The sequence below is a fragment of the Selenomonas sp. AE3005 genome (assembly GCF_000686945.1).
Classification (GTDB): Bacteria; Bacillota; Negativicutes; order Selenomonadales; family Selenomonadaceae; genus Selenomonas_A.
In genome coordinates, this window is the sequence record NZ_JMME01000013.1 from 57,672 (window position 1) to 112,853 (window position 55,182).

General features: G+C 51.1%; 60 protein-coding genes, 3 tRNA genes and 3 pseudogenes (1 of these 66 cut by a window edge). 15 read left to right on the top strand and 51 right to left on the bottom strand.

Features of this window, described 5'->3' with window-relative positions:
- The 17 genes from DL94_RS0108600 to eno form a co-directional block, all read right to left on the bottom strand.
- A protein-coding gene (locus DL94_RS0108600) for a TIGR03960 family B12-binding radical SAM protein (protein ID WP_028129802.1) crosses the window boundary here: on the bottom strand, nt 1-2,368 show its 5' portion. Its footprint begins 245 nt before the window's first position; only the first 2,368 of its 2,613 coding nucleotides appear in the window; the start codon lies at nt 2,366-2,368; its stop codon lies off the left edge, out of view.
- A 77-nt stretch (nt 2,369-2,445) separates the two neighbouring features.
- Complete coding sequence (gene rodA, locus DL94_RS0108605) at nt 2,446-3,549, bottom strand: rod shape-determining protein RodA (protein ID WP_028129803.1); 1,104 nt, start codon at nt 3,547-3,549, stop codon at nt 2,446-2,448.
- Nucleotides 3,550-3,570: 21 nt separating this feature from the next.
- Entirely contained in the window at nt 3,571-3,837 is a 267-nt protein-coding gene (gene minE / locus DL94_RS0108610; protein ID WP_028129804.1) for a cell division topological specificity factor MinE, read from the bottom strand.
- 14 nt (nt 3,838-3,851) lie between these two features.
- On the bottom strand, nt 3,852-4,640 hold the full coding sequence (gene minD / locus DL94_RS0108615) for a septum site-determining protein MinD (protein ID WP_028129805.1): 789 nt from the start codon (nt 4,638-4,640) through the stop codon (nt 3,852-3,854).
- 11 nt (nt 4,641-4,651) lie between these two features.
- Nucleotides 4,652-5,326 (bottom strand): septum site-determining protein MinC, encoded by a 675-nt coding sequence (gene minC / locus DL94_RS0108620; RefSeq protein WP_028129806.1) that lies wholly within the window; start codon nt 5,324-5,326, stop codon nt 4,652-4,654.
- Nucleotides 5,327-5,353: 27 nt separating this feature from the next.
- A complete protein-coding gene (gene mrdA, locus DL94_RS0108625) occupies nt 5,354-7,165 on the bottom strand; it encodes a penicillin-binding protein 2 (RefSeq protein WP_028129807.1) in 1,812 nt (603 codons plus the stop codon).
- A 46-nt stretch (nt 7,166-7,211) separates the two neighbouring features.
- A complete protein-coding gene (gene mreD, locus DL94_RS0108630; RefSeq protein WP_028129808.1) occupies nt 7,212-7,712 on the bottom strand; it encodes a rod shape-determining protein MreD in 501 nt (166 codons plus the stop codon).
- Nucleotides 7,709-8,641, bottom strand: a complete 933-nt coding sequence (mreC, locus tag DL94_RS0108635; RefSeq protein ID WP_028129809.1) for a rod shape-determining protein MreC — start codon at nt 8,639-8,641, stop codon at nt 7,709-7,711. Before mreC ends, mreD begins: the two co-directional genes overlap by 4 nt.
- Nucleotides 8,642-8,645: 4 nt before the next feature.
- Entirely contained in the window at nt 8,646-9,686 is a 1,041-nt protein-coding gene (locus DL94_RS0108640) for a rod shape-determining protein (protein WP_028129810.1), read from the bottom strand.
- A 131-nt stretch (nt 9,687-9,817) separates the two neighbouring features.
- Complete coding sequence (radC, locus tag DL94_RS0108645) at nt 9,818-10,519, bottom strand: RadC family protein (RefSeq protein WP_028129811.1); 702 nt, start codon at nt 10,517-10,519, stop codon at nt 9,818-9,820.
- Nucleotides 10,485-11,078, bottom strand: a complete 594-nt coding sequence (locus DL94_RS0108650) for a Maf family protein (RefSeq protein ID WP_028129812.1) — start codon at nt 11,076-11,078, stop codon at nt 10,485-10,487. Before DL94_RS0108650 ends, radC begins: the two co-directional genes overlap by 35 nt.
- A 26-nt stretch (nt 11,079-11,104) precedes the next feature.
- Nucleotides 11,105-11,377: a DUF4321 domain-containing protein gene (locus DL94_RS0108655; RefSeq protein ID WP_028129813.1), complete on the bottom strand. Its 273-nt coding sequence runs from the start codon at nt 11,375-11,377 to the stop codon at nt 11,105-11,107.
- Nucleotides 11,378-11,501: 124 nt separating this feature from the next.
- The gene (locus DL94_RS0108660) at nt 11,502-12,779 is read right to left on the bottom strand and encodes an ArsB/NhaD family transporter (protein WP_028129814.1); all 1,278 of its coding nucleotides are present in this window, start codon (nt 12,777-12,779) and stop codon (nt 11,502-11,504) included.
- Between the two features lie 146 nt (nt 12,780-12,925).
- Entirely contained in the window at nt 12,926-14,677 is a 1,752-nt protein-coding gene (locus DL94_RS0108665; protein ID WP_028129815.1) for a sensor domain-containing diguanylate cyclase, read from the bottom strand.
- A gap of 29 nt (nt 14,678-14,706) precedes the next feature.
- Entirely contained in the window at nt 14,707-15,435 is a 729-nt protein-coding gene (locus DL94_RS0108670) for a tRNA threonylcarbamoyladenosine dehydratase (RefSeq protein WP_028129816.1), read from the bottom strand.
- 17 nt (nt 15,436-15,452) lie between these two features.
- Nucleotides 15,453-16,610, bottom strand: coding sequence for a cell division protein FtsZ (ftsZ, locus tag DL94_RS0108675; protein WP_028129817.1), 1,158 nt, complete (start codon nt 16,608-16,610; stop codon nt 15,453-15,455).
- Nucleotides 16,611-17,673: 1,063 nt separating this feature from the next.
- On the bottom strand, nt 17,674-18,975 hold the full coding sequence (eno, locus tag DL94_RS0108680) for a phosphopyruvate hydratase (protein ID WP_028129818.1): 1,302 nt from the start codon (nt 18,973-18,975) through the stop codon (nt 17,674-17,676).
- A gap of 146 nt (nt 18,976-19,121) precedes the next feature.
- Between eno and DL94_RS14580 the strand changes: the two genes are divergently transcribed.
- A complete protein-coding gene (locus DL94_RS14580; protein WP_051586388.1) occupies nt 19,122-20,009 on the top strand; it encodes a polysaccharide deacetylase family protein in 888 nt (295 codons plus the stop codon).
- Between the two features lie 75 nt (nt 20,010-20,084).
- On the opposite strand, the gene DL94_RS14585 is transcribed toward DL94_RS14580, so the two are convergent.
- The 4 genes from DL94_RS14585 to DL94_RS0108705 all read right to left on the bottom strand — a co-directional run bounded on the left by DL94_RS14585 (nt 20,085) and on the right by DL94_RS0108705 (nt 23,495).
- A complete protein-coding gene (locus DL94_RS14585) occupies nt 20,085-20,627 on the bottom strand; it encodes a universal stress protein (RefSeq protein WP_028129819.1) in 543 nt (180 codons plus the stop codon).
- A 10-nt stretch (nt 20,628-20,637) separates the two neighbouring features.
- Nucleotides 20,638-21,822 carry an ABC transporter permease gene (locus tag DL94_RS0108695; protein WP_028129820.1) on the bottom strand — a complete coding sequence of 395 codons (1,185 nt, stop codon included), beginning with the start codon at nt 21,820-21,822 and terminating at the stop codon, nt 20,638-20,640.
- Nucleotides 21,803-22,897, bottom strand: coding sequence for an HlyD family secretion protein (locus DL94_RS0108700; protein ID WP_028129821.1), 1,095 nt, complete (start codon nt 22,895-22,897; stop codon nt 21,803-21,805). Before DL94_RS0108700 ends, DL94_RS0108695 begins: the two co-directional genes overlap by 20 nt.
- A 112-nt stretch (nt 22,898-23,009) precedes the next feature.
- A complete protein-coding gene (locus tag DL94_RS0108705; RefSeq protein WP_028129822.1) occupies nt 23,010-23,495 on the bottom strand; it encodes a MarR family winged helix-turn-helix transcriptional regulator in 486 nt (161 codons plus the stop codon).
- A gap of 193 nt (nt 23,496-23,688) precedes the next feature.
- Between DL94_RS0108705 and DL94_RS0108710 the strand changes: the two genes are divergently transcribed.
- Together DL94_RS0108710 and DL94_RS0108715 are read left to right on the top strand one after the other, a co-directional pair.
- Complete coding sequence (locus DL94_RS0108710) at nt 23,689-24,147, top strand: hypothetical protein (RefSeq protein ID WP_156031762.1); 459 nt, start codon at nt 23,689-23,691, stop codon at nt 24,145-24,147.
- 419 nt (nt 24,148-24,566) lie between these two features.
- Complete coding sequence (locus DL94_RS0108715) at nt 24,567-25,208, top strand: GNAT family N-acetyltransferase (RefSeq protein WP_028129824.1); 642 nt, start codon at nt 24,567-24,569, stop codon at nt 25,206-25,208.
- 78 nt (nt 25,209-25,286) lie between these two features.
- On the opposite strand, the gene DL94_RS0108720 is transcribed toward DL94_RS0108715, so the two are convergent.
- The 10 genes from DL94_RS0108720 to hydF all read right to left on the bottom strand — a co-directional run bounded on the left by DL94_RS0108720 (nt 25,287) and on the right by hydF (nt 33,211).
- Nucleotides 25,287-25,363: transfer RNA gene (locus tag DL94_RS0108720), tRNA-Arg, on the bottom strand.
- Nucleotides 25,364-25,371: 8 nt separating this feature from the next.
- Nucleotides 25,372-25,448, bottom strand: a tRNA-Pro gene (locus DL94_RS0108725).
- 111 nt (nt 25,449-25,559) lie between these two features.
- Complete coding sequence (locus DL94_RS0108730) at nt 25,560-26,447, bottom strand: LPP20 family lipoprotein (protein ID WP_028129825.1); 888 nt, start codon at nt 26,445-26,447, stop codon at nt 25,560-25,562.
- Between the two features lie 150 nt (nt 26,448-26,597).
- Entirely contained in the window at nt 26,598-27,638 is a 1,041-nt protein-coding gene (gene hydE / locus DL94_RS0108735) for a [FeFe] hydrogenase H-cluster radical SAM maturase HydE (RefSeq protein ID WP_028129826.1), read from the bottom strand.
- Nucleotides 27,639-27,650: 12 nt separating this feature from the next.
- Nucleotides 27,651-28,337 (bottom strand): hypothetical protein, encoded by a 687-nt coding sequence (locus DL94_RS0108740; protein ID WP_028129827.1) that lies wholly within the window; start codon nt 28,335-28,337, stop codon nt 27,651-27,653.
- 81 nt (nt 28,338-28,418) lie between these two features.
- Nucleotides 28,419-29,354 (bottom strand): homoserine O-acetyltransferase MetA, encoded by a 936-nt coding sequence (gene metA / locus DL94_RS0108745; RefSeq protein WP_028129828.1) that lies wholly within the window; start codon nt 29,352-29,354, stop codon nt 28,419-28,421.
- Nucleotides 29,355-29,558: 204 nt separating this feature from the next.
- Nucleotides 29,559-30,767 carry an RNA-guided endonuclease InsQ/TnpB family protein gene (locus DL94_RS0108750; protein ID WP_028129829.1) on the bottom strand — a complete coding sequence of 403 codons (1,209 nt, stop codon included), beginning with the start codon at nt 30,765-30,767 and terminating at the stop codon, nt 29,559-29,561.
- A 15-nt stretch (nt 30,768-30,782) separates the two neighbouring features.
- Nucleotides 30,783-30,959, bottom strand: a complete 177-nt coding sequence (locus DL94_RS16065) for a MerR family transcriptional regulator (protein ID WP_369793723.1) — start codon at nt 30,957-30,959, stop codon at nt 30,783-30,785.
- A complete protein-coding gene (locus DL94_RS0108760; protein ID WP_231464623.1) occupies nt 30,956-31,951 on the bottom strand; it encodes a hypothetical protein in 996 nt (331 codons plus the stop codon). The genes DL94_RS16065 and DL94_RS0108760 overlap by 4 nt, the downstream gene beginning before the upstream one ends.
- 57 nt (nt 31,952-32,008) lie before the next feature.
- Nucleotides 32,009-33,211, bottom strand: a complete 1,203-nt coding sequence (gene hydF, locus DL94_RS0108765; RefSeq protein WP_037371641.1) for a [FeFe] hydrogenase H-cluster maturation GTPase HydF — start codon at nt 33,209-33,211, stop codon at nt 32,009-32,011.
- 379 nt (nt 33,212-33,590) lie between these two features.
- Here hydF and DL94_RS14590 point away from each other — a divergent pair, with 379 nt between their 5' ends.
- Nucleotides 33,591-34,169, top strand: a complete 579-nt coding sequence (locus tag DL94_RS14590) for a hypothetical protein (protein ID WP_037371643.1) — start codon at nt 33,591-33,593, stop codon at nt 34,167-34,169.
- 59 nt (nt 34,170-34,228) lie between these two features.
- Here the strand turns inward: DL94_RS14590 and DL94_RS0108775 are convergent, their stop codons facing one another.
- The 7 genes and pseudogenes from DL94_RS0108775 to DL94_RS14595 form a co-directional block, all read right to left on the bottom strand.
- A complete protein-coding gene (locus tag DL94_RS0108775; protein ID WP_028129832.1) occupies nt 34,229-34,459 on the bottom strand; it encodes a hypothetical protein in 231 nt (76 codons plus the stop codon).
- A 361-nt stretch (nt 34,460-34,820) separates the two neighbouring features.
- Nucleotides 34,821-35,669: a histidinol-phosphatase gene (locus DL94_RS0108780; RefSeq protein ID WP_028129833.1), complete on the bottom strand. Its 849-nt coding sequence runs from the start codon at nt 35,667-35,669 to the stop codon at nt 34,821-34,823.
- A 10-nt stretch (nt 35,670-35,679) separates the two neighbouring features.
- A complete protein-coding gene (locus tag DL94_RS0108785) occupies nt 35,680-36,486 on the bottom strand; it encodes a Cof-type HAD-IIB family hydrolase (protein ID WP_028129834.1) in 807 nt (268 codons plus the stop codon).
- 133 nt (nt 36,487-36,619) lie between these two features.
- Nucleotides 36,620-36,835: a hypothetical protein gene (locus DL94_RS0108790; RefSeq protein WP_028129835.1), complete on the bottom strand. Its 216-nt coding sequence runs from the start codon at nt 36,833-36,835 to the stop codon at nt 36,620-36,622.
- Between the two features lie 76 nt (nt 36,836-36,911).
- Entirely contained in the window at nt 36,912-37,040 is a 129-nt protein-coding gene (locus DL94_RS16540; protein ID WP_255326882.1) for a hypothetical protein, read from the bottom strand.
- A 679-nt stretch (nt 37,041-37,719) separates the two neighbouring features.
- A pseudogene (locus tag DL94_RS16590) lies at nt 37,720-37,785 on the bottom strand (flagellar hook-basal body complex protein FlhP domain protein); the annotation flags it as partial.
- 353 nt (nt 37,786-38,138) lie between these two features.
- Nucleotides 38,139-38,267, bottom strand: a pseudogene (locus tag DL94_RS14595) (flagellar basal body rod C-terminal domain-containing protein); the annotation flags it as partial.
- 93 nt (nt 38,268-38,360) lie between these two features.
- Between DL94_RS14595 and DL94_RS16545 the strand changes: the two are divergent.
- Complete coding sequence (locus DL94_RS16545; RefSeq protein WP_255326883.1) at nt 38,361-38,432, top strand: type I toxin-antitoxin system Fst family toxin; 72 nt, start codon at nt 38,361-38,363, stop codon at nt 38,430-38,432.
- A gap of 166 nt (nt 38,433-38,598) precedes the next feature.
- Here the strand turns inward: DL94_RS16545 and DL94_RS16595 are convergent.
- The 3 genes and pseudogenes from DL94_RS16595 to DL94_RS0108820 form a co-directional block, all read right to left on the bottom strand.
- Nucleotides 38,599-38,667: pseudogene (locus DL94_RS16595) on the bottom strand (flagellar hook-basal body complex protein FlhP domain protein); the annotation flags it as partial.
- 119 nt (nt 38,668-38,786) lie between these two features.
- Entirely contained in the window at nt 38,787-40,823 is a 2,037-nt protein-coding gene (locus DL94_RS0108815) for a flagellar hook-basal body complex protein (RefSeq protein WP_028129837.1), read from the bottom strand.
- Nucleotides 40,824-40,880: 57 nt separating this feature from the next.
- Entirely contained in the window at nt 40,881-41,249 is a 369-nt protein-coding gene (locus DL94_RS0108820; protein WP_028129838.1) for a TIGR02530 family flagellar biosynthesis protein, read from the bottom strand.
- A gap of 235 nt (nt 41,250-41,484) precedes the next feature.
- On the opposite strand from DL94_RS0108820, the gene DL94_RS0108825 reads away from it, so the two are divergent.
- The gene (locus tag DL94_RS0108825) at nt 41,485-41,679 is read left to right on the top strand and encodes a ribbon-helix-helix protein, CopG family (protein WP_028129839.1); all 195 of its coding nucleotides are present in this window, start codon (nt 41,485-41,487) and stop codon (nt 41,677-41,679) included.
- A 122-nt stretch (nt 41,680-41,801) separates the two neighbouring features.
- On the opposite strand, the gene DL94_RS0108830 is transcribed toward DL94_RS0108825, so the two are convergent.
- The 3 genes from DL94_RS0108830 to DL94_RS14600 form a co-directional block, all read right to left on the bottom strand.
- On the bottom strand, nt 41,802-42,503 hold the full coding sequence (locus tag DL94_RS0108830) for an L-ribulose-5-phosphate 4-epimerase (RefSeq protein WP_028129840.1): 702 nt from the start codon (nt 42,501-42,503) through the stop codon (nt 41,802-41,804).
- 149 nt (nt 42,504-42,652) lie between these two features.
- A complete protein-coding gene (locus DL94_RS0108835; protein ID WP_028129841.1) occupies nt 42,653-43,045 on the bottom strand; it encodes a hypothetical protein in 393 nt (130 codons plus the stop codon).
- Nucleotides 43,046-43,452: 407 nt separating this feature from the next.
- The gene (locus DL94_RS14600; RefSeq protein ID WP_051586389.1) at nt 43,453-44,310 is read right to left on the bottom strand and encodes a flagellin; all 858 of its coding nucleotides are present in this window, start codon (nt 44,308-44,310) and stop codon (nt 43,453-43,455) included.
- Between the two features lie 237 nt (nt 44,311-44,547).
- On the opposite strand from DL94_RS14600, the gene DL94_RS0108845 reads away from it, so the two are divergent.
- A complete protein-coding gene (locus DL94_RS0108845; protein ID WP_028129842.1) occupies nt 44,548-44,910 on the top strand; it encodes a VCBS domain-containing protein in 363 nt (120 codons plus the stop codon).
- 110 nt (nt 44,911-45,020) lie between these two features.
- Here the strand turns inward: DL94_RS0108845 and DL94_RS0108850 are convergent, their stop codons facing one another.
- The 5 genes from DL94_RS0108850 to DL94_RS0108870 all read right to left on the bottom strand — a co-directional run bounded on the left by DL94_RS0108850 (nt 45,021) and on the right by DL94_RS0108870 (nt 47,176).
- Nucleotides 45,021-45,305 (bottom strand): helix-turn-helix domain-containing protein, encoded by a 285-nt coding sequence (locus DL94_RS0108850; protein ID WP_028129843.1) that lies wholly within the window; start codon nt 45,303-45,305, stop codon nt 45,021-45,023.
- On the bottom strand, nt 45,298-45,663 hold the full coding sequence (locus tag DL94_RS0108855) for a type II toxin-antitoxin system RelE/ParE family toxin (RefSeq protein WP_028129844.1): 366 nt from the start codon (nt 45,661-45,663) through the stop codon (nt 45,298-45,300). Before DL94_RS0108855 ends, DL94_RS0108850 begins: the two co-directional genes overlap by 8 nt.
- A gap of 96 nt (nt 45,664-45,759) precedes the next feature.
- Nucleotides 45,760-46,185 carry a hypothetical protein gene (locus DL94_RS0108860; protein WP_028129845.1) on the bottom strand — a complete coding sequence of 142 codons (426 nt, stop codon included), beginning with the start codon at nt 46,183-46,185 and terminating at the stop codon, nt 45,760-45,762.
- A complete protein-coding gene (locus DL94_RS14605) occupies nt 46,167-46,607 on the bottom strand; it encodes a helix-turn-helix domain-containing protein (RefSeq protein ID WP_051586390.1) in 441 nt (146 codons plus the stop codon). The genes DL94_RS0108860 and DL94_RS14605 overlap by 19 nt, the downstream gene beginning before the upstream one ends.
- Nucleotides 46,607-47,176 carry a hypothetical protein gene (locus DL94_RS0108870; protein WP_028129846.1) on the bottom strand — a complete coding sequence of 190 codons (570 nt, stop codon included), beginning with the start codon at nt 47,174-47,176 and terminating at the stop codon, nt 46,607-46,609. The genes DL94_RS14605 and DL94_RS0108870 overlap by 1 nt, the downstream gene beginning before the upstream one ends.
- 469 nt (nt 47,177-47,645) lie before the next feature.
- On the opposite strand from DL94_RS0108870, the gene DL94_RS0108875 reads away from it, so the two are divergent.
- The 4 genes from DL94_RS0108875 to DL94_RS14610 all read left to right on the top strand — a co-directional run bounded on the left by DL94_RS0108875 (nt 47,646) and on the right by DL94_RS14610 (nt 49,514).
- Nucleotides 47,646-47,978, top strand: a complete 333-nt coding sequence (locus DL94_RS0108875; RefSeq protein ID WP_081798791.1) for a DUF1659 domain-containing protein — start codon at nt 47,646-47,648, stop codon at nt 47,976-47,978.
- A 29-nt stretch (nt 47,979-48,007) separates the two neighbouring features.
- The gene (locus DL94_RS0108880) at nt 48,008-48,220 is read left to right on the top strand and encodes a DUF2922 family protein (RefSeq protein WP_028129848.1); all 213 of its coding nucleotides are present in this window, start codon (nt 48,008-48,010) and stop codon (nt 48,218-48,220) included.
- Between the two features lie 3 nt (nt 48,221-48,223).
- On the top strand, nt 48,224-48,376 hold the full coding sequence (locus DL94_RS15650; protein ID WP_072023108.1) for a YvrJ family protein: 153 nt from the start codon (nt 48,224-48,226) through the stop codon (nt 48,374-48,376).
- A gap of 328 nt (nt 48,377-48,704) precedes the next feature.
- Nucleotides 48,705-49,514 carry an autotransporter outer membrane beta-barrel domain-containing protein gene (locus DL94_RS14610; RefSeq protein ID WP_051586392.1) on the top strand — a complete coding sequence of 270 codons (810 nt, stop codon included), beginning with the start codon at nt 48,705-48,707 and terminating at the stop codon, nt 49,512-49,514.
- Nucleotides 49,515-49,677: 163 nt separating this feature from the next.
- Here the strand turns inward: DL94_RS14610 and DL94_RS0108895 are convergent.
- Nucleotides 49,678-49,753: transfer RNA gene (locus DL94_RS0108895), tRNA-Gln, on the bottom strand.
- Between the two features lie 169 nt (nt 49,754-49,922).
- Here DL94_RS0108895 and DL94_RS0108900 point away from each other — a divergent pair.
- Entirely contained in the window at nt 49,923-50,765 is an 843-nt protein-coding gene (locus DL94_RS0108900) for a menaquinone biosynthetic enzyme MqnA/MqnD family protein (protein ID WP_051586393.1), read from the top strand.
- An 11-nt stretch (nt 50,766-50,776) separates the two neighbouring features.
- Here the strand turns inward: DL94_RS0108900 and DL94_RS0108905 are convergent, their stop codons facing one another.
- Entirely contained in the window at nt 50,777-51,625 is an 849-nt protein-coding gene (locus DL94_RS0108905) for an MTAP family purine nucleoside phosphorylase (RefSeq protein ID WP_028129850.1), read from the bottom strand.
- A gap of 170 nt (nt 51,626-51,795) precedes the next feature.
- Between DL94_RS0108905 and mqnE the strand changes: the two genes are divergently transcribed.
- Genes mqnE through mqnC form a run of 3 tightly spaced genes read left to right on the top strand, consistent with a single transcriptional unit; the run spans nt 51,796 to nt 55,036 of the window.
- Nucleotides 51,796-52,890 (top strand): aminofutalosine synthase MqnE, encoded by a 1,095-nt coding sequence (gene mqnE / locus DL94_RS0108910; RefSeq protein ID WP_028129851.1) that lies wholly within the window; start codon nt 51,796-51,798, stop codon nt 52,888-52,890.
- 8 nt (nt 52,891-52,898) lie between these two features.
- Nucleotides 52,899-54,008, top strand: coding sequence for a radical SAM protein (locus tag DL94_RS0108915; RefSeq protein WP_028129852.1), 1,110 nt, complete (start codon nt 52,899-52,901; stop codon nt 54,006-54,008).
- Nucleotides 54,008-55,036 carry a cyclic dehypoxanthinyl futalosine synthase gene (mqnC, locus tag DL94_RS0108920; protein WP_028129853.1) on the top strand — a complete coding sequence of 343 codons (1,029 nt, stop codon included), beginning with the start codon at nt 54,008-54,010 and terminating at the stop codon, nt 55,034-55,036. Before DL94_RS0108915 ends, mqnC begins: the two co-directional genes overlap by 1 nt.
- Nucleotides 55,037-55,182: the final 146 nt, after the last annotated feature.

The following is a 55,182-nucleotide window of genomic DNA, read 5'->3' on the forward strand; positions in this document are numbered from 1 at the left end:
TAATGCGCTGATAATTGACCTCGGCGGCCTCATTATACCGGCGTACAGCGGCCAGAGCCTCTGCCGCCGGCCCCGTCAGTTCCAGGCAGGCGCGGTAACGGGCCTCATCGGCCTCCGCCATCAGCGCCTTGTGTTTACCGTGGACTTCACGCAGACCTTTGAGTTCAATCCCCTTAGGCAGCTGCGCCTTTAACTTATCAAAGACCTCCGGCTGGCACACGGGTTTTAACAGTTCAAATTCCATGTACTCCGCCTCACTCGTCACGCCCAGGGACAAGGCCGAGGCAAAAGCCACCTTCATGTGGTGGTTGAACCCCTCGGAGTAAGCCATGGGCAGCTGGGCACGCTTAAAGGCCCGAATGAAGATATTGGCGTAATCCAGATGGGAAACATAACGCAGTTCCTCGCCTTTGGTGACCTCCGCCCGGAATTTATACAGGGTACGGGGACGGCCGGCGTCCTTGGGGTCACGATGAACTTTCGGCGGCAGTTCCGGTGACTGGTAATCACGCTCCGCCTCGGCCTTGGCGTAGTCGATAACATGCACGCCCAGGTTCGGGCAGATACCGCAGGCGCTGCATTTGCCCCGGCGGCAGTCCTCAGTCAGTGCCGCCTGCATGGCCTTCTGCCACTCACGCTGCAGGAACTCTGCATTGACACCCGGGGAAGTAATTTCCCAGGGCAGGGCCTCATTGAAATCACGCGTACGCTGGTTGTAATAAGTGCCATCGATACCGCATTTTTCCAAAGCCGTCAGCCAGATTTCATGCTTGTACAAATCCGTCCAGCCATCGAACTTGGCCCCGTCCTGCCAGGCCTGGTACAATACCTTGGCCAGGCGCCGGTCACCACGGGCAAAAATTCCCTCAATGACCGACAGTCGGGCATCGTGATAGTTAAACGTAATGGCCCGGTCCGTGATATGGGACTTTAAGAGCTCCTGCCGGCGCTGGAATTCCTCGATGGGCAGCTGGCCGAACCACTGGAACGGCGTATATGGTTTGGGAACGAAACAGGACACGGACACCGTGACCTTGCAGCCGCGTTTGCCCTTGATTTCCGTATAGAGGTCAACGACCTTCTTGGCCAGCCGGGCAATGCCGATAACGTCCTCATCAGTTTCCGTGGGCAGGCCCATCATGAAGTAGAGTTTTACCTGTTTCCAGCCCTGCTTAAAGGCGGAGGCACAGGCATTCATGAGGTTTTCCTCCGTGACGCCCTTGTTAATGACATCACGCAGGCGCTGGGTGCCGGCCTCCGGCGCAAAGGTCAGGCCGGATTTACGCACCTGCTGCATTTTGTGCGCGAGGTCGATGGAAAAGCTGTCAATACGCAGGGAAGGCAGGGAAAAGCTGACTTCCTCGTCCTTGAACTCCGCAAACAGGTCGTCAACCAGCCGTCCCAGACAGGAATAATCCGCTGAGGACAGGGAGGTCATGCTCATTTCATTGTAACCGGTGCTGTCGATAAGCCCGCGGGCCATGGACTTCAGATTTTCTTCCGTGCGTTCCCGGGCCGGACGATAACAGATACCGGCCTGACAGAAACGGCAGCCCCGTGAACAGCCACGGAAAAGTTCCAGCATCACGCGGTTATGGACGATATCCATATAGGGCACCAGCGGATTTTCAACGGAACGTACCTTGTCCATATCACGGCAGACACGCTTATAGATAAGCGTCTTTGCCTGTTCATGCAGGGGTTTTATGCCCGTATAGTCACCATCAGCATTATACTGCGGCTCATAGAAGGAGGGCACATAAATACCGTCGATGGACAGCAGGCTTGCCAAAAAGCCGCGGCGGCCGCCCGGACGGCCAGCCTTTTTCCACGCAATCAGGGCCTTAGAGACTTCGACCACAGCCTCTTCCCCTTCACCCACGATGAAGAAGTCAAAGAAATCGGCCACCGGTTCGACGTTGTACACGCAAGGGCCGCCGCCGACAATAAAGGGCATATCCTCGCCACGGTCACGGCTCCACAGGGGAATCCCGGCCAGGTCCAGCATATTGAGCACATTGGAGAAAATCATCTCATACTGCAGGGAAAAACCAACGAGGTCAAACTTATTTATTTCATGTTTGCTCTCCAGGGAGAACAGCGGAATCTGCCGCTGCCGCATTTCCTGTTCCATATCAATCCAGGGCGTGTAAACGCGTTCGGCGGCAATATTTTCTTCCCTGTTCAAAATCTCATAAAGAATCGCCAGGCCCAGATTGCTCATGCCCACTTCGTAAACATCGGGCAGGGCCAGGGCAAAGGTACAGTCAACGCTGTCCCAGTCCTTGACCTGGGCATTCCATTCGCCCCCTGTGTACCGGGCTGGTTTCAACACCGACTGGAGCACTTCATGTTCAAGTCGTACCATTTCGTTAATTTCCTCCATACATCTTTTCATTACATGTTCTATGTAGAACTTAGAGAAGGCTCCCTAAGGAGCCTTCCCTAAAATTCTAATTTCTTTTTTCTAAGTTGAATGTTTATGAGTATCGCCACCGCCATAATGTTGGTAGTCAGCGAGCTGACACCGTAACTCATCAGCGGCAGGGGAATGCCGGTAACCGGCATTATGCCCAGCGTCATGCCCACATTGACCAGCACATGGAAGGCCAGCATGGACGTGATACCCACCGCCAGCAGGCGGCCAAACATATCACTGGCGTCCTTGGCTATCTGTATGCCGCGCCACAGGACAACCATATACAGCAGGAGCAGGCACACCACACCGATGAACCCCAGTTCCTCGCCCACGACGGCGAAAATGAAGTCTGTGTGGTTCTCCGGCAGGAAGTTCAGCTGACTCTGGGTGCCTTCAAAGAGCCCCTTGCCCCATAGCATACCCGAGCCAATGGCTATCTTGGACTGAATGATATGATAACCGGAGCCTAAAGGGTCCACATTGGGGTCCATAAATACCATGATACGCATTTTCTGATAATCCTTCAAAAAATGCCATAACAGGGGCATCATCGCGATGCCGGCAGCAAATATGCCCCCGAGCAGCCGCAGTCGTATACCGCAGACAAAGACCATGCCGAAAAATATGGCCATAAATACCAGCGACGTCCCGAGGTCCGGCTGTTTCAATACCAGCAGGAACGGCAGCCCCACATAGGCCGCTACGGGAATGAGTTCTTCCAGCGTATTGAGCTTGCCCACCTTTTCTTCCAGCATGCCGGCCAGGGACACAATCATAATCAGCTTGGAAAATTCCGAAGGCTGAATACTGATGGGGCCGATGGAAATCCACCGCTGAGCGCCCAAAGCCGACTGACCGACCAGCATAACCGCCAGCAGCATTATCAGGTTGAAAATGTAGAGCTTATTGCCATACCCCTGCAGCATCTTGTAATCAAAATTCATCAGAAACGCTGCCATGGCCAGATTAACTACAGCAAAGAGTCCCTGCCGGGCCACGAACCAATAACGCTCCTCACCGGGCGTATTGATATGCGTGGCACTGCCGATGATGATGAGGCTCATCAGGATAATCCCTGCCGTAGCCATCATTAACGTCCAGTCTGTGCGGCGCAGGATATTTTTTGTCATGCTATCCTATCTTCTCTCCCCTTAACCCTTGTCATGTTTCATGTTGTTGACGGGGATATTGGCTACCAATGCTACGGAATCATCATCATTGGCCAGGGAAATTTCCATGTCCTTCTGATTGATTTCCATGTAGTTGGAAATAACCTTGATAATATCGTTTTTCAAGTTGTCCATGACATCCGGGGAAATATTGGCCCGGTCATGAATGAGTACGACCTTCAGACGGTCATGGGCAATCTTTCCTGACTGTTCTTTCTTGCCAAAAATCTTCATCAATGCGTCCAACATATTCGACCCTCCTATCATCTCTTGAAAATATGCTTAAGACGTTTCCACCAGCCGTCTTTATGGAATTCCATAAAGGGCACATCTTCGCCCATCATACGGGCTACGATGTTGCGATAAGCCTGGCCAGCCTGGGAATCCTCCAAAGTGATGCATGGTTCACCCTTGTTGGTGCTGGTAACGACCTTGATATCGTCCGGCACCTGACCGATGCAGTCCAGGGACAGGATATCATTGATATCGTCCATATTCAGCATGTCGCCGCTTTCCACCATGTTGGGACGGATACGGTTGACGATGAGTTTGATATTTTCCTTGTCGGCACGGCCGAGCTCGCCGATAATCTTGTCGGCGTCACGCACAGCAGAAATCTCCGGCATGGTGACCACCAAAGCCGTATCCGCAGCAGCAATGGCCGTCTTGAACCCCTGTTCAATACCTGCCGGACAGTCGATGATGATGTAGTCAAATTCCTTGCGCAGCTCATCACAAAGTTTTACAAGCTGTTCCGGATTTACTGCCATCTTGTCCTTTACCTGGGACGTCGGCAGCAAAAAGAGCGTTTCATATTTCTTATGACGAACCAGAGCCTTCTTGTAAGGAACACGGCCTTCGGTAACGTCGATGAGGTCATACATAATGCGGTTTTCCAGGCCGAGGAGCAGGTCAAGATTGCGCAGGCCCGTATCAGTATCCACCAGCACTACCTTCTTGCCGCGCATAGCAAGGCCCATACCTAAATTTGCCGTTGTCGTAGTCTTACCAACGCCGCCTTTACCAGAGGTTATTACATAGATTTCACTCATACTGTTAATTCCTACCTTTCTATTGGTTCGATTACGATTTGACCATCTTTTATGGACGCGCGCTCAGCACGGTCCGTTTTTTCCATCTCGTCCGGGCTCCGGGCGATGAGGTTGGAAATCCTTATCTGGGTGGGCATCAGGTGGTCAGCGATGATAAACGCCGTGCTGTCGCCATAGGCGCCGGCATGTACCATGCCCCGGCAGGTACCGCGGATATCAATGCTGCCGCCGGCGATAATCTGTGCGCCGGGGTTTACGTTGCCGCATACCAGAACCGATGATTTCGTCGTGATTTCCTGGCCGCCGCGCAGGGTGCGGTTAATGACCACCATTTCCTGCGGCTGCAGTTCATCCTTGGCCGCCGGCGGTTCCGGCTGGGCCTGTTTTACCTCAGCCTGCGGCCTCTTTTCCGCCTGCATTTTCGCGGCCTGTTCTTCCTCTGATTCGGGGCGCTGTGTCCGGCAAATCAGACCATGCTCGTGGAAGAGCCGCTGCAATTCATCACGCTCACTGCCCCGAAACACATCCCGGGGAATGAGGACCAAGGTGCCCCGCAGGAAAAAGGTGGAGCCGGACTCCAGCTTTTTCAGCAAGTTTGCCCGCACATCCTCAAAGGATGCATCAGGAGCAAAGCTGAGCTGCAAACCCAGGGATGTACCCTTGATTTTTACAATATCTTCACTCATGGCTGTCCTCGTTTCTCTTAAAAATATTTATTGCTTAGCGGCCTGCTGTGCTGCCCCGTTTTGCGGTGCGGCAGGTTTGTTCAGGCCAAACCAGGCTTCTAAAACCTTACGGCCGATAGGCACGGCGGACTGCGAACCGAAACCGCCCTGTTCCACCACTACGGCCACAACTATATCCGGATTGGCAAAAGGCCCATAGGCCACAAACCAGCCATGGTCACGACCATGCGGGTTTTCTGCCGTACCGGTCTTACCGGCAATCTCGATGGGGAATCCCCTAAAGATTGAGGCTGCCGTACCAACCTTGGTAACGTCATGCAGACCAGCCTGTACGAGGCTGATAACATCTGCCGGCACATCAAGTGTTGACAACAGTTCCGGCTTAAATTCCTTGACGGTACTGCCATCAGGCCCCACAATGCGGTTAACCAGATGGGGTTTAAAGCGCTTGCCGTTGGCAGCGATTTCCCCCATAACCATGGCCGCCTGCAGGGGTGTCACCAGATTAAAGCCCTGACCGATGGCGGCGTCGAAGGTTTCCGACAGGTACCAGTCGCCGTCCTCAAAGTTCTTTTCCTTGTAACGGCGGTTGGCCACAAGGCCATCGGACTCATACGGCAGGTCAATGCCGGTAATCTTGCCCAGACCAAACATCCGGGCGTATTTTTCCAGCCGGTCAATGCCTAAGCGGTTGCCCATTTCGTAGAAATACACGTTATCGGAATGAGCCATGGCCTGTTGGAAGTTGATGAGGCCCAGCGCCTCACCTTCGGCGTTGCCCTTGGGGATAATCCAGTGATGACCACTGTCCATGATGAGTTCTGACGGACTCACGACGTTTTCCGTCAGCGCGGCCGTACCCGTTATAATCTTAAAGGTAGACCCTGGCGGATATTCACCGGTGATAGTCTTGTTATCCATCGGATGATAGGGATTGTTATTAAGTTTATCCCAGTCCTTGCTGGATATGCCATGGGCAAAGAGGTTGGGGTCAAAGGCCGGCCGGCTGACCATGGCCAGCACCTCGCCTGTCTGCGGATTGAGGCAGACCACGGCGGCTGCATTGGCATGAATCTGCTTTAACTGCTCGTCCACGGCCTTTTCGGCGGCGGTTTGCAGATTCTTATCAATAGTCAGGTACAAATCAGCGCCGGGAATAGGCTGCTTAATGCCGAGAATCTGTACCGGCTTGCCAGTTACGTCAACCTCGACCTGCTGGCCGCCATTCTCACCGCGCAGTTCCTTATCGTAGACCTTTTCCAGGCCGAATTTGCCGATAATGTCGCCGCTCTTGTAGCCTTCGTCCTTTTTCTTCTCCAGCTCCATGTCATTTATTTCACTGACATAGCCGTAAGTATGGGCAGCCTCTTCCTTATTCATATAATCGCGGATGGGCTGAACTTCGATGACCACCCCGGGATAATTGTCTTTTTGTTCCTCGATGATGGTGACGATGTCCGGCGTCACATCAGCTTTAATGCGGATGGGGTCAAACCCCGTATGCGCCGCGATTTTTTTATCGATATCCTCCACCGGCACCTTCAGCAGGGTGGACAGACGCTGTATCACCACCGGGTCGATTTTGGTCATTACCGGCATCAGGGATACGGCAAAACCGGGACGGTTCTGCACCAGCAGCTCACCGTTGCGGTCAAAAAATGTCCCGCGGGGCGCCATGGTGGGAATTATGCGGATGCGGTTGCCCTCTGCGAGTCTGGCATAATTCTCACCATCATAAATCTGCAGGTAGCCTGCCCGGCCGATAAGCACGGCGATGACCAAAACAGCCAGATAGCCCAGCACGTCCAGCCGCACGCCGTATTCGTCATTTTCCAGCAAAAATTATCTCTCCCATAAAGAAAGGCACCCTGCCAGGTGCCTTAACTCAGTTTGTTTCTTGTGTGCGCATTTTCTTATCCATATTATATGTAAGATAATGCACCGGATAGGCAAAAGCCAACTGATAGGTAAGCATAGGCAGCAGCATATACTGCACATTGCTTACCGGATTAAAGCGATACCCTAATAATACCATAAGTAACGCTAAAATAAAATAGTTAGCCGCCGTTACGGCCAGGGAGGCAAACACTGGCAAAAAAAACTGTTCCTTAAAGACACGATTGGCAAGCCGTCCGCATAAATAGCCCAGTAACAAATGGGTAAAGGCGTGCATGCCTAAAAATGAGCCCATGGCCAGGTCCTTCAACATGCCCGTGGCAAAGCCCATCATGGCTCCCTGCTCCGGTCCGCGCAAAAAAGCATAAGAGGTCGTGAGCAGGAGCATAAAATCAGGGCTGATGCCATGATAGCTCATCAACGGAAAAAATGATGTCTGCAGGGCGTAAAGCACCACCACAAAGACAATCCATTTTATGATATTACTCACTTTTTCTGCCCCTCCGCCTGCGCCTTGGGGTCAGTTTCCGTCCCCGGCGTCTGAGGGGGCGGCTGAATGGGTTCCGGCGGCGCCTCACGGGAGGCGGTAATTACCATTACATCCTCGAGTTTTTGGAAGTCTACAGCTGTCTCCAAAACACCTATCTTCAAGAGGCCGCCAGCGTCATTCTGCAGGCTGCTTACCAGTCCGACCACGATACCCTTGGGGAAAATCCCCCCAAAGCCGGAAGTGACAATAACGTCACCTTCCACCACATCGGCGTTTTTCGGAATGTTGACCATCTGCGGCATGGTCGGATTACTCACATCGCCGCGCACAATTCCCGTTACCCGGGATTCGGCACGCTGCACGATGGTACCGACCGACGAACGCGGGTCCAGTATCAGCTGCACCTTGGAAGAATTGAGTCCGGCCTCTACCACCCGGCCGACCAGACCGGCCGGGGTAACCACCGGCATGTCATTTTGAATGCCGCTGCCGGTCCCCCGGTCAATGACAATCATGCTGGACCAGGTGTCAGACTCACGGCCGATTACGCGGGCCGCTACGGTGTCAAACTGATGGGCTGACTGCTTGTAGCCCACCATAGCGCGCAGCCGTTCATTTTCTGACATGGCCTCATTGGCCTGTACATTGATGGCGCGCAGCTGCTCCACCTCACTGCGGAGCATTTTATTTTGTTCGTGGAGCGTAGCTATCTCCCATATATTGCTGGTTACAAAGCGAAACTCATTGCTTACCCAGGACACTGCCTGCTGAAAAGGCGACAAGACCAGTGATACCGCTTGACTGCTCACCGGTGCCTGAAATCTGCCACGGGCAGCAAAAAAGATAATGCAAAAAAGACTGATGGTGACAAACACCATAATCCAGGCTTTGCTGCCAGCGTCTTTATCTTTTCTTACACGGTTGCTCATGTTCTTAGCTTCTCAGCTTCTTGCTGGTCATAACCACACGTTTTAAGAGTTCGATGTTCTCCAGGGAACGACCCGTACCTTCGCCTACGCAGGACAGAGCGTCCTCGGAAACCAGTACCGGCATGCCCGTTTCATTGGACAGAAGTTTGTCCAGATTATGCAGCAGGGCACCGCCGCCGGTCATCATGATACCGTGGTCCATAACATCGGCTGCCAGTTCAGGCGGAGTTTTTTCCAACGTGCCCTTAACGGCATCGATAATCTTGTAGATGGGGTCATTCAGGGCATCGCGGATTTCCCGGGCCTGAATGGTCAGCGTCTTCGGCAGACCGGATACCAGGTCACGGCCACGGATTTCCATCGTCTTATCCGTATCCGGCGTAACGATAGCCGTACCGATGGTCATCTTGATTTCTTCAGCCGTGCGCTCACCAATCATCAGATTGTACATGCGCTTAATGTACTGCACGATAGCAGAATCCATCTCGTCACCGCCGATGCGGATGGAGCAGCTGACTACGATGCCGCCCAGGGAAATAACAGCGATTTCCGTCGTGCCGCCGCCGATATCAACAACCATGCTGCCGGTTGCCTCTTCTACGGGCAGGCCGGCACCGATAGCTGCTGCCATGGGCTCTTCAATCAGATAGGCCTCACGCGCACCAGCCTGCTGCGCAGCGTCAATAACTGCACGCTTTTCCACTTCCGTAACGCCGGAGGGAACGCCTACTACGACACGAGGACGAACGAAGGACTTCGTGTTCATCGCCTTGCGGATGAAGTACTTCAGCATGGACTGCGTCACATCAAAGTCCGCAATAACGCCGTCCTTCATCGGACGGATAGCCACGATGTTGCCCGGCGTACGGCCAATCATCTGCTTTGCTTCCTCGCCTACAGCCAGGACTTCGCCCGTATCACTCTTAATGGCCACAACCGACGGCTCACGCAGAACGATGCCTCTGCCCTTTACATGCACCAGCGTATTAGCCGTCCCCAAGTCGATACCCATATCATGGGATAAACCACCAAACAGACTCCACATTTTGAAAAAAAACTCCCTTCAGAAAACCATATAAAGCTGCCGCAAAACTGCAGCGGCAAAATTTCACAAATAACTATCTTATTGTAGCACAACTATGGGCAGTTTGTAATGGGGGAAAACAATTTTTTTCCTCACCGGGCAATCTCCATCAACAGCCCCTTATCCTTAAAGCTGAAATAGCGTTCCCGGCCGATGATAACATGGTCGAGCACCGGAATGTCCATGATTTTGCCGGCCTTGACCAGCCGGCTTGTCACCGCCTTATCCTCAGCACTGGGCGACGGGTCGCCGCTCGGATGATTGTGCAGTAAAATCATCGCCGCGGCTGCATGGTCTATCGCCGCCCGGAATACCTCCCGAGGATGAACCACTGAGGCCGACAAACTGCCGATGGACACGTCCGGCATGCCGATGACATGATTCTTCGTATTTAAGAGCAGCACCGCAAAATGCTCCTTCTGTTCAAAACGGAAACGCGGCATGGCAAACTTGGCCACATCATCAGGACTGTGAATAATCTTCACCTTGGCCCCTTCCTCCCGGGACAACCGGCGTCCCAGTTCCACGGCCGCCTGCAGCGTGGCTGCCTTCACCTGCCCCACGCCGGGAATTTTGGCCAGCTCAGCCACCGACATGTGTACGATAGCTCCGAGCCCCCGTTCCTTGATTTTGGCCAGAATTTCCTCGGCCACACCCAGCACGGACCGTTCCCGGGTGCCGCTGCGTAAAAGAATGGCCAGGAGCTCCGTGTTACTCAGAGACTCCGGGCCATAAAGCAGCAATTTTTCCCGCGGGCGTTCAGTTGTCGGTAAATCTTTCACCATGATTGCCATATAAATCAACCCCTGCCTTTTCCGCCAGGCGGATAGTGGCATTTAAGGGCAGGCCGACCACGTTGCTAAAGGAGCCTTTTATCTCCTTGATAAAAGCAGCCGCCCGGCCTTGAATGGCATAAGCTCCGGCCTTGTCCAAGGGTTCCCCCGTGGCGATGTAAGCCTGGATTTCCGTTTCCGTAAGCTCATCAAAAACCACCTGCGTGGTGACTGTTGCGGTCAGCGTCTGACCGTCCTTCACCCAGGCAATACCCGTGGACACCTTGTGGCAGTTGCCGGAAAGCTCCCGCAGCATTGCTGCCGCCCCTGCCTCACTATCCGGTTTTCCGTATGTGTGCCCCTTGAAGGACACCACGGTATCAGCCCCCAGCACGGCCATTTCCGGGTGTTCCTGAGCCACGGCCTGAGCTTTGGCAGCAGCGTTTCTTGCCACCAGTTCTTCGGGGGCTATCTCATCCCCCGTGATTTCCTCAGCCTCGCTTACCAGGACTTCAAAACGGGCACCAATCTGCTGAAGTAATTCTTTGCGGCGCGGTGAACCCGATGCCAGTATAAACATATAAGCCAACCTTTCCCCTCAACAGTTTAATAACGGCGAAACAGCACCAGCGCGATGACAATGCCGAAAATACTCATGAGATTCGGGGCAAAGGCCAGGCCTAACGTCAGCTTAATCACATAGAGATTGAAAGTGATGGCCGAAGTGTCAAATACCGGAAAGGTATTCACCAGATAAGGCATAACGCTGCTCAGGGCCTCCACGCCCAGCAGGAGCTGTCCCAGAATACCACCTAAGATAGCACCGATAACCACAAACAGCACCGCCATACCATAACCATGTCCACCAAATTTTGCCACAAAGAATTCCTCCTTACAGTGTAATGGCATTCGCCCTTTAATAAAAAACTCCTGCCTATAAAGACATATTTGTAAAAATAAAACAGCCTGTGGACTCCGCCGGAATCCACAGGCTGTAATCCGGTCAGATAAGGTACCGGATATAAACATACACCGTTGACAGTACAATCGTCAAGAGCATAATCGGAAAACCGATTTTAAAGTAATTGATAAAGGTGATTTTGACGCCGCGTTCTGCTGCCAGGCCGGCCACGATAAGATTGGCCGACGCGCCTACCAGCGTACCGTTGCCGCCGAGGCAGGCGCCCAACGCCAGACTCCACCAGATAGGCTCGAGGTTGCTGACACCCATGGCCCCCATGTTCTGAATCAGCGGAATCATCGTGGCGACGAAAGGAATGTTATCCAGCACCGAGGAAACGATAGCGCTGAGCCAGAGCACCAGCAGGGACGTAGCCGTCACATCGCCGCCGGTCAGTTCCACGGCATGGCTGGCCATGCTGCCGATAATACCGGTTTCGATAAGACCGCCGACAGCGATAAACAAACCAATGAAGAAGAAGATAGTGGCCCATTCCACGGACTTCATGGCACTTTCCACCAGGTGATGGCTGCCGCCCGCGAGCAGCAGCAGCAAAAAGCCGCCGGTCAAGGCAATCATCGAGGATTCGATGTGCGTGAAGGAATGCGTGAAAAAGCCCAGAATAACCAGCCCCAGCACGAAGAGGGATTTCTTCAGCAGGCGGCGGTCCTTTAAGGCCTTATGCTCGTCCATCGCCATCAGGTCAGCCTGCAGTTCCGGCTTGGTATGCAAGCCCTTCTTGTAAATGATTTCCACAATGAAAATGACGATAATCAGGTTCAAAATAGCAATCGGCGCCAGATTCTCAATGAAGGCCATAAAAGTCAGTTCCTTTACGGCGCTGCCAATCATGATGTTTGGCGGGTCACCGATTAAGGTCGCAGTACCACCGATATTAGATGAAATAATCTGCGTCAACAGGAACGGATTCGCCTTCAAATGCAGTTTCTGTGTGATACTGAACGTTACCGGCACCATCAGGAGCACCGTGGTCACATTGTCGAGGAAAGCGGAGAACACCGCCGTAATAAGTGCCAGATAAATTAGTATGCGCTTAGGCTCTGCCTTGGCCACCTTGGCCGCCTTGATGGCCACGTAGTCAAACAGGCCCGTGTGGCTCGTGACACCTACCAGCACCATCATGCCCACCAGCAGCCCCAGCGTATTAAAATCAATGTGGTGCAGGGCTGTTTCCTGGGACAAAATCCCCAGCAGAATCATGGAGGTGGCACCCAGCATGGCCGCCACGGTGCGGTGAATCTTTTCCGACACAATCACCATGTACATAAATACAAAAATAATTCCAGCTATAACTTCCATTTTTGCCTCCTTTTTTGCTAAAAGATATAAAAAAGCACAGACCGAGCCCTGCGTTGACCAGACTCCACCTGTGCTTTTCCTATGCAATTTAACTATACAACAGGATAACATAAGTTATTATCCCTTGGCAAGAGCTTTCTCTATCCTCAGCGGACTACAACATCATTCTTGCCGCGAACCTGTTTGGCAGCATAGAGGGCCTCGTCCACCCGTTTAAAGAGCGTGCCCGGCGTATCTTCCCGGTCAGCGGACACCACACCGATACTGGCGGTAATATTCGTACCATCGGGCAGAATCGTCGCCTGTTCTATCGAACGGCATATCCGCTGGGCGATTTCTGCTGCCACATAACGTGTCGTCTCCGGCAGTATCACAAAGAACTCATCACCGCCCCAGCGGCCGGGAATATCCGTACCTTTGCGCGTGTTCTTTTTCAGTATGTCCGCGATAAGTTTTAACGTCGCGTCCCCTACATCATGGCCATAGGTATCGTTGATAACCTTAAAATCATCAACGTCCAGCATAATAACCGACATTTCCTGTCCGTTTCTCAGGGTTCTCTCCAACAGCGTTTTAAGATTCCCCTCTGTTTCACCGCGATTGAAAAGTCCTGTCAGCTGGTCTGTCTGGGCTTGATGTTTGAGCTGCCTGTTGGTTTCTTCCAGTTCCCTGTTGGTCATTTCAATAAAACGCACCAAGTGGGCCATAATGGACCGGTGCTTTTTGAGCTTGGGCGCCGGCGGAATGATATTGGACTGGCGTCCCTGACTGACACCTTCGCGCATGCCCACCGTCACAAGCGTCATGTTGGAAACCATAATTTCGCCCTGCTCATTACGCATAAACTCCCCATAGGCATAAAAACCGGAGGACGGTGCCAGATGACGGCTGATAGTCAGTTCCTTGACCGTATCGCTGCCCAGTAACATCCAGCGTGCCACGCAGCTGACCATAAAAATGCCTTCCGACTGAAAACTGGCCATCTTATCCTGAATCTCCATGGCGTTGTCGAGGATTTCCCCCGGGTCACCATAAGCCAGGCGCAGCTGCTCGCCTTCCTTGAGGTCAGCCCCGAACATCATGCTGCCATCTCCGAGGCAGCGCCGTGCATGACGGGCCAGCACCGTATTATGCCGCTCAAAATAAAACGGAAATACCAGCGACTCTTCCAAAAAGCTCTCAGTGTTGTGAATGCCCAGATAGCGCTCGAAAAACTCCAACGGCGGACGCCCATCCAAGGACCGCAGGCAGTAGTCACCGTCCATGCTGGTAACCGTCATCGTGCGTCCCAAGGGTTTCCAGCCAAAGCTGGATACAGCCTTTACATGCAGACTGCTGCCGCTGAATACCACGGCCACCACTCCATGGTGCACACTCTGCCCATGGGTAAACACCATGCCGTTCTGCCCCAGACTGCCATCATCGGCCAGACCGCCGAAGAAAACAATTTTCCTGCACGATTCTGAGAGTTTGCTCAGAAAGGGATTTATATCCAGATGGAAACCGGCAGAAATCAGCTCTACAGCTGCCACATCTTTATCAGCCTGCAGCACGGCCAGCAAATCCGCCCCGGCTTTTTGACTGTCACTCTCACGGAAATCATAGGCCAGTACCCGGACCTGGGACTTCTCGTACAGGGTAAAATTCACCACTACGCCCTTGTCCATAAGATTTCCGTTGACAATTTCACCGCTGGACACAGCGCCGACTAGCTGCGCTTCCGGGAACACCGCCTGTACGGCTTTCCGTATATCGTCCAGCATTTCCTTTTTCGACGCATCCATAAAAACGGAAACCAGAACACTGGCGGTATGCAGGCTCCGGCTTTCTTCCCGGACCTGCTCTATGCAGTTATGCAGTTCCTTAACTGTATTTATCGAAAATGGTATTTGCTTCATAGCTTACAACCTTACTGTTTGTTTCTTTCTTATCTCCCCAGCAAATCACGGACTACCTCACCGGCAATGATAAGGCCTGCTACCGAGGGCACAAAGGAAATACTGCCGGGGGCAATGCGTCCGCTCCCTTTGGTTTCGGCCTGACCGTCAGCCGGCAGCTGCACCTGCAGCGGTTCCTCCCGGGAGTACACCACCTTGAGCTTTTTTATGCCATGCTCTTTTAACTTTTTCCGCATGACTCTGGCCAACGGGTCAACACTGGTCTTATAAATATCTGTCACTTCAAACAGCGCCGGGTTTAGCTTGTTGCCGGCCCCCATGCTGGCCATCAGCGGCAGTCCGCGCCGGTCACACTCCACCGCCAGACTGATTTTGCCGGCCACCGTGTCGATAGCGTCCACCACATAGTCATAATCCGCGGCAAAAAAAGCGTCGGCGTTTTCCGGCAGGTAAAAATCATTTATCACACTCACCTGCGCCTCAGGATTGATATCCAAAATGCGCTGGCGCATGACCTCCGTTTTCATCTGCCCCACGGTTGAGGAAAGCGAGTGCAGCTGCCGGTTGATATTGGTGAGGCTGATACTGTCATTGTCGATGAGTACCAACTGCCCCACACCGGCCCGGGCCAGCCCTTCAGCCACATAGGAGCCTACACCCCCAATGCCAAAGACGGCCACCTTGCTGGCCGCCAGTTTTGCCACGCCCGCCTGCCCAATGAGCAGTTCCGTACGAGAAAATCTATGTATACTTGCCAAGCGTTATCCACTGCTCCTTATTTGTGTTCGTCCTTATCCGGCGTCAGTTTAAAGGCCGGAATGGCAAAGCCATGCCCTTCAGATGGCTTGCGGGACGTCTTACTCATAAAGGAAGGCGCATCAAGCTCTAACTGAAAGTTTTCCTCTTTAAGAGTTTCCTGCTTGATAGTGCTTTCCGGAACCTTTATCGTCGGCGCCTTCATCACCACGCTGTCCGCAAAATCGGTAGCGATAATGGTAGCCTGAATGGCCCCATCCATTTTATCATCTTCCACGGTGCCCAAAATTACATTGACTTCCGGGTCCGTATTCTTCACGATATAGCGCGTAGCCTCGTCCACATCAAACAGGCTCAAAGTGCTGTCACCGGTCAGATTCAGAATAACCCCCCGGGCGCCCTTGAGATTCTTGTCAATCAGCGGACTGGACACAGCAATCTTCACCGCGTCTACAGCACTGCGCTTGCTGGTGCCAATGCCCAGCAATGCCTCACTGCTTTCACTCTGGCGGAAAATCGTCGTGACATCAGCAAAATCGACGTTGATGACGCCCGTGGTAAGAATCAGCTCCGCCACGCAGTTAATGGCCTGCCGCAGAATGTTGTCCGCACATTCAAAAGCCTTGACCAGCGACATGCTCCGGTTTTCCGGCAGTTTGGACAAATTGTCATTTTCCACCGCAATAAAAGCGTCCATATTCGCCTGCATTTTGACAATGCCGTCCTGCGCTATCTTCTGCTTGCGGTTGCCTTCAAAGGCAAAAGGTACCGTTACCACGCCCATGGACAAAACGCCCATTTCCTTGGCCAGACGCGCCACGATAGGAGCTGCCCCCGTACCGGTGCCGCCGCCCATACCGGCCGTGATAAAGACCATATCAGCGCCGTTCATAGCGGCCTGAAGTTTTGCTGTGTCAGCCTTAGCCGCCTGCTCACCGAGTTCCACGCGTCCGCCGGTGCCCCGTCCACGGGTAAGGTTTTCCCCGATTTGAATACAGTTTACGCCTTCGGCCTTGACCCGTTCCAGCTGTTTGGCATCGGTGTTTATCGCATACAGCTCGATATCCAGCGCATTGTGCTGTCCCATACGCATAAGTACGCTGTTACCGCCACCGCCGACACCAAATACCTTTATTTTTATTTTAGGTTTTACAATAAGTGATTCATCTGCTGTCATGGAGCCTACCCCTCTTGCCTGTCGTCTATTTCTATTCTAAAAACATACATCCATATCTTATTTAATATTCGTTATGGCTGCAGAATACTCCTGCCCATAGTGAAAATTTTATCATAATGCACCCTGCAGCGCAAATCATCACCATGAAAAAAGGCAGGGCTCTGTGCCCTGCCTCCCTCCCCAGCGATTCATCCACAAATCAGCTGAAAAGCACTACCGCCAAACCTGCCAGAACTAGTTTTAAACTGTCAAGCTTCACGTTCCACACTCCCTATCCAATTCACCGTCATGAACCATCTACAATAAGGATTATTTCCAAGTTGATTATACTATTGTATACAAAAAAATACAATAGTATAGCGTCATGTATACATGGCAGGTTCGCCTTAGTTTTATAAATTGCAGTTTTTAAGTCCATGCCTTCTTTTTTTATTGTTACAGCTCAGTCGGGTGGAGGTGGTAATACTTTTCGCTGCTGCACTAAATGGCCCACCAGCAAACGTATTTACTTTTTTAGCAGCCTTGCGCCGGGCAGGCCAGCGGCGCGATTACTCATCATAAAGTCCAGTTACTATAGTTTGTGGGCCAGTCCTCACTGCGTTCGGACAGTCGTTCCACTGCGAAAAGCATCACCACCTCCGCCCTAAGCAACGTCCGTGTAAAATGGCTTTTTCGCAGTGATAAGCAGCAAGCACATCGATGTACTTGTAACAGGAGCAACGAGATTGTGGCAATTGTAAATGCCGTTGCCAGTGGCGAACGGGGGAGTGATTTTTCTGCGGGGAGCGACTGCCGGAGCGCAGCGAAGGCCGGCACACTGCAAGACATATCTAAGCACAACGTTGAAAGGAGCGCCGTTGGCCTGCCCGGCGCAGGTAACTGGACAGCTCTCTTTTCCGAGGTGTGTCGTTTAGCGGAGGCAGAAAAATTACTCCCCCGTGAACCCCATGCACGTATGAAAGGGCTGCCTTTTAGTACGCACCTTCAACCTGCAAAAAAATACAGCCCTGTCATCGCAAGGCTGTATTTTTCCGCAAATGCTATTTTGTTTTCGTACAAGCACTTATTTCTTATGCTTAAACGCCTGCATGCCGGCGTAAACCGCACTGTCCCCGAGTTCCTCCTCTATGCGCAGGAGCTGGTTGTACTTGGCCACACGTTCCGAGCGGGACGGGGCACCGGTTTTAATCTGGTCCGTGTTGAGTGCCACGGCCAGGTCGGCAATGGTCGTATCCTCCGTTTCACCGCTGCGATGGGAAACAATCGCCGTATAACCAGCCTGATGGGCCATCTTGATGGCCTCCAAAGTTTCGGACAGGGTACCAATCTGATTCAGTTTAATCAGAATGGAGTTGCCGCTGCCGCCCTCAATGCCTTTTTTCAGACGCTTGGTATTGGTAACAAACAGGTCATCGCCCACAAGCTGAACTTTGCTGCCAAGCTCTTTCGTCATCTGCTGCCAGCCTTCCCAGTCCTCTTCGTCCAGGCCGTCCTCGATGGAATAGATGGGGTATTTTTCCACCAGGGATTTCCAGTGGGCAATGAGTTCGGCCGAAGTGAATTCCTTGCCGGACTTCGGCTGCTTGTAATGGCCCTTGCCTTTCTCGCTTTTCCACTCGGAGCTGGCGGCGTCCATTGCCAGCACAAAATCCTTGCCCGGCTCATATCCGGCATTGCGGATAGCCTGCAGAATGTGTTCGATAGTGTCCTCGTCAGACGACAGGTCAGGTGCAAAACCGCCTTCATCACCCACGGACGTAGCCTTGCCTTCTTTTTTCAGCAAAGCCTGCAGGGCATGGAATACCTCTGTGGACCATCTGAGGCCTTCGCGGAAAGTCGGCGCGCCAGCCGGCATAATCATAAATTCCTGCGTGTCCACGGAATTGGTGGCATGCGCACCGCCGTTTAAGATATTCATCATCGGTACGGGCAGGTGATTGCCGGCCAGGCCGCCCAGGAAACGGTACAGGGGAATATCCTGCGCCTGCGCTGCTGCTTTGGCGGCAGCCAGGGACACAGCCAATATAGCATTAGCTCCGAGCACCGACTTATCTTCCGTGCCGTCCAAAGCCAGCATTACACCGTCCACAGCGTAAATATCTGACGCGTCCATACCGGCAATAGCCGGCGCGATTTTTTCATTGATATTGGCCACGGCCTTGGACACACCTTTGCCGCCGAACTTGCTCTTATCGCCGTCCCGCAGTTCCAGCGCCTCAAATTCACCAGTAGACGCACCGCTCGGCGCAGCCGCCCGGCCGATGGAACCATCAGCCAGCGTCACCTCAGCCTCCACTGTGGGGTTGCCCCGGGAATCAATGATTTCCCGGCCTATAACCTGCATAATCTGTAAATAATCTTTCATAATCTGCCTCCTCTCAAGTATATTTTTATTATAACGGCTGTTAAATGATATTGCAAGTCATTATCATTTAAATAAATTTTCCTTTGCAAACAGCCTCTTGCAGGCTAAAATAAGAATGTTGATAAAATCACAAAGGAGTCTTGTTTATGACCATTAAGCATACCGGCAAAAAAGCCGCCGCCCTCAGCCTCACCTGTTTATGGCTGCTGCTCGGCGGCTGCGGCCCCCAGGCCAGTCAGGAAGAAAAACCTGCCCCGCAGGAGGAGGCTGCACCGGCAGCCGCGGAAAAGGCGGCAGCCTACGTCACCGCCGCTGATGATTTCAGCAATCTGTCCCTGGATAATCCGGCCATACCTGTTTATGACAGCTACACCCTGGCCCAGCGCCGGGCTAAGGGCCTGCCCACCGTTTTGCCCGCTATCAAGCCCTATAAGGCACAAAAAACTGTCTACCTCACCTTCGATGACGGCCCCGATGACAAGAACACCGACGCCGTACTGGATATCCTCAAACAGGAAAACGTCAAAGCCACGTTTTATGTTCTGGGCAGAAACGTCAAAGCTTATCCGGAAACCGCCAAACGCATTTTTGCTGAAGGCCATGCTCTGGGCAACCACAGCTATGACCACGACTATAAACGCCTCTACGCCTCCGCCGACAACTATCTGGCCGAAATGGAACAGGCTGACGACGCCATTTATGAACTGCTGGGCGTGCGGCCTTTGATTACCCGTGCTCCGAGCGGCCGTATGGGCAACTTCACCGCCGCCTATGAAAACATCATCGCCGCCAACGCCTATGTGGAACATGACTGGAACGTCAGTTCCGCCGACGCCGCCCCCAACCATCCCGTAGCACAGGACTTCATCGACAATATTCAGGGACAGGCCGTAATGGACAGTGCCATCATTCTCATGCACAGCTCTTCCGGCCATGAAGAAACCGTCAAAGCCCTGCCGGAAATCATCCGCATTTTACGGGAAAAAGGCTACACCTTCGGCGTAATAACCCCCATGACGCCGCAGCCCTGGTAAATTAAAATATACTGCTGTTTACAATAAAAAGAACCGCCTGCGAATACCTTCGCGAGCGGTTCTTTTCTTTTGCCACTATATAACATAATGTTCATCATCATCCCAGTCGTCGGGCATACCTTTGCAGAGCAGCACCGGGCAGCCGGCGTGCTGGGTGACAAAACTTGACACACTGCCCATCAGCAGGCTGCGGAAGGTGCCAAAACCATGTGTCCCCATGACAATCATATCGCTTTCTTCTTCCTCGGCAATGCGCAGAATCGTTTCCCCTGGGTCCCCCACTTCCACCCGAGTATGGGCGCGGATTTCGCTGGGAATAACATGCATTAGTTCCGCCAAAAACTGATAGGCGGCGATTTTCAGCTCTGCCGGCACATAACCGCTGAGGCTCACCTGCTCGAAGGCCGCTACATTTTTATTGTAGTCCACCACCATCAGCAAGGTCAGCTCCGCGTCCGTCACTGCCGCCAGATGGATAGCCTCGCTGACAGCCTTAAACGCCTGCCCGGAACCATCTGTCGGCAGGAGAATCCGGCTGCATTTAATCTCCTGCTTGGGCCGGCTCTTAATTTCCGCAATCAGGGTTTCGGTATCCTTTACTATGTTTTCACTGCTCATACTGCTCCCCCTATTCTGCCAGTTCCTTGGCCAGTTTGGCCATTTGCTGCTGCTGACGCTGTTCATCAGCCTGCTTGGCTAAAAGTTCCTTGCGCGACGCATTAAACCGCAGGCAGAACAAAATACCCACAATGCCCATATAGACGAGAAACGCACCAAAAGTCTGGGCAATGTCCGTAAGCCCGGCACCACGCGCGATAATATCACGCTCAAAGTGGAATTCCCAGGTCAGCGGAAATACATGACTGAACTTTACCACCCAGTCGGCGAAAAAAGTCGTTGGGCCGGCACCGCCGCCCAGGATAAAGCCGCCGGGGATAAAGAGAATCATGCGGCTTGAGGCAATACCAGGATTAGCTGCCGTCCAGCCAAACATCAGCGACAATGTACCCACAGTGAAAATATAAAACAACTGAATAAAAATAAACGTAAAGAGGTTTCCCGAAAAAGTCAAGTCCCCCCAGACTCTAAGGACGGCCAGCCCCAGCACCCAGGACACCATCAGACAGCAGGCATAAGGCACCAGCCTTGCCAGTAAATCCCAGGGCGTACCTTCCAGCAGGACTTTATCCAGCTGATGTGTCAGGCGCAGGCGCGGTATCATACCGATGGTAGCAAACGTGAAAAACATGGAACCAAAGAAGAACAAAAAGCCCAGCGTTTCGCCGTTATCCTTTGATTCCTGCGGATTAAACAGATTGCGTGTCGCCAGGCTCACATTGCCGTACAAGCTGTCATTGCTGCTGCCCACATCGCCGTTAGCCATGGCATTATCAAGACCTACGATTTCATTAAGCGCCTCTTTGATATTACTGGTATTGGCGGAATTCGTATTGTCATAGAACACACCGATATTGGCCGCCACCTTCGTATAACGGTCCTTTTCCAGCCCTCGCGGAAAATACACCACCGCGACAGCCCGGTCCTGATAAAACAGGTCTTTGGGGTCCTGCGCGTTGTTCAGCACCGCCGTCACCTTCATGTACTGCGACGCGTCTATACGATTTATCAGGTCGCGCGTATAAGCCGAGTTATCCAAATCGATAACAACGACTTTAGCGTCCTTGGCAATGTTGCCAGTGAGGAGCACCGATACAAACAACGTGATAACCATGGCCACCATGATACAGACTTTTTCATAGGGCATGCCCTGGCCGGAAAACAGGAATTTAATTTCATCTCTTAGCGAATTCACTATCTTTCACCCCAATAGTCATGCCCGGGATAATACCATCCTGGGGGTCAACATAAATACGCACCTGGAAGGCTGACAGGTCAGACTGTCCTTTTTCCCGTGACTGTTTCAGGTCAGCAAAACCCGGGGCCTGCGTCAGGAGTCTTACCGTGCCGGTGACTTTCTTTTCCCCGGCTACCGTTATGCCGGTAATCTCCATGCCTTCGGACAAGCCGGCGGCCTGCTTTTCGCTGACATAAATATCATAGTAGCTGCGCTTGCTTTCTAGCAGCACCACAGGCGTGGACGGGGAAATCATCTCCCCTTCTTTGGCCAGTACCTTAAGGATTTTGCCGTCTTCCGGCGCCCGCAGCGTCAGTCTTTCCTTGGCCACTTCCAATTCCTTTAACTGCACTTCGAGGGCCGCTTTCTGCTGGCGCAGGGCCTCCACATCATTGCCCATATTGGCAGCAGCCTGCCGTTCCTGGGCAATGGTGTCCGTAGAGCTGCCATTGGTGGCGGCTGTCAGACGGCGCAGCATTTGCTGTTGCTGTTCCACATTGGCCCGGGCCACATTGAGGGCCATTTCCGCGTCATCAAGCTGTGCCTGTGCGATAGCCCCGGCCTCTACCAATGCCGCCTTACGCCTGTAATCAATCTGGGCGTTTTTTAAGGTTACATTGGCTGACTGTACAGCGGCCTGCTGCTGGTCAATTTGACGGTAGTTTTGGCTTTCATTCGTATCTGCCTTCATGAAGTTAATCCCCTGCGTGCCGCTGGTGGAGGCAATCTGCGCCTCCATCTGCGCAATCTGCGTTTTTAACTTCGCAATGGCCAGGTCCGTGTCCGTAGAATCAAGTTCCATAATCACGTCACCCTTTTTGACGAAATCACCTTCCTTGACAGCCTCTTTAATCAGCCGGCCGCTGACAGAATCAAAAGACATCTTCACCTGCTCAGCCGTGAGGATACCTTCCTTTTTCTCCGTTGCCAGCACAATGGCGTCATTGCCCTTGTACATCAGGATAAGTCCGCCGATAATCAACAGGGCGATAAATACAATCCCTGTACGCTTGGCCTTATTCATGGTATTCATTCTCATATCTCCCTTTATAAATGATTAGTTTGCTAACTATATAGATAAACGCACCCCAGCTGCCGCTCTGCCAAAGTCCAGCCAAAAGCTGAAACTGCGGGCAACCGGCACACTAGGCACTTAATTTTTTCAGCAGGGTGATTAACTGTTTCTGCTCTGCTTCCGTCAGCTTTTCCATCAGTTTACTGACTCGCAGGTAATGCGGCGGCAAAATCTCTGCCATAAAATCTGCCCCCTGCCTGGTCAGGCGTACCACCTTGCCCCGGCCATCACTTTCTGCCGGTTTTACCGACACCAGGCCGTCCCGTTCCATTCGTTGCAGCGTCGTGCTGATGGTGGCCCTGGTCACGCCGACTTTTTCTGCCAGCACTGACGGGGCTATCCCTTCCTTGCTGTGCTGGTGCAATACCACCAGCGTACAAAACTTGCCGTCAGACAGATGGTATTCCCGTTGCAATACGTCCAGAATGGATTCCTGAATTTCTTCACTGGCGTCCTTAATGCTGAGCATGGCTATCACCGCCGCCGGATTTATCTCCGGCACCAGTTCGCGGTGCCGCTCCAGCTCGGCAAAGGTCGGTATCATTTCCCGTTTCATAAGTGCTCCTCACAAAGTAATTAGTTATCTAACTATTTACTAATTATAAATCTTTTCAGAGCAATGTCAATCACGCAATTAAAAATTATTTTTTCTGAATTTATATATTATTGTTACAATCTGTGTTATAATAATAGAAGTAATCTTTGCAGGGAAGCAACACACCCCTGGTGGTTAGAAAGGGATGATCAGCATGATAAAATCCAATACCAAGCGCCCCGTACTGCGCAACTGCCCTATTTGTGAAAGACTCTTTGCCGATACAGGGTTCGGCGCCTGTCAGAATTGCTACGACAAAATGCGCGACTATGAAACCCAGATAAACGAATACGTCAAAGCCCATCCCCACTGCACGGTTAAGGATATCGCCAAGAATACCAATATACCGCTGAAGTTTGCTACAAATATGATAAACAAAGGCCAGTTCGTTGCTGGGGGTAAAATCAGCTACCCCTGCAGCCGGTGTGGCAAAGCCATCACCTCCGGCCTGTATTGCAGCAGCTGTATGGATTTGGTGCATAAAGCCACCGCCAACGCCAAACGCCTCGAAATCGAACGCCGGCAAAAGGAAGAACAGGAACGCATCAAAAAGAAATTCGAAAAAGAACGTACCTCCGCCCTCAACATCCTCAAAATATTACGTGGGAAATAATCACCAAACGCTCCGAGCCAAGCGGAGCGTTTTTCTCTAGCCTCGCCCGGCATGAATCGGTCACGCCAGATAATTGACAACAACCAGCAAACAACGTTATAACGAGGCAAGAAAATGTCCCCCACCTCAGCAGGTGGGGGCACGAATACCAAAACAGACGGCGAGCATATCTCCCGCCTCGTTGAAACGCCAAGAGGAAGTTTTGCCTATGGCAAAACTGGAACAACGGCGTTATAATTCTGTTGAAGATATGGCCGATATGCCATATCATGTGTTTGATAATTTTATGAATAGGAGTATGCTTTTTGCGCAAAGTTACCAGTATATTGGAGCTTGTTCTGTAAGCGGCAGGCTTGCAGGACTGACTGGAAGTCTCCCGCCCTTCAGCAGTGCTAAACAATTGCTACGGGAGGCAGAAAATGAACAAGAACAATTATATAATTCGCAGAGAAATACCAGCCGATTATGCTATCGTGGAAAATTTGGTACGCGAGAGCTTTTGGAATGTTTACCGTCCTGGCTGTGTGGAACATTATGTGCTGAAACATTTGCGGCAGACAAGTGATTTTGTTGCCGAACTTGATTTCGTAATGGAAAAGGACGGGCAGATAATCGGGCAGAATGTCTTTGTACGGGCCGAGATTGCCTGTGATGACGGCACGATTTTCCCCATTATGACCATGGGGCCTATCTGCATTGCTCCGGCGTGGAAACGACAGGGCTATGGCAAGATTTTGCTGGATTATTCCTTGGAACAGGCGGCAGCGTCTGGCTGTCAGGCAGTCTGTTTCGAGGGAAATATTGATTTTTACGGCAAAAGCGGCTTTGTAACTGCGTCCTCTAAAGGGATTCGCTATCATGGTTTACCCGCAGGCGCGGATAGTTCCTTCTTCCTGTGCAAGGAACTTGTCCCCGGCTGTCTTAATTCTGTCACTGGGGAATACACTACACCCTCCTGCTACTTCGTGACAGAAGAAAATCCTGAGGATTTTGCCCGGTACGAGGCAGGTTTCACCCCAAAGGAAAAACTGGTGCTGCCGGGACAAATTTTTAAAGATTAAACAGCAAATACAAAAGATAAAAACAGAGCAGTTACACCAAAAAGGCTCCGAGGAAAACCTCGGAGCCCTTGATTTCATTGGTGCGTCAGGAGGGATTCGAACCCCCGACCCACGGCTTAGAAGGCCGTTGCTCTATCCAACTGAGCTACTGACGCGGAGCTGATGGTCGGGATGACAGGATTCGAACCTGCGACATCCTGCTCCCAAAGCAGGCGCGCTACCAAACTGCGCTACATCCCGAAAATTACTTATCTAGTATAGCGAAAAATGGCGCCGCTGTCAAATATTTTTTCTATTTTCCAAGTGAAAGGAGGCTGATTTCAGCCTCCTTTGTTATGTTACTATGTTATTTTACCGCAGGAATACGACGTTGGTGTTATCGAGGAAATGAGTAGCGCCGTTTTCGATGAGGACGCGGTTGGCGTCAGCTACGGACAGGATAGGCGTACCATTGTGGTTTTCCAGGCCTACGGCGCGGACAATCAGCGGATTGCTGCCGGCACGGCTGGCATTGCTCATATCTTTTGCATAGGAGGCCATACCGTTCTGGATAACTTTGTCGTAATCGAGGTTCTTGTAGCCATAAATGGGTTTGCCTTTGACGTTTTTGATTACCGGGCTCATAACGGGTTTGAGGCCCAATCCGCGGCAGTCAACGATAAGGCCGGTGAAACTGCCAATGGCTTTGCCATCCGGGGCAGAGGCTGCCGAAGAGGTGCTCTGCGTGGTGGTCCAGAGGCCATCGTCACGATGTTCTATTCTAGCCGGGGCAACGTTGGGTTCCTGCACGGGGAAGGATTCAATTACAGCCGGACGGTCGATAACGGCGCTGGCCAAAGCGGATACACCGAACATCGGCACTTCCATGGTCACTTCGTAGCCGCCGTCACCGGTCTGCCCTTCCGAAACGATACGGGCACCGCGAATGGTGGCATTTACCTTGGTTTTAATGATATCGCTCTGTACAGCGGCCATGTCCACGGTGGTTTCAGCGTCCACATTTACGCCACCCACGTACTCAGCCAGCTGACGGTAAGCGTCGGCAATAGCAGCGCGGCGGGCCATCATACGGGCCTGTGCCATTGTCCGGGCACCAGCCGGGGCTACACCGCCGCCGGTAGCGCGGATTACGTTGCTGTTCCAGTCTACATTCTCTGCTGCCAGTACAGTAGCCATGGAAGCCACGAGCATTGCAGCTACCAGACCGCAAAGGCCTAAGAGTCTTGCTAATTTTTTCATGTTTAATCCCTCATTTCTTCCCTCATAAAAGATTACCTTATTATGAATTTAGCACATATTTACACAGATTACAACTTATTTTCATCTGCTTTATATTGTTAATATCGCATGGCTTGATTAGAAACCAATGTAAATGGTATTAAAATTTGATTATATTTTCCGCCGCTGCCGAAAGCCCTTATCCTCCGCGACAAAACGCCCCATAGCGGCAATTCTGGCACTCATGCAGCTGCGGCAGTGTTCGGGCGTATCGTTGACGCAGGCTTTACCGGGATAGAGGGCGTAATTGCGCCGGGCCTCACCACTGGTGACATTGGGCATTACCACATTGGCACCGGAGCGCAGCATGATATCCCGTCCGCCCGGTTTCAGCGTGTCCATGGCTGTCGTAGCCGGAATGTTGCTGTCGGGGAGCAGCAGGCGCAAAATGGCGACAAAGCGTCTGGTCAGGTGCCAGTCCCCCGGGGCAGCGTCCCCCAGCGGCGTATGGGGATTGGGTACGAGTGGGCCAATTCCGAGCATATCGGCGTCTATCTGCTGGTAAAAGAGGATATCACGGGCCAGCATGTCAATGGTCTGCCCCGGCAGGCCGACCAGCGTCCCGGTCCCCACTTCATAGCCCAGTGTTTTTAAATCCTGCAGGCAGCGCAGGCGGCGCTCATGGCTCATACCGGGGTCGTGACGGGCGTAAAGCTCCGCGTCCGTGGTTTCTATGCGCAGCAGGAATCTGTCAGCCCCGGCCTCGCGCAGGGCCTTGTACTCAGCATAGCTGCGCTCACCGATGGAGAGCGTCACGGCCAGGTCCAGCTCTTTAATAGACAGCAAAATAGCCCGCAGTCTGGGGAGAGTAAAGTACTCATCTTCCCCCGACTGCAGGACTACTGTTTTATAGCCATACGCCTGGGCCTGACGGGCCAGCGCGACGATTTCCGCCGCGCTCAGGCGATACCGCTTTATGTTTTTGTTGTCGCGGCGCAGGCCGCAATAAGCGCAGTTTTGCCGGCAGTAATTGGAAAATTCAATGAGGCCGCGCAGGTGAACGCCATCACCGACGTAAGCATGGCGCACTTCGTCTGCCGCGCGTGCCAGTTCCTCTTCGCAGGCAGGCTCGGCCAGCAGGCAGCAGATTTCTTCGTGGGTGAGTTTATGACTGCTTTTCCCCTTCTCGATTATCTCCTGCCATTCTGCCATCACTATACCGCCTTATTTATCCTGCTTTTTCTTGTCCTTATCGTCTTTCTTGTCTTTCTTGTCCTTGCTGTTGTCTTTCTTATCTTTATCCGCAGCCTTGGTATCAGCCTGGGCGTCGGCATTTTTGAGCTTTTCGAGGTCCTTTTTGACGCTGTCATTCAGCTGCGCGTGCTTTACCTTTTCCGTACGGGCAGCGATTTCGTCCACATGTTTATAGGCATAGTTGATAATCGTCCGGTAGAATACGCCTTCCACGCCTTTCTCCGACAAATCGGCCAGCTTGATAGTCCGCGGAGTGGTCACGGTTTCGAGCACGCCCCAGTCCGAGTCCAAATCCATGTGCTGGGTGACTGTCACCGTACCGGCTGCCAGGTCAATGCGCAGGTATTCAGCTGTCCCCACCAGGTCGTTGTAGCCCTCGGTGGACTGCATTTTCCAACGGCGCTTGGAAATGACATCCTGAATCTGTACCTGGTCATAGGTGCGCAGGGACGGCACGAGAATGATATTGGCGTCCAGAATTCCCTTGTCCGTCTGGCCGAAGTACATGTGCTGCTTATTGAAGAAATAATTTTGACGGGAGGTGGACTGCACCCACTCGTAAATATCCGACGAAATCACTTCATCGGCCTGAGCCTGCGGCGTGGCCGTAAAAATCAGCGCGGCTGCCAGCAAGCCTGCTCCCCATCGCATTTTCATAGTTAATCCCCCTGAATTTCAAAATACCCTACTATGTTACACCATTAAGCTGAAAAAATACTGAACGCGGCCAACCGCCGCTCAGTCCTCATTTTCCTTGTAGAGTTCATCCAGCTCGTAAGGCGTTTCCTGATATACATAATAGTTAAGCCAGTTGGCAAAAAGGAGATGGGCCACGCTGCGCCATCTGACAATGGGCTTTTGCGTGGGGTCATCATCAGGATAGTAGTTCTGGGGGATAGCCGGATTGAGGCCGGCCTTGAAGTCCCGGTCGTATTCCTGTTTCAAGGTTGTGGGGTCATACTCCGCATGCCCCGTGATGAAGAACTGCCGTTTTTCCAGATTGGCGATGATATAGGGGCCGGCTTTCCCTTCGGCCTCAGCCAAAATGGTGAGCTCGGGCACCTTTAAAATGTCCTCCTTGTGTTCCTCCGTATGCCGGGAATGCGGCACGTAGAACACGTCATCAAAACCGCGCAGCAGGCGTTCATGCTCCACACAGAGGTGATGGGGATAGACGCCGAAAATCTTTTCGCCTACCTGATACTTGGGAATGCCATAGTGGTAATAGAGCCCGGCCTGTGCCCCCCAGCAGATATGGAAGGTGGAATAAACGTGCTTTTTGCTCCACTCCATGATTTCCGCCACTTCATCCCAGTACGCCACTTCCTCGAATTCCATGTTTTCCACGGGCGCGCCGGTGATAATCATACCGTCGTATTTCTTATGGCGCACCTCGTCAAAAGTGCCGTAAAACTGAGCCAGATAGTCCATCGGGGTATGGCTCGGCGTGTAGCTTTCCGTATAAATAAAATCCACTTCCACCTGAATAGGGGTGTTACCCAAAAGCCGCAGCAGCTGGGTTTCCGTGATGTATTTTATGGGCATTAAATTAAGGATAAGTATTTTCAGAGGGCGGATATCCTGGCTGTAGGCGCGGTCGGCGTCCATGACAAAGATATTTTCCCCTTCGAGAATATGCGCTGCCGGCAGGGCATTGGGTATCTTTATGGGCATCTAATTCCTGCCACTAAAAACATAGACAAAAGTGTTTATGTCTTAGAAAATTCCTTGTTCATTGTGCTCGCTCTCGCCGTCCCAAAAGACAAGCTACTAGCGTTTGTATAGCACTCCAAAGGCGTTGACATCACACTCCTTGCTACGCAAGGAGGCAAGTCTGTTCCCGACTAGCCATCGGTACATATATCGGAATTTTTATAGTTAAGCTACCCGATATTCTTTGGCGTCCCGCAAATTCAGCGAAGCATTGAAATCTCTATCCTCCGTATAGCCACATTCGGGGCAAACATATACACGGTCTTTGAGTTTTAGACCTTTGTGGATATATCCACAAACATGGCAGGTTTTGGAACTTGGATAGAATCTATCAACCATACGAAATTCTATACCAATGATTTCTGCTTTACGCTTCAGCTTGGTCAGCAAGCGATTAAATCTCTGTGCCGCTACGTCTTTTGCCAGATGCTTGTTCTTCATCATACCTTTGACATTCAAGTCCTCCACTGTAATAAAGCGTGGTTTTTGCTTCACAATTTCGTGGATGGTCTTGTTTTCGTAATCCTCTCGGATTTTGTCAATGCGATGGTGAAGTTTCTGTACCTTCAGCTTTTGCTTCTCTATGTTTGCAGAGGCAGTAGCAGTCTTACCACCTTTCTTTCTTCTAAATTCATATTTACGGCTAAGGCACCTCTGCTCTCTCCGAAGCCGTTTCTCCAGTCTTTTGACTTTTGAACTCTTATTGATATTCTTGAAGACTTTGCCATTACTGACGATAGCAAGGTCTTTCACGCCTAAATCTATACCTACACCGTTCGTCACAGTATGATATGATGCCTCCAAATCCTTGTTATACTTGGATTTTTCGTCAACGTCCACAACGACGGACACATAAAAGCGGCCAGCTACATAGGAAACTGTGCCATTTGTTACTTTAGTTCCTGTAGGCAGATAGCCAAATTCCTTTAGTCGAACCTGTTTCAATGTTGGTATCATCAGCTTGTGCCGCCATATTGTCCAATCGCCCTTATTATTCTTAGGAAAATATAGTTTTACATCCTGATTCGCTTTCTTTTTGAAGTTTGGGAATCCCGACACACCGTCAAAGAATCGTCTAAACGCCTGTTCAGCATTAACCAAGGCTTTCTTACGAGCCTTTGAACCACACTGGTCAATCCAAGGCAAGTCTTTCTTCAGATTACGATTAACATGCTTGTCAAAATCATTGGCGGTAACAAAATGTTTTTGCTTCTCGTCAAGCTGACCACGCTGAAACATTTTATAAAGACGGCAGTTGTAGGCGATGTACTGGTTGTACAGGAATCTAGCCACACCGATAGAACGGATGATTTTGATTTTCTGCTCTTTAGTAGGGGCTATCTCCGTTTTGAACGCCTTTAGCAATCGTATCATCCCCTTCAATCTGTTTCATGTGTTTTCGTAGACCATACAATTTGCAAGAAAATACATTCGGTTAATCGGGATTTTGTTTGCTACAAGTGTTTTCTCCCTGTCCCAACGTTGAAGCGTCTTTACCGAGACATTGAGCAGTTCTGCAAACTCTTTAGGCTTGTAATTAGTGATGTTTGAGGAATTCCTCCTCATTCCAAGCTGTAACGATGTACCCAGGCGTAGTTATTTTCTACGTAATGTCTCAGTTCGACAATGTATTTGTACTCCGGGCTGTTCGGGGTTACCATGCGGTACTGGCCGTCAATGGCCGCCTCCAGGGATTTCCAGCCCTCGGCCGGCGTCCAGTACTTACCGGCAATGGCCTTTTCCGTGGCCTGCGGCAGGTTTACGGCCATTTTCAGGAATTTAATCTCCCTGACCTGACCGCTGTGGTCCTTGGTTTCCTGCCACTGCCAGAATACCAGATTTTCCCCGTGCATGCGCATGGTGGAAGTATCTGCCTTGATATGGGTGCGGACACCGTCAGTGGTGGTCACATCAAACACGGTCAGCCATCTGTTCTTGGCCGTCACGCGTTCCTTTTCCACATTCTGATGGAAAGCCTGGTCTACCGCAGCAGCGTAGAAGTCCTCATCAAACTGCTGGGAGTTAATTTCCTTTTCCACTGCTTTGGGGTCAGCTTTGGACCAGATAATTTCCCCGTTCTTATTGTAAAAATGCTCTGCCGCATACTGTATGGTACGGTACTGGGGCTTTATCACGAGCTGAGCCGTACTGTAAGCCAGCTGATTCGGGTCAGGGAACTTGCTGCTCAGGCCATAGGCCTCCAGCGTTTCCTGGGCGCCGCCGTAGCTGTAGGTCGTCTTGGTCCAGACCTTTATCTCCGTGGGCACTTTGCCGCGGTCAGTTACCACACTGGCAGTTATTACCACCGAGGCAGGGTCAAAGTATTTGCTGTACTTATCGTCCGAACCCAGCCAGTACCAGGACGGCTCTGCCTGGACAGCCTTGGCCGTCTGCTGGGCCTTGGCCGTTGTCTGGCGCTCATGATGGACTGCCGTCTGACTGGCAGATTCATGGCTGTGACGGTCAAAATCAATATGGGCCGCCTGCACAGATACCGGTGCCAGCCACAGGGAAGTGGCCAAAGCAGCGCCCATCATTTTATACAAACGTTTATCCATAGTGTTCACCTCGTGTAATATAAGCATTTTTTCCTCAAACTCCTCTCCCATTGTACATTATTTTGGCTTATTCGGCAACGCTACCATGGGCAAAATTCCCAGCAAGGCGGCAATGGCCAGGCCGTAATTGGTCATGGGTACCTGCTGTTCACGGCAGGCCCGGACACGGCTCAGGACATACTGGCGGTTAAACATGCAGGCACCGCAGTGAATAACCATATCATAACCGCTTACTGACGGGGGAAAATCCTTGCCCGAGGTCACGGTGATACTGATACCGTCCCCCAGTTTTTGCCGCAGCAGCCGCGGCAGTTTCACACGGCCGATATCCTCATGCAGTGGCTTATGCGTACAGGCCTCGGCAATGAGAATCCGGGCACTCCCCGGCAGCGCGGCCAGCCGCTCGGCGCCTTCCATAAAGCAGTCAATATCGCCCTTATAGGCGGCAAAGAGTACGGAAAAGGACGTGAGCCGACTGGACGCCGGCTTATGGGCGTAAACTTCCTTAAACGCCTGCGAGTCCGTGATGATAAGTTCCGGCGGCGTTTTGAGCCTGCCGAGGGTATCTGCCAGCCTGTCCGTGGTACAGCACATGGCCTGACAGCCCTTGTCGAGCAGTTCGCGCAAGGTCTGTACCTGCGGCAGTATCAGCCGTCCCTTGGGGGCCTGAATGTCCTGCGGCATGACCAGCAGCACGGTATCCCCGGCCTGGCACAAATCCCCGGTAATGCTAATCTCCCCATAATCCTCCGGCAAAGCGCGCAGGAGTTCTTCCTGCAGGGCCGCTAGGCCCCGGCCGGTACGGGCACTGACGATAAGCGGCCTTAGACCTGTCGCCTCTGTCACGGCCGCCTGCAGGGCCTGTCCCTCGTCGGGGAGCATATCCTGCCGGCTGATGACGGGAATGATTTTGGCCTTGTTCTGCCGCAGCTGCTTAAGCCACGCCGTTTCCGCTGTCAAATCTGCTGACGAAAAGAGCAGCAGGGCAATCTCCGTTTCCCGGGCCGCCTGTTCTGTCCGTTCCACGCGCAGCTGTCCCAAATCACCTTCATCGTCAAAACCGGCCGTGTCAATAAACACTACCGGCCCCAGACCTTTTATTTCCATCGCCTTATAAACGGGGTCTGTGGTCGTGCCGGGCACCGCCGACACGGTGGCCACGGACTGGCCGGTCAGGGCATTGATAAGACTTGATTTACCGCTGTTGCGGCGGCCAAACAGGCCAATATGGAGGCGCGTGCCTCTGGGAGTATCAAGCATGATTACACCTCGCTATTAACTACAATCATATATAACAGAACGTACTTGCCACTGCAGCGTCATAATGTCTAAACAAGAGGCTCGCAGTAAGTGGGGCAGGCAGTGGCTGACTGAAACGTCAGGGCCGGGGCGTCAGGAAAATCTTTTTTGCCATACCTCTGCCCCAGCCGTAAAAGCATACTGTCTGAGCGCAGCGAGTTTAGGCTTTTACGGCTGTTTAATTAAAGGCAAAAAAGATTTTCAGCCCCCGCCCGAGTGTAAGGCAGCCACTGCCTGCCCCACGCCCTTGTCACCTTCTCTCTAAAGTATAGCACAACCAAGCGAAATATGTTACACTGTCTAAGATGAATAAATAATAACCAATAAAAGGAGCCTATATATGAGCGATTACGCCAACTTTCAAATTGGGGAGCAATTCCCCCTGCCCATCAAAAACCAACAGGACGGCGGCCTGTTCCAGATTGACGCCAACGGCTGCATGTTTATCCTGCAGCTCTCTCGTACGGATATCATCGCCATCGAGGCCTTCCGCACCGGCAAAATGCAGCTGGCCCTCTACGAAGAGAACGGCCTGCTCTTTTTCCTCTACCAAATCGACGGTATCTTCAAGGAAGGCTGGGGCGACGCCCCGTTTACCCTGGCCGGCATTAAGCCCGAACTCATGCCCACGGCCAAGAGTATGGCCGACCACACCCTGCACCTCTATCTCGTAGACACCAGACTCCAGCTCCTGCTGGCCCAGCGCAGCGTCCCTATCCCCGACGACTTTATGGCCGTCCTGCAAAAACACGTTGACCTGCAAAAGGCCGCTGCTATGGACGAGAGCGCCTTCCGTCTGGCTGTCCAGACCATCTGGGCGCAAAAAAGCCCCGCGCAAATGCGCGAGGCCGCCAGTGCTGTTCTGGATATCGAGCTTGACATCAAGCCGCCCCAGCCCAGACCTTCCTTTAAACACTAATTACACAAAAATATGGGGCACCCCCACTCAATGGGGAGTGCCCTTTTTCCATATTTCCATCATGCGACTCCTTCAGTCACACCAGTCATTTCGCGGTTATCGAGCCATTCAGCTACTACCTGACGTTCCATGGACTTGCGGTCCATCTGAACAAGGTCGACCGTTTCCTGTTCACCTGCATAAGCCTGGAAATTCTGCAGCCCCATAAGCTTTGCGGCCTTGGTGAACTGTTTGACGCGAACAGGGATAAAAACTTCTTCCATCCATTGCGAACAAATTTGTACTTTCATGACATATCTCTCCTTGTATCAAAACTCATGATTGCTTTCAGCAATATGATGGTTAATGCCATCCTCAGCATCTACGCTTTCCAGCAACCACTGCAAGTACAATCCTCTGTCTTTGCGTTTCTCTACAAGTTATATCGAGATTTTCTGAAAATACTTAAGCCTACACCACGATGAAAATATGGAAAAATTTTAAGGACTTGTTATCCTTGTACGACAAAAGCTGCATCTCCTGATGCACTTTTATTGTACCGCTTATACGACATTATGTCAATAGTTTTTAAAGATTTTTTATTATCTGATAATTCAAGTGTATGAAACAGGCCCTCACCTATATGGCAGGGCCTGTTTTGCCAGTCATAATTTATTCCAGCGGCACAACTTCACGGTTGCGGCCGGTGAATCGTATCGTCGTTTTGTAACCATAGGAACGGGCATAGGTCACGGCCTCATCATGGTACGCGCCGCAGTCCTCCGGCTTGTGCGCGTCGGAAGTGACGACAATCGGCAGCCCCTCCTTGGAGGCCACGGACATAAATTTATAGTACGGCGTGATTTCGGCAATGGGATAACGGTAGTACGTCCCCGTGTTGATATCCACCACCATATTGGCCTTTTTCAGCGCGGCCACCGCCCGCAGCAGGTACGGCGTAGCGTCGAACTCGGGAATATAATGGAACAGGCGGATATTATACGGGTGCCCCAGCACATCATAGTGGCCGGCAGCCGCCATCTTTTCGATTTCCTGCGTGTACCACTCATAGACGTCATTGAGGTCCTGCGTGTCCCACTGCGCCATAATCTCCGACGAATCATACGCCCAGCCGTTGAGGAAATGCACCGAACCGATAACGTAGTCAAACGGGTATTCCTTAAGGATTTTCCCCACCGCGTCCTGGTCGGAGAAGTTGCACACCTCAATCCCCGTCTTGACGTTATGCTTTTTCTTCAGCTTGGCCATAAAAGCAAAGTACTCGTCAATGGTGTACTTAAACTTGTTGGTCTTCAGCCACTGCTGCTGAAACTTGCCGATATAGGAATCGTCCAGAATCAAATCCTTGTAATAAAGTTCCTTGAACTCCGGGAAAGTGTGAGAGTGCTCGGAAATGCCGATTTCGTCCATTCCCAGCCGCTGTGCCTGCTGGAAAAAGCCCTCCACCCAGTTTTCGTCATAGGAGCCCTTTTCAAAGTGCATGTGATAATCTGCTCGCATAATTCACCTCTCAGCCGCATAAACCATCATCAATCAATTTCTGAATACCCTGCAGCACGCCATGTTCGCGGTTGCTGGCCGTCTGGAAACGCGCCAGCTCCTTGATTTTCGGGTGCGCGTTTTCCATGGCAAAGCTGTAATAAACAGAACTCATCATTTCCACATCGTTCAGAAAATCGCCAAAAGCCGCACATTCCATGGGGGTGATGTGCAATTTCTTCTGCACCTGCTGAATGGCAATCCCCTTGTTGATATCGTAATTCATCACATCAACCCAGTAAGCACTGGAAGTGGCGACCTGGAAAGGCCCCTCATACTTTTGCAGATACGGATAAATGCGCGTATCAGCATTGCCGGACTCATCAAAGAAGGAACACTTTATCAGCTCATCATCGATGTCAGCAAAACTGTCCACGACTTCCGCATGGGTATAATACTTTCTCAGCTCGTCCTGAAAAGCCGTGGTTTCCTCATCAGCCAGAATATAAGCCCCCTGCTTGCCACAGAACACCTCATATATACCGGGGTTTTGCCGGGTTTCCTGCAAGGCTTTCATACCCAGCTTTCTGTTCAGCGTACTGGAAAAAAGCTCCTTGTCGTGATAGCGTACCATCGTACCATTTTCCGCCAAAAATATAAACTCATCCTCATAGCCCGCAAAGGTATCGAGCAGTGAGTAATACTGCCGCCCGGAGCAGGGTGCAAACATCACGCCCCGTCTTTTCAACTCCTGTGCCATATCCGCAAAGCCTGCCGGCAGCTGGCCGTTTTCATCCAGCAGCGTACCGTCCATATCAGACATAATGAGCTTTATCATAACGCGCCCCCCAGAGAATCTATTTAGCCACAACATGGTATTTTGTATACATTCATATCTCAATTATACCATAGCAAAAACAAAAAACCACCCTCATCGCTAAGATGTGGTGGTTTTTCATAATTTTACCGGCTCAGTCATTCCAGTGCTCCTCGTCGAGGCCCTCAGACGCCATCGATATTTCTTTGGCGACGTAGGCCACGCCATCAATTACAGTGTTTACGGCATCTTCAACGCCATCGGCTACAGTGTTTGCCACACTTTTTATGCCATCCCAAACATCGTCAAAGATATTACCGCCAGCCACCATGTCCAAATCCATCTGATTGAGTTCTCTCTTCTCCAACATTTTCAACCTCTCCTTTCTAAACTTTTAGTTGACTATGTTTACCTTTGTCTATACTTACGATTGATAAAGTCAAGTATTACAAAAATTTCCCCATAAAAAAACGTCCCATGAGTGCAAAAACATAGGACGCCGTTGTATTTAAATTTTTCATATTGATAAGCGTTTCGAGAATTTCATCACCGGCGGTGATAATCTTGAATCTCATATAAATACTGCGTTGACTGAGTTATCTTATTGAAAAGTACGCCTTGATTCTATATCTCCCTCAATGCTATACTACTTATGATAATCATTAAGGGAGATATTCACATGTCACAAACACATGAACTTACTACACTAAACATTAAACTATATCGTATAATTTCCCAAGACATCATATGTGACAAAGTGATTATAACAGAAGAGCGCATTCAACATATAAAGGACCGTCATCCCGACGATTACGAGCGCTTTATGCAATATATTCCTGAAATCTTTACAAATCCCCTTCCCTCCCTTATACTAAAGACAAGGATAGGAAAGATTTTTGAGGTGAAAAGTGCGTCTTCATACGCCGCGTACTTACGTAACGGGCAAAAGAGATGCTGGCAGTGACGCTCCAGCCAAAAATCTTTCTGAAAGCAGAAAACCACCACATCACTGTTGATGTGGTGGTTTTTTCATAAGTTCCCTATTACAGCAAAAGCATAATGAGCTTTTTATGTACTTTTTCCTATTATTATGCATTTCTAGCTTTTCAGCTACTGGTTGAACCACTAGCAGCCAACCAGTAGAGAAAGCCCCTAGGACGGCCATCCTAGGGGCTTTCGAGTTACCCTTTGTTCTTATCGTGCATTCATTATACCATCGTGCTTACAAGAATAAAAGAAATTTAATCACCGATCTTACCGTTTCATATTGATAAGCGTTTCGAGCATTTCATCACCGACGGTGATAATCTTGGAGTTGGAATGGCTCTCCCAAATGTGCTATAATTCTATCGTTGCTCCAACCTCCTATTGGTACTCCGCGACGGAAGGGAGGGTTGTTTTAATGGAGACTCTTCACAGCATTGTGATTGCCATCATGGGCAATGTAGCTGCCTACTACATTGTCAAGTGGTTAGATTGGTTAATCACGTTAATCAGGGGTAATTAGCCCCAGTCTGGTGTAGCTGCAAATACACAAGAAAAGCACGTTGGAGGTTCCTAGTCTCCCAACGTGCTTTTCGTTTGTTGCCTAATGGACAAGCGACTCTTCACAGCGTTTGCCTATGGTTAAAGTATAACATAGCCCTTAACGATTAGCAAGGAAATTATCAACCTTACCGTTTCATATTGATAAGTGTTTCGAGCATTTCATCACTGACGGTGATAATCTTGGAGTTGGACTGGAAACCACGCTGAGTGATAATCATATCAGAGAATTCGTTGGCAATGTCCATATTGGACATTGTGCCTTAAAGTCTTTATTTATTAACACAATCACGTTATAATATATATGCCGCCTCAAAAAGGAGGTGAGTTACCCTTTGTTCAAAAGAATCGTGGAGTTGATACTGGCTCCGCTGATAGTGGGAATTCTAGTTGAACTTTTCAGTTACTGGCTTAACCACTAACAGCAAATCAGTAGAGAAAGCCCCTAGGACGGCCATCCTAGGGGCTTTCGAGTTACCCTTTGTTCTTATCGTGTCTTTATTATAACACCCAATTATCCTAAAATGCAAGAACAAAATCTGCACAAACAGCTCCCCATGACCACAAAGCCATGAGGAACTTTTATATTTACCGCTTCATGTTAATAAGCGTTTCCAGCATTTCATCACCAGCGGTGATAATCTTGGAGTTGGATTGTATTAATAGATAAAGCCCCCAGCACGGCAATGCTGGGGGCTTTCGAGTGTCATTTGTTCTTATCGTGTTTTCATTATACCATCGTGCTTACAGGAATACAAGAAATTTAATCATCTATCTTACCGTTTCATATTGATAAGTGTTTCGAGCATTTCATCACCGACGGTAATAATCTTGGAGTTGGACTGGAAACCGCGCTGGGTGATAATCATATCGGAGAATTCGTTGGCAATGTCGACGTTGGACATTTCGAGGGCAGACGCCGTAATGGTTACGCCCAAGTCAGTAGCAGTTTTTACGTTAGCGTCTCCAGAGTTGTTGGAGGCCTGATATAAACTGCTGCCAGTCTTGGTCAAACCAGAGGCATTAGTAAACTGAGCGACAGCGACCTGTGCCTCTGCTTGTTTAACACCATTGGTGTAAACACCGGTTATTGTGCCCGTACTGTCAATAGAAATACTCTTCAACGTGCCGGCAGCATTACCATCAGCAGTAGCATTGATGGTGCTATTACCTGCGTATTGGGTAAGGGACGACAAATTCAAAGCTACAGTAGTAGGTGTTTCTTCACCATTTTTAGGTTTCAATGTAAGATTTCCACTGCCGGATACAAATTTTCCATCTTCATCAAATTTCAAATCTGTCGCGTCTAAATCCACGGTAGTAGTCTTGCCATCAGAATCCGTTATCGTTGTACTTTTTGCCCCACCTTTCAAAGACAGTGCCCATACATTCGCATCTTTTTTCGTATACAAAACCGGTATACTATAGGCTCTGCCCTGACTGCCATAAGCTGTTATAGTAGTTGTCACAGAAGGATAAAAAGTATTCCCTTTTGTATAATTTCCCTCTAACAGCCCTGGAAGTGACTTACCGTCTGTTGTATTCATTGTCACGGAAGTGACCTCTTCTTTACGAGTAACAGATTCAACATTTCCATCCGAGGCTTTTCCTTTATACGTATATTGCGTACTACTACTATCAACATTTACTGGCGAATCTGTTCCATCTAAGGTGACAGTATTTCCATTTTCACAAGTTATATTAGCACCAGAATTTGCCTCTATTTTTTCTATGGGTAAATCAAAATTTACTGTCATACCATCCTGATATGTAAAATTTGCCGGAGGCGGAACCGTTATTTTTACACCAGTAGGGCCAGCAGTACCATCCGGATAAATAATATCAACAGTCAATTCTGTTTGTGCAGTATCCGTACCAGATGTTGTTACACCAGCACTATTGATAATTTTTACAGTTAGTGGAAAAGTATCCCCATACTTAAACGTACCATTCTTTATATTTGCCGCAGGTATTGAAATGGTTGTACCATCATCTATACTAGATAACGCATTACCAATACCTAAAGTAAGTCCAACTTGACCAGCCCCATTTGCCTTTACTGAACTTACTGTTGAAGTAAATAAAGTTTTTCCTAGCAATGAATCTGTTGTTGTAAAATCATAATCTGCCGTATCGTCCAGTGTATACACTTTACCAGTAGTAGTTCCCAACGTAATAGTTGGTCCATCGACACCTGACGGAGCATAACTTGAAACTGTTTCTGTACTTCCATCAGCACGAGTTACAAGTATACTGCTGATTTCATAACCTTCCATAGCTGCATTAAGGTTATTCTCATAGGTAGCGATTTTAGTTGCCGCAGCCTCCATTGACTTGCCAGCTTTTACCTGAATATTCCCCACGGCTCCAGTTGTGCTAAGCACACCATCTTTTGCAGTCCATCCCTGTACAAACATGCCATTTCCAGGCAAAACATAGTTACCATCAGCGTCGAACTCAAATGCACCGTCACGGGTATAGTAGACATCACTACCCTGCTTAACTATAAATAACCCATTACCTGACAGACACAAGTCGGTGTTTTTCCCTGTAGATTGTATAGAGCCGTCGGTAAACAACAGGTCGATACTCGCAACGCCCACACCTAAACCAATCTGTTTTGGATTAGTACCACCAATGGTGTCCCCCGGCGCACTTGCCCCGGATACTGTCTGGTTCAAGGTATCGGCAAAGGTAACACGGCTGGATTTAAAGCCGGTGGTATTTACGTTGGCGATGTTGTTGCCGATTACGTCCATTCTGGTCTGGTGACCTTTTAAACCTGCAACTCCTGAAAAAAGTGAACGCATCATAATAAATCACTCTTCCTTTCCCAATTGGCTGTGCCGGGTGTTTGCCGGCACGCCGCCTTACAAAATGGCAGCGCTATCGATGTTGGTGAAAATGTTTTCTTTGGCACTGGCCTCGTCTACAGCGGTGATGACGGTGCGATTTTTGACGCTGACCACCAGTGCTGTCTCCCGGAGGAGTATCAGCGCGTCCTTGGCGCCTTTGGCGGCCATGCGGTCGATGGTGGCTGTGAGTTTGTCGCGGTCACTGTCCGTCAGTTCCACGCCACGCAGCTGCATACGCTTTTGCGCGTGCGCGGAAAATTTCACCTCTGCCGCCCGTAAATCCCGGGCGAATTGATTTTCATTTCCCTCAGGTCGTCCATGCCCCCTGCCGTTTTCTGCCATTCCCTGGTCGGCGGTAATTGGTACCTTGGTGATTGCCTTCATGTATTTAAACCGTCCCTTCCGGCCTCCCTGCAATTTCCCTGTCCCTATTTTGTAACATATTTTATAACATATCTAAGTTACACTATTTATATCGTATCCTTATGCAAAAAACTTAAATAATTTGTTATATTTTTTGTTTTCATATGTACAAAAACATAACCTGCAAATATAATATATTTTTAAACATTTGTATGTCATATTATTTGATATACAATTATTAGCAGGGGTGGTAATAATGAGCAACAAACTTCTCATCACAAAGAAACTGCGTGGCGATGATGGCTATCGCGTCTTTTCGGTCAGGCTGAAAACGGATACCCTCGAGCGTATAAACGAGCTCGCGGACAGTACAGGGCGTACCAGCAATGAATTGATTGGCCTGCTGCTGGATTTTGCGCTGGAACACAGTGAGGTTGTCGGAGAATCATAATATGGTGCAAAAAGAACCGTCAGACTAACATGACGGTTCTTTTTCACTTGCCTTGGCTGCAGGCAGTCTATTTTTTGTACAAAAAAAGACCGCCATAATGGCGGTCACAGGGGATTGCAAGATTATTTTTTCTTCTGGCCGTAGTAAGCGTTCGGGCCGTGTTTGCGCAGGAAGTGTTTGTCGAGCAGCACCTGCGGCATGGGGTCGCGATCCTGCGTGAGCATCTGCGTATGGAAGGCCATCATGGCGACTTCTTCAAGCACTACGGCATTGTGCACAGCGTTGAAACAGTCCGTGCCCCAGGTGAACGGGCCATGGTTCTTGACGAGCACTGCCGGCACGTAGTCCGGGTTAATGCCGTATTTCTTGAACCGTTCCACCGCTACCACGCCGGTGTTGTACTCATACGCACCTTTGATTTCTTCCTCCGTCATATCGCGCGTGCAGGGGATTTCCCCGTAGAAATAATCGCCCTGCGTCGTGCCGTAAGCGCGCACGCCCTGCCCGGCCTGGGCAAAAATCGTTGCCCAACGGGAATGGGTATGCACCACGCCGCCGATATTGGGGAATTCCTTGTAGAAAATCCGGTGCGTTTCCGTGTCGGAGGAAGGATTGAGGTCACCCTCCACCTTGTTGCCGTCAAGGTCAACTACCACCATATCCGACGGTTTCATCACATCATATTCCACCCCGGACGGTTTGATGACAAACAACCCCTTCTCACGGTCAATGCCGGAAACATTGCCCCAGGTAAAGGTAATGAGGTTGTGCTTAGGCAGCAGCATATTGGCCTCGTAAACTTTCTCTTTCAGTTCTTCTAACATACGCTTTCCTCCAACACATTAAGCTATGTGCTCGCACATAATTTCTACAGTTTTGTATTCTTCCCAATTGCTTATATTCCTATAATACATCAGATATTTGAAGTTTTCAATAGGATTTAAAAAGTTTTGTGCTCGTACACAAAGTCTTTTTATTTAGTCAGCTCATACATCGCAATTTCGTTGATTTCGCGGTTGGCGCCGATAAGGATTTCTTTGCCGTCATGCACATAGTGCAGGACATTGGCCGCGCCGCAGCCTTCGTCGAGTTTGTCAGCCACATATTTGCCGTCTTTGTAGGTGAAGGCCAGCAAATATCTTTCGCCCTTGCGGTGGCCGATGATGAAGGTGTTTTCCCCGTTGACCTGGCCGCCGAAGATGGCATGCAGGAATTCGAGCTTTTCGGGGTGGGTGTAGGCAATTTCAAACTTGCCGTTCTTCTGCTCGTAAATATTGATGGTGTCGCCATGGAACGGAGCCAGGGCTGCAATGCCAGCGAGCTGGCCGCTATAAAAAACAGCGGCGTAGATGTGGTGGAATTGCATATTTAAGGACGTTTTACGTCGATTTACTTCTATATAATAAAAAGCCGCCCTCGACCAAAAGGGCGGCTTTTACTGTCCCAAATGCGGACACGTGCGTTACCGGCGACCAAACCGATAACGCGGTAAGCAATGAATCACTTGCTCAACCTCATCTAAGGATAGTATAGCATATCATCTGCAAAAATGCTATACTATTTTTGCTACGCGCCTCCGTAGCGGAAAGGAGGTGTATGCATTGTCTCATTTGCTCCGCGACTTTATACTAGCTGTTTTGGCTGGTATAGTCGCAAATCTCATCTATTCTTGGTTGGTTTTATAATGCGTAGCAGCCAACCATACCTCGGGTAAGACCATACCGCGAGGGAGAAAAGCCGTCCTATACAAAAGGACGGCTTTTCGTTTGCCTTTTAGGACAGCATATTAAATGCTGCGCCGCGGCTGTGGTTGTTGAGCGTGCCCAACATCTGCTGGCTGAAATTCTGCAGCCCCTGCTTAACCGCGAACAGTGCCATCTGGCTCTGCACATTAGCGCTGGCATTATTCACCGATTCTGCGGCAATATCCGCGTCATCATTTACTGCCAGTGAATTCTGGAGGTTTTCCTCCATCGTGGTGTAATTGGCAGACTGATACTCCATTCCCTGCTGGGCGGCACCGATATCGGTGGCCTGGTCAAGGGCCTTGTTGAGCGCCGCGTCCACCGTATCGATGGCATTGGCCAGGCCTTCCGGCGAATTGTTGGCCTCCTGCAGATTGATATTGCTCTTGCCCTGAGCGTCCGTCAGCCCCAGGCCTTTGGCGCTCATATCACCCAAAGCAATATTTTCATAACCGTCAATCCCGGCCACCGTCACCGTCTGGCTGCCATCGAGCAATTTCTGCCCGTTGTATTCAGCCTGAGCGTTGGTGTCAATCTGGGAAAGCGTCTGATTCACAGTTTCCTGCAAAGCGGCGATATCCGTCTGGCCGTTGGTGCCATTAGCTGCGTTGATAAGCGTCTCTTTCAGGGACGACAACGAGCTGATGGTGTTGCTCACCGCACCGCCGGCCACATTCAGCATGGAGTTAGCTGTCTGCGTATTGGCATTGGACTGGCTTACACCGCCGATATTGTACTGCATTTTCCGGGCAATAGCATAATCGGAGGCGCCATACGCCGCACTGGGGCGCTTAGAGCCGGTGGCAATCCGCTGAATACTCTGCGACTGCAGCGATTGCGCACGATTCAGCTGGTTGAGCGAGCTGTTGATACCGCTAAGACTCATAAACATCTCTCCTTTCCTCATTATTTGTTGGAAAATCCCATTTCCTTACTGCGAATAGTTCTCGTTAAAACTACAAACACTACTATATGTATATTATACCCCCGCCAACCACGCCGCGCAATAAAAATCGCTATGAAAAAAAATTGCTTTTCCCGCTACACACTTTGCCCCTTTCGCGGATATAAAGAACAAAGAAAAGAAAGACAAACAAAAGAAAAAGGAAAGGGGCTAATCAAAATGACTACCATCAAAGACAACTTCAAAAAAGCAGGGAATTTAATCGGCAGTGCTGCCAACCGCATGTCCGACAACGAACTCGACCAGGTAGCCGGCGGCTACACCTACGGCAAAATCACCATCAAGAAGGTTAACGGTATGTATGTTTATACATTACACAACCGCAACCTTAACGTAACAGAAACCTATGTGGGCAAGACCAAAACTGATGCTTTGCGACAGCTGGTTAAACATAATTACGATAACAAAGAATGGTTCATCGTTTTTACCGACCAGAATAAGGATATAAAAAACATCTTCGATGTAAAACAATTAGCTGAGGACTTCGGCATTATCCCCAAGAAATCCAAACCAGCTGCTTAAAAAAACAAAACCGGGCATAACTTCCCCCACGGAATGTTATGCCCGGTTTTTGCGTGGCCAGACCTCGCCCCTGCCGCCAAGTTCGGCGTATTTTTTTAGGAACTTTTCCCTTAACGCAGGGAAAACTCAATTTTCTTCCCCAACGACGCTGCTGCTCTTATCAAAAAATCCAGTGACGGATTATATGTGCCGCTTTCAAATCGGCTGATATTGGACCTCTTTGTCCCCATACGCTCTGCCATTTCCGCCTGCGTAATCTTTTGTTCCTGTCTGGCATTGATAAGCTGCGCAATCAACGCATATCGCGGCTGCAAACGCTCGTACTCCTGCTTGAACTCTTCATCTTTCATCAACACGGCGCGCACATCTGCGGCACTGACTCCAGCCTTACTCATTCTGCGTTCTCCTTTCATAGTCATGCTTATAACGCAATGCCCTATCCAATTCACTGACAGGTGTTTTCATCGTCTTCTTTTTGAATCCATTTAGCAATACAAACGTATCGCCTTGAAAAGAAAAGTAAAACACCCTTGTAATATTAGAGGCAAATTTCACACGCAATTCCCATATTCCTTTATATTTATCGCCCTTTAGCGGCGCAACATAAGGCTCACGCAAACCTGTTCCCGTATTCTCCAACAAATCAATCGTCTGTTGTACTTTCGCCCTCATTTTAGCATCCAACGAAAGCATGAATTCCAATACAGGAATCTCACCATTTTCTTTCTGATAAAACTCAACCGACCACGACATTATTATCTCCCTCGTTAAGCCCATGTTATCATATAAGATAACTCTTGACAAGATTAAATATGACATTTTATGCAGCAAAAAACTCCGCGGAAGTTTTCACTTCGCGGAGCTGGCCGCTATTTTCTCTTTCACTTTTGCCGGCACGAACTGCCAGAACTCACTCTGCGCTGCCGGCATTTCGGCCTCCCGCTCCGCGGCCATAGCCTCGTCGATTTTCGCATACGCCTCTTTCATGGCTTTCTCCTTCGCCAATCCTCTGGCCTGCCGGATTTTGCCATGCTTATCCTGCACATACTCCGCATGCGGTATCTGCGGACTATAGCTGAACTCAATCGCCCGTTTCAGCCACGCGGCCGGATAACGGACTTCCTGATTAAACATTTCATACCACAGCACCGCCAGCTCCCGGTCCACCATATAAAGCCCGTACCTTTTTACCAGCGCCTTGATAGTATCCGGCGTGATATGACACCGTCCCCCGTGAAAAATGCAGTTTTCCAGCGTTACATTTCCATCGCCCATACGTTATCCTCCCCTTCGCTCCAAGTCTCGGCAGCGTCCGCCGGCCTATCCCAGACACTCACCTTATCCGGCAGCTGCCAAAAACCGCGCCGCCCGGCCCGAAAGCCTAAATCCCGCAGTTTTTCATAACAAATACTGTAACTCAGCGTCCGGTCATACGCCTTGCCATTGAGACGCCGCCGCACGATAAGCCCCTGCTTTTCCAGACTCGCCGCCGCCCGTTTGACACTAGCCACTGACACGCCCAGCTGCCGTCCCCACTCGCTCTCCGTATTGTATACCCAGAACCGCCCGTCCGCAAAATTATGTGTATGTTCCAGCCAGTAATCAATCTGCGATAGCAGCATAGCCTCCAGCCGGCCGATTTTCTCTGCCATATCCAGCCGCAGCAGCACCACGCGGTTATTATCGCCGCTAATCATCACCATTCCTCCGCCAGTTTTTCCAGGCGTCCCAGTGTCACCTGCATACTGCGCAAAGTCTGCTGACAATAATAGTACTCATGATAAAGCCACCCCCGGCCTTCCTGCAGCCGCGTCCGGGCAAATTCATAGGACACCTTCACCGGCAGCGTCCGGCCGGACAAAAACCGCAGCAGCGTCCGGCCCTCTGCGTCACTTGTCACGTCCACGAGCCGCATTACATTCGCATAGAGCCGCGTCGTATGATGAGAATTCACCGCCCGGCGATAGCGCAGCGGCAAAAACAGCAGCCGCGGACTGATATTGTAAAAATCCACACGTTTACGCACATTGCCATTTGCCAGACCGCGCAGACGCGCCAGCTGCCGCAAATCCTTGCCGTACCGGGCCGCCAGTTTCTTCAGAAAACCCTCTGCCCGAACATTGTTGAGCACCATGTCCGCACCGGAACCGGGAGAAATCACACAGCCATAGCCACCATTGTCCATGTCCCGTTCCCGAATTGCCTCGATGTTTGCACACCGCAGGCACGCGTTAAACGTTTGCTCCAATTCTTTTGACATTGCCATGATAAACGCCTCTTTTGTGAATTTTTTTGCAAGGGAAGATTGTTGTTCATGTCCCTCTTACACGCACAATGATACGCTTGTTTCTTCGCCATGTCAAGCAATTTGTGAATTATTTTTTATCATTTTCTATTTTTTATTTTTATTTCATCTAAGGGAAAAATTTCATGACCAGGCGCCGGACAAAGGCCCCCAGGTTTACAAATTTGCAGCCGGTCAAAATTACTCAACGGCAAAAACGCGATATGGACAAATGTCCACAAAATTCTTCTGTCCTCTTCATAAACACACTTCCTCGAACAGTTAACATTTGTTAACTCTGTTTAACTTTGTTAATTTTCCTTAACATTCCCTTTTGCATATTTATACATTAAGCCCCTGCGGCACCTTATCTTATGGTTATATATGGTAGTCTATGGTATTGGTGAGTACAAAATGACCACTTCCAACGGCGCAGAATGAACACCTGGAAGTGGTCAAAAAAAGATTTACAGCTATAGGCGATTTTGGCCGGGGCAAAGTTATGTATAAGAGTGTCAGGGCCATGACAACAGCAAACAACTTACCAACAGAAAGGATGATTAACATGGCAGCAACACGCATGAACCCCGTCACCAAACTCAACCTCAAAGTCGTAACCGCCACCAACAGCGCCGGTCACGAAGTCATCGCCACGCGCAGCTACAACGTGAACCCGGAGCTGACTGACGATGATGTCCTCGCCCTGGGCCAAAAGCTCGGCGACCTGCAGGACTTCCCCGTCCACGCCATCGACCGCCAGGACAGCGCTGACCTAGCTGAATAACTACCATCTGTGCGAAAGGAGCAATCACCATGAAATCCACGTTAAAAATGATTATGTCCCTCGAAAACGGCAAAAGCACGACGCTCTCCCTGGCAGCACCGCGTCAGAACCTCACCGCCGCCGATGTCACGGCCTTCCTCACCGAGGTCATTGCCAAGCAGGCCATTGTCGTCAACGGCTCGCCCGTGACGGCCATCAAGAAAATCTACATCGAAGATGTGGACGAGAAAGTCCTGGCCTAAGCTATGGCGGAAACACTTCTGACCGCGGTTTCCGCCGTGGGTTTCCCCATTGTGGTGACGTTCTACCTGCTGACGACCTTCCAAAAATCAATGGACCGGCTCACCTGCCAGCTTGGGGAACTAACCCACGAACTGCAGCGGCTGAAACAGGCATAAACTAAAGAGCAACCCCCGGGGCAATCGTCCTGGGGGTTTTATATTGTCCGCCCCTGCCGCGAATGTATACTTTTACCACCGGCAGGATTTTCCTATGTTTACAACGAATGCAGGTAAACAGTTCGGAAACTGTTACAATTGATTTATGAGGTGAGTTTTCCATGTCCAGGCAAAAAGCGCAAATAAAGACACCTATTCACCCAGGGAGGGCATTTCTCATAATGAGAATAGCTCTCTTTGGTATTTTACCCCCCGTAAAAAAATTGCCCTGCAGCTTGCCGTCAAAAGCCTTTGCGGCGGCATCGCCGCCACTTCCAGCGGCAATACATTGAACCTTGCGGCGAAGGGCGTTACCGCCATCGGCACCGGCAGCCTCCGCGCCGAAAGCGGTTCCTATGTTGACGCCAAGAGCTGGGCCCTCAACGTCGGTTTTGCCAAGGAAATCAACAACCGGCAGGGCAAGCTCCTCTTTGGCCCGTTGGTCGAATACGGCCGCGGCTCCTATGACAGCTACCTCGACAACGGCACCCACGGCGAAGGCAATTCCAGTTACTGGGGGCTCGGCCTGATGGCCCGGCAGACGAACCATGACGGCCTTTACTACGAGGGCAGCCTCCGCGGCGGCAAGGTCAAAGCCGACTACAGCGGCAACGTCAACACTTTAAATGTAAACTACGACAGCAGCAGCAACTATATCGCCGCCCACCTGGGACTCGGCAAGGTAAGCAAAATTTCCGCCGACGACCAACTTGACTGCTACGTCAAATACTTCTACTCCCGGCAGTCCGGCGATAACGTCACCATGCACGCCGCCGGCGTCCCCGACGAAGTCTACAACTTTGACAGCGTCAGCAGCCACCGCCTGCGCCTTGGCACACGCCTGACACATAAGCTCAATAAGCAGAGCAGCCTTTACGGCGGCGTGGCTTACCAGTACGAATTTGACGGCGACGCCCGGGCCACCTACAACGGCAACAGCACGCCCTCCCCCAGTGTCAAAGGCGGCAGCGGCATGTTTGAACTCGGCTGGCAGGTAAAACCTGACGCCTCCCCCCTCACCCTCGACCTCGGCCTCACCGCCTGGGCCGGCAAACAACGCGGCCTCACCGGCCAGCTCGGCATGAATTGGAAATTCTAAAAACAATAAACCCCCGGAACGGCAATTCCGGGGGTTTTCTAATCCTTTGAAGTCGAAACTCATAACCAACTGTTTCGTACTTTTATTATAGCACCCCTCAATAAAGAATACAAGCATACGAACACACAAAAAAGCACCGCTTTCGCGGTGCTTATATTTCATATGGCAGGGGTAGCTGGACTCGAACCAACGCATGCGGGATTCAGAGACCCGTGCCTTACCAACTTGGCGATACCCCTGTGTTCTCGCGCTTTCGCGCTATCAACAATAAATATTATAGCGGAGAGTATTATATGTGTCAAGACTTTTTTTATGTTTTTTCCGCAATTCTTAGCGCGGTGCATTTCCTTCCAATATATGTTATAATAGCGGTATTTGATTCTAGTAATTATAGGGAGCGTCATACCTATGGAAAGTATAGAAAAACCGCGTATCGGTCATATCAATTTCCTCAATGTCCTGCCGCTGACCTACAGCTATGCCCACGGCTTTGCTGACGGCCTGCAGCTGACGGAGGCGGTGCCGGCGGAGCTCAATCAGAAGATTCGGGCTCACCAGCTTGACATCAGCGCCGTGTCCTCCATCGTCTACGCCCGCAATGCGGCAGAGCTGTTAATCCTGCCGGATATCTGCATTCGTTCTGACGCCGACGTGGAAAGCATTGTCCTCGTGTCGCGCAAACCGGCCGCCGAACTTGACGGCAGCAAAATCATTCTGACCGCCAAGTCGGAAACGTCCCACTGCCTGCTGAAAATCGTCCTGCACCGGGGCTACGGCGTAAAACCGGCCTATGAAATCCGCCCCATCGGCCTTGACGATTACCTGCCGGCCGGGGCTGACGCCGCGCTTTTAATTGGGGACGACGCCCTGCACCTCTACCACAACCGGCAGCCGGGGCTTTACTACTACGACCTCGGCCGCGAGTGGCATAAGCTGACCGGTCATTCCATGGTCTATGCTGTCTGGGCCGTGCAAAAGGACTTTGCCGCCGACTGCCCCCATCAGCTGGAACTGGCCCATCAGCGTATTATTGACGGCCTGCATGACGGCCTTAGGCACAAGGACGCGGCCATCAAAGCCGTTTTTGCGGCCAAGGATTTTTCCTATGAAATCCTCGACCATTACTTAGGCGGCATTATCCACTGGGATTTGACCGCCGAGCATATAAAATCCCTGCAGCTGTTCTATCAGCTGGCCTTTGCCGAGGGACTTATCCCGGCAGTACCGGAAATAAATACAGCCCTCAGCTGAGGGCTGTAATTTTAACCTTTTTCGGATTCTTCCTTATAAACGTCCTTCAGGAGCGTTTCCTTGCGGAGGCTCTGACACTCACAGGTATGATGGTCAGCGTCCACATTGCGGATAGTTTCCAGGAGAATCTCGCCAATCATCGGCGCGTCATCGTAGAAAATATCACGCATGGTGTCGTGCGACCAGACACGTTCGAGCCCTTCGCCGTAGTTGACCACATAGTAAAGGCCGGCATAGCAGGCGCCGATTTCCCGGGCCAGATAAACCTCGGGGGCAATGCTTTGGCCGACAATATCGGCATGACCTTTGAGCATGGCGATTTCTGCCGGGCTTTCAAAATGACGGCCATCGGTGACAGCGTAAATACCGCGGTCAAATACGCGCCCCTTAAAACGGCTGCGCACGGATTTTATGAGGTTCTGCCGCAGTTCGGGGCACAGGGCGTCGCGCATGATGAGCAGATAGCGTCCGTCCAGCATGACGTCCTTGCGGTTGGACATGTCAAGATAATCGTCCGGCACCATGAAATCGCGCGGGTCGAGCAGGTGATTGACCGTGCCCACGCCCCCTTCAGACAGGATACGTTTGACGCCGGCCTCGCGGAACACCCAGAACACCTGCCGGCTGGCGTCAGCTCTGGTCACACCGCTGCGCCAGCCATGCATACGGCAGCACAGGACTTTCTTTTCCCCCACGGAAAACAGGCGCATAGCCGGGCTTTGCCCATACGGGGTAGCAAAATAAAGGTTATCTTCTAATATTTTTACATCTTTGTCGGGCAGGTTGGCCGGAAAATCGCTGGACAGCGTGCCGGAACCGCCCACCACAGCATAAGAAACCTGAGGTATTTGGTGATTCATCGAATCCTCTCCTTTTTTATGAATACATAAATCATTATAACGCCGTTGTTCCAGTTTTGCCACCGGCAAAACTTCCGCTTGGCGTTTCAACTCGCTTACGAGTTATAACACCATAATGATATTGTTCAAATTTTTACCGGGGAACCTGCGGTTCCCGAGGAGGGAATACATTGCTTTGTACGAAAGAATACGCTGATATCGAGGCCAAAGTTATGAACGGCGAACGCCTCACCCGTGAGGACGGGCTGCGGCTTTTTGCCTGCCACGATATCGCCTGGCTCGGCGCTCTGGCCGATTACGTCCGCCGCGAAAAATGCGGGGACATCGTTTACTATAATGTAAACTGTCACGTAAACCTCACCAATATCTGCACCTCGCACTGTAAGTTCTGTGCCTTTGGCCGGGACAAGGACAGCAAGGGCGCTTATGCCATGACCAAGGACAAGGCCATCGCGCTCGTCCGCGACGCCATGCGTGACCCCCATCTGGCCGGACTGCACGTCGTCAGCGGCCTGCACCCGGATTGGAGCTTTGAGAACTACGAGGAAATCTTAAAAGCCCTCCATGAAACTTTCCCCTCATTATATCTGAAAGGCTTTACCGGCGTGGAAATCGTCCACTTTGCCAAGATTTCCGGCCTGTCCATCAAAGATGTGCTGCTGCGGCTGCAAGCGGCCGGCCTGCAGGCCATCGCCGGGGGCGGTGCGGAAATCCTCTCCGACCGTATACGCCAGCAGCTCTGCCCCAAGAAAGCCACGGCCGCAGAATGGCTCGAAGTCGCGCGGACGGCGCACAGCCTCGGCATAAAGTCCAACGCCTCAATGCTCTACGGCCATATCGAAACCGTGGAGGAACGTGTCGACCACCTGCTGACCTTGCGCGAACTGCAGGACGAAACCGGCGGTTTCCAGACCTTTATCTGTTTCCCCTTCCTGCCCAAGAACACGGAGCTCGGGGAAAACATCACCCAGACCAGTATGTGGGACGACCTGCGCACCATGGCCATCTCCCGGCTCATGCTCGACAATTTCCGCAATATCAAGGCCTACTGGGTTATGCTCACCGTACCTGTCGCACAGCTGGCCTTAGGCTTTGGCGCGAACGATATCGACGGCACCATTCATAAGGAAACTATTCTCCACGACGCCGGTGCCACCAGTCCGACGGCCCTGCCCGAGGACACCATCGTCCATATCATTCGCGAGGCCGGCCGCATTCCGGCCGCCAGTGACTGCAATTTCAACATTATCCGGAACAAGGACTGAGGTATAGCATGAATGAATCCATACTCGCAGCCGCCCGGCAAAAAGCGGCTGCCGGCCAGCGCCTCTCACTGGAGGAAGGCCTGGCCCTCTATGAGGAAAATGACCTGATGTCCCTGGCCAAGTGGGCCCGGGCTGCCAAGGAACGCCACAGCGGCCGGCAGGTGTTCTACACCGTCAACCGCCATATCAACCTCACGAATATCTGCGCCTCCGGCTGCCCCCTCTGCGCCTTTCAGGTGCCCGAGGAGGACGCCGCCCGCCGCGGCTTTTTACTGAGTCCTTCAGATTTGGACCGCGAAATCGCCGCCGCCCGTAATATCAAAGGCCTCGCGGAAATCCATATCGTCAGCGCCCTGCACCCGAGCCAGCCCTTTGCCTACTATCTGGACGCCGTGAAAAAAATCCGCGCCGCCTTCCCCGACGTGGAGATAAACGCCTTTACCCCCGTGGAAATCGTCCACTTTGCCAAAATCAGCGGCCAGTCCGTACAGCAGGTGCTCGAAGTCCTGCAGGCGGCCGGCCTGTCCTCCCTGCCCGGCGGCGGTGCCGAAATCCTCGTGGACCGGGTACGGCAGATTATCTGTCCGCAAAAAGCGGACACGGCGCAGTGGCTCGACACCATGGAACGCGCCCATAAACTCGGCATTGCCACCAACGCCTCCATGATGTACGGCCATGTGGAAACCGTCCGCGAACGGTTCGAACACCTGCTGAAACTGCGCGAACTGCAGGATAAAACCCACGGATTCCGCGCCTTTATGCTGTTCCCGTTCCACCCTGCAAACACGCAGCTCGCGCAGGAACACACAATCACCCCGGCCGGCTCCTGGGAGAACCTCAAAATGCTCGCCCTTTCCCGGCTCATGCTCGATAACTTCGACCATTTCAAAGCCTTCTGGGTAATGCTGAGCCTGCCTATCGCCCAGCTCGCCCTGGGCTTTGGCGCGGACGACCTCGACGGCACCATCGGCGAGGAAAAAATCATTCATGCCGCCGGCGCTAAGACCGGTGCCGGTATCACACGCGAAAAACTCGGCGCCATCATTCGCGAAACAGGCTACGAGCCGGTGGAACGCGACGCCAGTTATCAGCCGGCAAGACAGGGAGGTGAAGGATAATGCGCATGGAAAAACAGGAGGCCGTGGAGCTTTTAACCCACGGCAATCCGCTCGAACTCGGCGCCCGCGCCGACGCTATCCGCCGCGAACGGTTTGGCAATACGGTGACTTTCATCGTTGACCGCAATATCAACTACACCAACATCTGCCAGAATGAATGCCGGTTCTGTGCCTTCTTCCGCCGCAAGGAGCATAAGGACGCCTACCTTTTGGACTATGACACCATTCTCGCCAAGGTGCGCGAAACTGTCGAGGCCGGCGGCACGCAGGTCATGATTCAGGGCGGCCTGCACCCCGACTTAGGCCTGCCCTTTTACGAGGAAATGCTGCGGAAAATAAAATCTAACTTTGATATCACTATCCATTCCTTCACGGCCACGGAAATCCAGCACTTTGCCCGGCAGGCAGGACTGTCCGTCCTCGAAACCCTCAAACGCCTGCAGGCGGCCGGCCTTGACAGCCTGCCCGGCGGCGGTGCCGAAATCCTCTCCGACCGCGTGCGCCAAATCGTCAGCCCCAAGAAAATCATGACTGACGACTGGCTGGCCGTCATGGAGGCCGCCCACTCCATCGGCATGAAAAGCACGGCCACCATGGTTATCGGCCTCGGCGAAACCATGGAAGAGCGCATTGAACACATGGAAAAAATCCGCCGCCTGCAGGATAAGACCGGCGGTTTCCGCGCCTTTATCACCTGGACATTCCAGCCCGGCAACACCGATATCGGCGGCGAAAAAGTCAGCGCCTGGGACTACATGAAAACCCTGGCCATGAGCCGCATTTACATGGATAACATCGACCATATCCAAGGCTCCTGGCTCACCCAGGGCGAACGTATCGGCCAGCTGACCTTAGGCTTTGGCGGTGACGATTTAGGCAGCATTATGCTCGAAGAAAATGTCGTCCGCGCTGCCGGGACACGCTACGACATGTCTATCCGCAAAATGGTAAACCTCATTCAAGGCGCCGGCCGCGACGCCGCCCAACGGGATACGACATATCGGATTATAAAGCGGTATGATAATTAAATATCATGTATTATATTTATAGCACAAAATCCCCTGTGAAAGAGGATTTTGTGCTATAATATTACTTGCCTCTGTGAAAGGAGGTGAAATCTTTGAGGGACAAGTTCATAGTTCATGTACTGATACCGCTATTGGTCGGAATTCTA

What these genes read in the sequence shown, in the direction of transcription:
- DL94_RS0108710 (WP_156031762.1), top strand. Translation starts at nt 23,689, where the DNA reads ATGATAAAATCCAATACCAAGCGCCCCGTACTGCGCAACTGCCCTATT.
- DL94_RS0108760 (WP_231464623.1), bottom strand. Translation starts at nt 31,951, where the DNA reads ATGGATAAACGTTTGTATAAAATGATGGGCGCTGCTTTGGCCACTTCC.
- DL94_RS0108880 (WP_028129848.1), top strand. Translation starts at nt 48,008, where the DNA reads ATGAAATCCACGTTAAAAATGATTATGTCCCTCGAAAACGGCAAAAGC.
- hydF (WP_037371641.1), bottom strand. Translation starts at nt 33,211, where the DNA reads ATGCTTGATACTCCCAGAGGCACGCGCCTCCATATTGGCCTGTTTGGC.
- DL94_RS0108700 (WP_028129821.1), bottom strand. Translation starts at nt 22,897, where the DNA reads ATGAATACCATGAATAAGGCCAAGCGTACAGGGATTGTATTTATCGCC.
- rodA (WP_028129803.1), bottom strand. Translation starts at nt 3,549, where the DNA reads ATGACAAAAAATATCCTGCGCCGCACAGACTGGACGTTAATGATGGCT.
- minE (WP_028129804.1), bottom strand. Translation starts at nt 3,837, where the DNA reads ATGTTGGACGCATTGATGAAGATTTTTGGCAAGAAAGAACAGTCAGGA.
- DL94_RS0108845 (WP_028129842.1), top strand. Translation starts at nt 44,548, where the DNA reads ATGACTACCATCAAAGACAACTTCAAAAAAGCAGGGAATTTAATCGGC.
- eno (WP_028129818.1), bottom strand. Translation starts at nt 18,975, where the DNA reads ATGAAAGATTATTTACAGATTATGCAGGTTATAGGCCGGGAAATCATT.
- DL94_RS0108850 (WP_028129843.1), bottom strand. Translation starts at nt 45,305, where the DNA reads ATGAGTAAGGCTGGAGTCAGTGCCGCAGATGTGCGCGCCGTGTTGATG.
- mreC (WP_028129809.1), bottom strand. Translation starts at nt 8,641, where the DNA reads ATGAGCAACCGTGTAAGAAAAGATAAAGACGCTGGCAGCAAAGCCTGG.
- DL94_RS0108640 (WP_028129810.1), bottom strand. Translation starts at nt 9,686, where the DNA reads ATGTGGAGTCTGTTTGGTGGTTTATCCCATGATATGGGTATCGACTTG.
- minD (WP_028129805.1), bottom strand. Translation starts at nt 4,640, where the DNA reads ATGAGTGAAATCTATGTAATAACCTCTGGTAAAGGCGGCGTTGGTAAG.
- DL94_RS0108860 (WP_028129845.1), bottom strand. Translation starts at nt 46,185, where the DNA reads ATGGGCGATGGAAATGTAACGCTGGAAAACTGCATTTTTCACGGGGGA.
- ftsZ (WP_028129817.1), bottom strand. Translation starts at nt 16,610, where the DNA reads ATGACAGCAGATGAATCACTTATTGTAAAACCTAAAATAAAAATAAAG.
- DL94_RS0108855 (WP_028129844.1), bottom strand. Translation starts at nt 45,663, where the DNA reads ATGTCGTGGTCGGTTGAGTTTTATCAGAAAGAAAATGGTGAGATTCCT.
- DL94_RS14605 (WP_051586390.1), bottom strand. Translation starts at nt 46,607, where the DNA reads ATGATTAGCGGCGATAATAACCGCGTGGTGCTGCTGCGGCTGGATATG.
- DL94_RS14590 (WP_037371643.1), top strand. Translation starts at nt 33,591, where the DNA reads ATGAGCGATTACGCCAACTTTCAAATTGGGGAGCAATTCCCCCTGCCC.
- radC (WP_028129811.1), bottom strand. Translation starts at nt 10,519, where the DNA reads ATGGCAATCATGGTGAAAGATTTACCGACAACTGAACGCCCGCGGGAA.
- DL94_RS14580 (WP_051586388.1), top strand. Translation starts at nt 19,122, where the DNA reads ATGACCATTAAGCATACCGGCAAAAAAGCCGCCGCCCTCAGCCTCACC.
- DL94_RS0108900 (WP_051586393.1), top strand. Translation starts at nt 49,923, where the DNA reads ATGGAAAGTATAGAAAAACCGCGTATCGGTCATATCAATTTCCTCAAT.
- hydE (WP_028129826.1), bottom strand. Translation starts at nt 27,638, where the DNA reads ATGGCAGAATGGCAGGAGATAATCGAGAAGGGGAAAAGCAGTCATAAA.
- metA (WP_028129828.1), bottom strand. Translation starts at nt 29,354, where the DNA reads ATGCCCATAAAGATACCCAATGCCCTGCCGGCAGCGCATATTCTCGAA.
- DL94_RS0108660 (WP_028129814.1), bottom strand. Translation starts at nt 12,779, where the DNA reads ATGGAAGTTATAGCTGGAATTATTTTTGTATTTATGTACATGGTGATT.
- DL94_RS0108830 (WP_028129840.1), bottom strand. Translation starts at nt 42,503, where the DNA reads ATGTTAGAAGAACTGAAAGAGAAAGTTTACGAGGCCAATATGCTGCTG.
- DL94_RS0108715 (WP_028129824.1), top strand. Translation starts at nt 24,567, where the DNA reads ATGAACAAGAACAATTATATAATTCGCAGAGAAATACCAGCCGATTAT.
- DL94_RS0108665 (WP_028129815.1), bottom strand. Translation starts at nt 14,677, where the DNA reads ATGAAGCAAATACCATTTTCGATAAATACAGTTAAGGAACTGCATAAC.
- DL94_RS14600 (WP_051586389.1), bottom strand. Translation starts at nt 44,310, where the DNA reads ATGAGTCTTAGCGGTATCAACAGCTCGCTCAACCAGCTGAATCGTGCG.
- DL94_RS0108740 (WP_028129827.1), bottom strand. Translation starts at nt 28,337, where the DNA reads ATGAAAATGCGATGGGGAGCAGGCTTGCTGGCAGCCGCGCTGATTTTT.
- DL94_RS0108750 (WP_028129829.1), bottom strand. Translation starts at nt 30,767, where the DNA reads ATGATACGATTGCTAAAGGCGTTCAAAACGGAGATAGCCCCTACTAAA.
- DL94_RS0108825 (WP_028129839.1), top strand. Translation starts at nt 41,485, where the DNA reads ATGAGCAACAAACTTCTCATCACAAAGAAACTGCGTGGCGATGATGGC.
- DL94_RS0108780 (WP_028129833.1), bottom strand. Translation starts at nt 35,669, where the DNA reads ATGCGAGCAGATTATCACATGCACTTTGAAAAGGGCTCCTATGACGAA.
- DL94_RS0108730 (WP_028129825.1), bottom strand. Translation starts at nt 26,447, where the DNA reads ATGAAAAAATTAGCAAGACTCTTAGGCCTTTGCGGTCTGGTAGCTGCA.
- DL94_RS0108650 (WP_028129812.1), bottom strand. Translation starts at nt 11,078, where the DNA reads ATGTTTATACTGGCATCGGGTTCACCGCGCCGCAAAGAATTACTTCAG.
- DL94_RS15650 (WP_072023108.1), top strand. Translation starts at nt 48,224, where the DNA reads ATGGCGGAAACACTTCTGACCGCGGTTTCCGCCGTGGGTTTCCCCATT.
- DL94_RS14585 (WP_028129819.1), bottom strand. Translation starts at nt 20,627, where the DNA reads ATGAGCAGTGAAAACATAGTAAAGGATACCGAAACCCTGATTGCGGAA.
- DL94_RS0108775 (WP_028129832.1), bottom strand. Translation starts at nt 34,459, where the DNA reads ATGAAAGTACAAATTTGTTCGCAATGGATGGAAGAAGTTTTTATCCCT.
- DL94_RS0108820 (WP_028129838.1), bottom strand. Translation starts at nt 41,249, where the DNA reads ATGAAGGCAATCACCAAGGTACCAATTACCGCCGACCAGGGAATGGCA.
- DL94_RS0108790 (WP_028129835.1), bottom strand. Translation starts at nt 36,835, where the DNA reads ATGTTGGAGAAGAGAGAACTCAATCAGATGGATTTGGACATGGTGGCT.
- mqnC (WP_028129853.1), top strand. Translation starts at nt 54,008, where the DNA reads ATGCGCATGGAAAAACAGGAGGCCGTGGAGCTTTTAACCCACGGCAAT.
- DL94_RS0108705 (WP_028129822.1), bottom strand. Translation starts at nt 23,495, where the DNA reads ATGAAACGGGAAATGATACCGACCTTTGCCGAGCTGGAGCGGCACCGC.
- DL94_RS0108905 (WP_028129850.1), bottom strand. Translation starts at nt 51,625, where the DNA reads ATGAATCACCAAATACCTCAGGTTTCTTATGCTGTGGTGGGCGGTTCC.
- DL94_RS16065 (WP_369793723.1), bottom strand. Translation starts at nt 30,959, where the DNA reads ATGAGGAGGAATTCCTCAAACATCACTAATTACAAGCCTAAAGAGTTT.
- DL94_RS0108915 (WP_028129852.1), top strand. Translation starts at nt 52,899, where the DNA reads ATGAATGAATCCATACTCGCAGCCGCCCGGCAAAAAGCGGCTGCCGGC.
- DL94_RS0108785 (WP_028129834.1), bottom strand. Translation starts at nt 36,486, where the DNA reads ATGATAAAGCTCATTATGTCTGATATGGACGGTACGCTGCTGGATGAA.
- DL94_RS0108815 (WP_028129837.1), bottom strand. Translation starts at nt 40,823, where the DNA reads ATGATGCGTTCACTTTTTTCAGGAGTTGCAGGTTTAAAAGGTCACCAG.
- DL94_RS0108870 (WP_028129846.1), bottom strand. Translation starts at nt 47,176, where the DNA reads ATGGCAATGTCAAAAGAATTGGAGCAAACGTTTAACGCGTGCCTGCGG.
- DL94_RS0108835 (WP_028129841.1), bottom strand. Translation starts at nt 43,045, where the DNA reads ATGCAATTCCACCACATCTACGCCGCTGTTTTTTATAGCGGCCAGCTC.
- minC (WP_028129806.1), bottom strand. Translation starts at nt 5,326, where the DNA reads ATGAGTGAAGATATTGTAAAAATCAAGGGTACATCCCTGGGTTTGCAG.
- DL94_RS16540 (WP_255326882.1), bottom strand. Translation starts at nt 37,040, where the DNA reads ATGAGATTCAAGATTATCACCGCCGGTGATGAAATTCTCGAAACGCTT.